Below are 47,060 nucleotides of genomic sequence, written 5' to 3' on the forward strand. Positions count from 1 at the left end.
CTCCGTGGACTGCGCGCCGAGGGACGCGTTCATCGGGCTGCTGCCCCAGGAGCACGAGCGCGTGCCCGGGGAGACCGTCGTGGCCTACCTCGCCCGGCGTACCGGCGCGACCGAGGCCACCGAGGTGATGGAAGCCGCCGCGGCGGCGCTCGGCTCGGGCGAGCCGGGAGCCGACGACGCCTACGCGGTGGCCTTCGACCGGTGGATGGCGAGCGGAGCGGCGGACCTGGAGGACCGAGTCGCCCCGGTGCTGGCCGACCTGGGACTGGAGGTGGGCCCCGACGCCGTCATGACGTCGCTGTCCGGTGGCCAGGCCGCGCGTGTGGCGCTGGCCGCGCTGCTGCTCAGCCGGTTCGACGTGGTCCTGCTCGACGAGCCGACCAACGACCTCGACCTCGACGGCCTCGCGCGGTTGGAGTCGTTCGTGCAGGGCCTGCGCGGCGGCGTTGTGCTGGTCTCCCACGACCGGGAGTTCCTGGCACGCTGCGTCACCCGGATCGTCGAGCTCGACCTGGCCCAGGGCCAGGTCACCGTCTACGACGGCGGCTACGACGCCTTCCTGGAGGAGCGCGCCATCGCCCGGCGCCATGCCCGCGAGGCCTACGAGCAGTACGCCGGCACGCGAGCCGACCTCGTGCAGCGGGCCCGCACGCAGCGCGAGTGGAGCTCCCAGGGCGTGCGCAACGCGATGAAGAAGAGCCCCGACAACGACAAGATCCGCCGCAAGGCGGCCACCGAGTCCTCGGAGAAGCAGGCCCAGAAGGTCCGCCAGATGGAGTCACGGATCGCGCGGCTCGACGAGGTGGAGGAGCCGCGCAAGGAGTGGGTCCTGCAGTTCGACATCGCCGCGGCGCCGCGGTCCAGCGGGGTGGTCGCCACCCTGAACGAGGCGACCCGCAGCCTGGGCGACTTCCGGCTCGGCCCCGTCTCCGTGCAGGTCAACGCCGGCGACCGGATCGGCATCACCGGTCCCAACGGTGCCGGCAAGACCACGCTGCTCCGGCTGCTGCTGGGCGGCACGACCCCCGACACGGGCACCGCGTCGCTGGGTGCCTCGGTGGCCGTGGGGGTGATCGACCAGGCCCGCACCAACCTGGACGACGCCCTGCCGCTCGGGGACGCCTTCGAGGTTGCCGTGCCGGAGCTGACGCAGGCCGAGGTGCGGACCCTCCTCGCCAAGTTCGGGCTCAAGGCCGACCAGGTCACCAGCGAGGTCGGTCGCCTGTCCCCGGGCGAGCGGACGCGCGCGGCCATGGCGCTGCTGCAGGCACGCGGGGTCAACCTGCTCGTCCTCGACGAGCCCACCAACCACCTCGACCTGCCGGCCATCGAGCAGCTCGAGCAGGCGTTGGCGTCGTACGACGGGGCGCTCCTGCTGGTGTCCCACGACCGGCGCCTGCTGGAGAACGTCCGGCTGGACCAGCGGTGGGAGGTCGACGGCGGTCGCGTCGTCGTACGACACACCTGACGCCCACCCCGTCACGACCGATCACGCCGTGCTGGCGGGGGACCTGACCGTCAGCAGGCTGTCGCCATGGAGCGCGTCGACCTCGACCTGGCCCGTCTCGTGGAATCCGAGCTTCTCCAGGACGCGGCGGGAGGCGACGTTCCACGCCCGGACGGTCGCCCACAGCCGCTGGTAGCCCGCCTCGTCGGCCCAGGCGACGACCGCGCCGGCCGCCTCGGCCGCGTAGCCGGACCCGTGGGCCCGACGGAGCAGCTCGTAGGCCAGCTCGGGCTCATCGGGTGCGCCGTTGCCGTGGAAGACCAGCCCGCAGTATCCGAGGACGTCCCCGTCGCTCCTGCGCTCCACCGCCAGGACGCCCGGGCGGGGCTCGTCACGCTCCCGTCGGATCAGGGCGGCGATGTCCTCCACGGACGGCCGTCCCTCGGCATCGATCTTCCGGTGTGCCGGCACCCGGGGGTCCCGCTCCAGCCACAGCCGTCGGAAGACGTCGGCCTCGTCCACGCGCCGGTGTCGCAGGAGGAGACGATCGGTCTCGAGGAACGTCAGCGCGGGCCCCGGGGGCATGTCGGCATCCTTCCACCTAGGAGGTCACGCTCAGGCGCAGGTCCCGGTCGAGAAGGTGGGCGAGGCGGCCGCGTTCCCGGTCGATCTCCGCGTCGGGCCGCCGCCGTCCCTCCAGCCAGGTCACGGCGAGGTCGTCACCCGTGTGCACCCACGTCCCGCACACGACTCCGCCGAAGATCACCGGGTTGGCCTTGCGTGTCATCAGCTCTCGCCGGGACGGGGGAGTGACGGCCTCGTCCTTGGTGCCGGGACCGATCACCCACTGGTCGTGACCGGGGAGGAACCGCACGGCCTCCGACGGGGCCGACGCCTCGAGGGCGTCCACGTCCTCGTCCACGACGTACGCCGCCGTCCCCTCGACGTCGACTGCGACGAGCCGGTCGCCGAGCGCGGCGAACCAGGCGTCGATCCGTCTACGACCCGCGCTCAGGCCGTTGCCGAGCCAGTAGTGGAGGTGCTCGGGCGTGGCCGGCCCGTAGGTGCGGAGGTACGCCGTGATCGCCCGCGGGCCCGCGTCGTCGAGTTCGGGGATGCCCCGCCACCGCGGGTTGTCCTCGACGGTCCGGAAGGTGGGCACGCCGTGGCGCGGCGGACCGATCGTCATGTCCCCCTGCCAGGTCAGCGGCTTGAGCAGGGTCCCCGCGCCCTCGTCGAAGACCGGCTTCAGGTGTCGGTAGGCCCGGTGCCTCGTCACCTCCCGACCGAGCTCGGCCAGGGTCAACGGGCCGTCGCCGAGCGCTGCACGCACGGTGGCACGGAAGTCCGGCCAGTCCGACGGTGTGAGTCGGTAGTGCTCCACCCAGCTCGGCAGCTCCCACTGCCGGCCCGCGCAGCGGAGGGCCAGGTAGATCCCGCCCTCCTCGGGGGAGAGGTAGTGCATCGACCCGCGGAACGCGAACGCCTTGATCACGCGCCCCTCGGCCAGCGCCACCGCGAGATCGCCGGGCCCGGATGCTGCACTGCGGGTCCGCACGGCGAGCTCCGCCAGCGACTCGTCCATCGAGAGCACCGCACCCAGCCGGCGTACGACGCCGGCGACCGACCCTGACCCCACCGGGTCGAGAAGCTGCCGCTGCATGCGCCACGACAGCGCCTGCGCCCATGTGGTGGAGACCTCGGTGGACCTGGTCATCCCCGCAGCCTCCCACCCGTTCCGGACGGACGGCGTCCTGCCCGGTGACCTTCCTCCTGTCGCCGAACGACTACTGGAGGTATCCCTCGACCTGCGACGACGGCTGCTCGGAGACCGCGGAGGCGTCCTGGCCGAACTCGCGGGCGGCATCTCGTCGGCGCAGCAGGTCCCACAGCTGGTCGAGCTGACGCTCGAGGTCGGCGAGCCGCTCCCGACGCTCCGGGGAGGCGCCCGCCTCGCGGAGCTGGTGCTCCTCCGCCACGAGCTCGGAGATGTGCTGGTGGACGTCGGCGTCTGGGGTCATGACTCATCATGACCTGTCGGCCCGAAACGTTCCACACGGATCGACCGGGTCTCGACGCCGCACTCGACGAGGAGGGACTCGGCGTACGCCGCGAACCGTGCGGACCCGCAGACGTACGCGAGGTCGGCGCCCTCGACCAGTGGCAGCAGCTCGTCGGGGGTCAACGGTCCGGGTGGTCGGACACCCGCGCTGTCGCGGGTGAAGGCGAGCGTGGCCCCGAACCTCTCGAGCTCATCGGCATACGGGAGCGCTGCGGCGCTGCGACCCACGGCCGCCACCCGCAGCAGCTCGGCCCGGCCGAGTCGACGCGCGGTGCGCGTCATCGCCACCGCCGGCACCACGCCGGTCCCCCCGACCAGGCACACCGCCGGCGTCCGCGCGTCCCAGACGAACCATCCCCCGATGGGCCCGCGCATCTCGAGCACGTCGCCCACCTCGGCCACGTCGGCCAGGAACTCCGACACCTCACCCTCGGGCTGCCGCTCGACGAGGAACTCCAGCAGGGGGTCGTCGGAGTCGGAGGCCACCGAGTAGGACCGCTGGGCCGTGTAGTCGTCCGGGGCCCGCAGCCGGATCAGGTAGTGCTGACCGGGTCGGTGCGGCGGCCTGCCCTCCACGTGCATCCGCAGTCGCACGGTCCTGGGGGTCGGAAGGTCCTTCTCGATGATCCGGCCGTCGGTCCACGCCGTCGCCAGGGTGATCAGGGCCGGCTCGCCCATGTCGCTCATGTCAGTCCCCCTGGTAGCGCTGCTCGAGCCACGGGTCGCCGCGGTCGTGGTAGCCGTTCTGCTCCCAGAAGCCGGGGCGGTCCTCGGCGAGGAGCTCGAGCCGGTTGACCCACTTGGCCGACTTCCAGAAGTAGAGGTGCGGCACGAGCAGTCGCACCGGGCCACCGTGCTGGCGCGGAAGCGGCCGGCCGTCGTACGTCCAGACCACCCAAGCGCGCCCGCCGGTGAGGTCGGCGAGCGGCACGTTGGTCGTGTAGCCGGTCACCGAGTGGGCCAGCACGTAGCGGGCGTCCGCCGTCGGTCCGGCCGCGGCCAGGAACTCGTCGACGCTGACGCCGGCGAAGGTCACGTCGAGCTTCGACCAGGTCGTGACGCAGTGGATGTCGCCGGCGTACGTCGACCCGGGGAGGTCGTTCATCTCCTCCCAGGTCCACGTCTGCGGCGACTCGACGAGCCCGTCCACGGTGAAGGTCCACGCAGTGGCCGGGGTCTGGGGTGTCGCCTCCGCGCTCAGCACGGGCCACGAGGCGCCGGTGTCGTACTGGCCCGGGGGCAGCCGGTCGGCCTGTGTCGGGGGACGTCGGCGGTGGAAGCCTCGGGTCACTGGCATCGAGTTGCTCCTGGCTCGGGGGGCAGGTCAGCGGGCTGGTCGAGCTCAGGCCCCCGGGTACGTCGTGGTCCGGGTCGGGGTGAGGCTCTCCTCGTCCGGCATCAGGATCCACAGGAGCGGGTAGACCAGCAGCTGGCTGCCCGGCACGAGCATGAGCAGCAGCACGAACAGCAGCCGCGAGATCCACGGGGTGAGGCCGAACCTGCGCCCGATCCCGGCGCACACCCCGCCGAGGACCCGGCTGTCCCGGGGGCGGATGAGGCCTTGGTTGGCGAAGCTGGTGCGGATGCTGTCCATGGTGTTCCTCCGGTCGTCGAGCTGGTGGGTCAAGCCTCCCTCTCCGGGGCGCCCCACGCCATCGGGATCCGCCCTGGTGCGTCCCCGACCCGTCACCCGGAGGTCAGGGTCGCGCCGCGAGCTGGTCGATCTCCGTCACGGTCAGCGCCCGGTCGTAGATGCGGACCTCGTCCAGGCGTCCGTCCCAGAAGGCCTCCAGCAGTCCCTTCGACGGGTTGTTCTTCGCGCCCACCGCGAGCGGCTCGGTGCTCGCGCACGTGCGCCCCGTGATCTGCCTGGCTCCCGCGGCGCGGCCGTCGATGTAGATCCGCAGCCACGTGCCGTCGTACGTCGTCGCGATGTGCTTCCAGCGGTTGACGGGGACTGCGCGTGTGCTGTCGAAGAACTGCCAGTTGGCGTTCACGCAGCCGCCGTAGAAGCCGCCGACGCGCACGAGGCCGTTGGTCCGGACGTTCATCCAGTACGCGCCTGCCTTCTCCAGGACCTCCCACCGGCCGAGGGTCTGGTCGTTCTGGATGCCGGTGTAGCGCACCCACGCGGAGAGCGTGTAGGTGTTGACGTCGAGCAGCGGCGACCGGGGGACGTCGACGTACTGGTGCTGGGTGCCGGTGAGCTGGAGCGCCCTGCCGTAGCCGGCGAGGCCGGTGACGAGCCGCACGGTGCCCGAGCCCGCGACGACGTGCCCGTCGAGGGCGTGGGGGGACGAGTCGGTGATCGTGCCCTGCGACAGCGTGTCCATCGAGTAGCCGAGGACGAGGCCGTTCTCCGGGACGGCGCTCTGCGCGCCGACTCCGCGGCTCGCGGCGACAGGGAGGAGTGCCAGCGGCGCGGTGGCGGCAAGCAGTGCAGTGGCTGCGAGGAACGAGCTGAGGCGTCGCATGCGAGGCCCCTCCCAACGCCCGACGGGCGGGTCTGCCGAGCACTTCACCGTAGCTCCGCGGTGCCTCCAGAGGCATCACCAAATGTGGTCCGGGACGTCCGTCGGGCCCTTCCCGGGGCATGCGTGGACGTTTCGTGGCTCGGGTGTGGATCGCCCGTGACCGCGCTGAGGAGAACCGGGACGTAGATTCATCGTCAGAACCGCCCACGGACCCGAGACCGTGGGCGGTTCTACTTTTCCCTGGCATGAATCTTCGTGGCGCCGCGTCCCGGGAAGTCGGGCGTACCCCAGATGGGGCTTGTGCCTCCCGACCGACGGTGCCACGGTCCGAAGATGACCATCTCTGCCGGACGCAAGCCCGCCCGCCGTCGCGCCCTCGTCCTCGGCCTGTGTGCCTCGGTGCTGGCTGCGACCGCCACGCTGGCACCCGGCGGGGGGGCCGTGGCGGGTCCGCCGGCGCCACCCACGGCGGCGGCCTCTGCGCACGGGCACGGGCACGGGCACGGACACGCGGACGCGCATGCCCGGACGGCAACGGTGATGACCCGCAACCTCTACCTCGGCGCGGACCTCACCCCGGTCCTCACGGCACTGGCCAGTGGCGACAACAACGCCATCGTCGGTGCGGCCACCCAGACGTGGGCCGCGGTGCAGGCCACCAGGCCTCCCGAGCGGATGGCGGCGATCGCCGACGAGATCGCGGCGGCCGGCCCCGACATGGTGGGGTTGCAGGAGGTCACCCGCTGGACGACGTACACCTTCAACCCGCAGACGGGAGCCACCACCGACCCCGTCGTCGCCTACGACTTCCTCGCCCTGCTGCTCGACGCGCTGGCCGCACGGGGGGTTCACTACTCCGCGGTCGAGGGGGCCATCGCGAACAACTTCGCGTCGCCCCCGATCCCGATCCTGGCCGATGCCGCCGTACCGACCGCCGCCGTCCAGCTCGCCGACCGGGACGTGATCCTGGCCCGGGACGGCGTGGGCGTCACGAACGCACGGACCGGCACCTACGAGACGATCGTCAGCTTCCCCTTCAACGGCACGGTGCTCCCGGTGGCCCGCGGCTGGGGCTCCGTCGACGTGACCACGCGGCGCGCGCACTTCCGGTTCGTCAACTCCCACCTCGAGGCGTTCGGCATCCCGGGCGTCGACGCGGAGGCGGTGCGGGTCGCCCAGGTCGACGAGCTGCTCGCGGCGCAGGCCGCCGTCGCCGCCCAGTCGGGTGCGCTGCCGATGGTGTATGTCGGGGACTACAACTCCGACGCGCCCGACGGTGCGGCGTACACGCGGCTGCTGGCCGGGGTCGGGCAGGACGCGTGGACGCGCAGCCACCCCCGCGACGCGGGGGAGACGTGCTGCTTCGACCCGACGCTGACCGACCCGACCGAGCCGCTGACCACGCGGATCGACCTCGTGCTGGCCAGCCCCGGCGTGAAGGCGCCGCGGGCGACCGTGGTGGGCGACGAGCCCGGCGACAGGACCGCGTCGGGGTTGTGGCCCTCCGACCACGCCGGAGTCGTGGCACGTCTGGTGCTCCCGGCCGCCCGGCACGGGGCCTGTCGGGCTCCGGTCAGTCCGTGACCGTGCTGCCCGGACTGCGGTAGTCGAGGTCGGCGTAGGCGGGGTGCCGCGACATCCAGGCCTGGACGAAGGGGCAGATCGGCAGCACGGTCAGGCCACGGCTGCGTACGTCGTCGAGGGCGGCACGCACGAGCAGCCCGCCGATGCCCTGGCCCTCCAGCGACGGGTCCACCTCGGTGTGGGTGAAGACCACCAGCCGATCGGCCTCCTGGTAGGCGGCGTGGCCCAGGGTGACGCCGTCGCGCACGATCTCGTAGCGCTGCCGGTCCTCGACGTTGACCACGTCCGTCGTCATCACGCCACCTCGCGGGTGCTGTCGTGCTCGCCGAGCAGCAGCGCGCCCAGCGGCTCGCGGGTGCGCGGGGCCTGCTCCCGGGTGGCCAGCGGCTCGGGGAGCTGTGCGTGCGGGTCGTGCCGACCGACCGCGACGACGACCACCGGGGTCAGCGTGTCGTCGAGGTCGAACCGGTGGCGCGCCGCGTCGGCGTCGAAGCCGCCGAGCTGGTGCACCGAGAGGCCCTCGGCCTCGGCCTGCACGCTGAGCGCCGAGACCGCCTGGCCGGTGTCGTAGAGCGCCCAGGGACGGGGGCGGTCGGTCTCGTCGGTGGTCTGGGCGGCAACGAGGAGCAGGGCGCTGGCGGCCGGCGCCCAGGTGCGGTTGCCGGGGGCGAGGACGTCGGCGATCTCGTCGAACGCCTGCTCGCCGCGAYGGGTGACCAGGAAGCGCCAGGGCTGGCTGTTGTTGGCCGACGGGGCCCAGCGGGCGGCCTCCAGGAGCGCGGTGAGCGTCCGCTCGTCGAGGGTGTGGGTCCGGTCGAAGCCGCGAGGGCTCCAGCGGGTGGTGAGGAGCGGGTGCACCTCGGCCGTGGTCGTCGCGGTCTTGTGCGAGACGTCGTGGTGGGTCATGGGGTCTTCCTGAGAGCGGGGGGTGTGGACGGGGGTGGGGGGGGTCAGGCGGCGACGGTGGCGTGCATCTCCCACACGAGGATCTCGGCCGCCTCGGTGGCGGTGACCCTCTGGCCGCCCGTCGCGGTGAACCGGACCGCGTCGCCCGTGACGAGCGGACCGGCGCCCTCGAGGGTGACGGCCCCGCGGGGGACGAACAGGTGCAGGAACGGCGCCTCGGGGAGCTGCACGGACTGGCCGGGTTGCAGGCGCGCGGCGTACAGCGCGGCGAACTTGTTCTTGATCCGGATCGCGGACTCGCCGTCGTGCTTGTCCATCCCGGAGGCGACCGGGACGAGGCCGCCGGACAGCAGCTCGTGGTCGATCTCGAGCTGCTCGTAGCCGGGGGTGATGCCGTCCTCGTCGGGCACGACCCACATCTGGACGAAGTGGACCGGGTCGCGGTGGGTGTCCCCGGACAGGCGCCAGGAGTCGTTCTTCTCCGAGTGCATGATCCCGCGACCGGCGCTCATCCGCTGGGCCAGGCCCGGGTAGATGATCCCGTTGTGGCCGGTGGAGTCCTGGTGGACCAGGGAACCGTCGAGCACCCAGGTGACGATCTCCATGTCGCGGTGCGGGTGCGTGTCGAAGCCGGTGCCGGCGTCGACGACGTCGTCGTTGTTGACCAGCAGCAGCCCGTGGTGGGTGTTGGCCTGGTCGAAGTGGTGGCCGAAGGAGAAGGAGTGCTTGGAGTCCAGCCAACCGAACTGGCTGGAGAAGCGGTCCTCGGCGCGACGGACGTCCACGGTGGGGGTCAGGTCGACGGTGCTCATGGCGGGTCCTCACGTGCGGGGGACGGATGGACGAACTGCTGTGTCGTTGACTGGTCAACTACATGCGTCACAACCGAAGCAGTACGTCGATCATTCCCGACGACGGCGGGGTTCAGCTCCCGGGCCGTGCCAGGCTCCGGTGGGCGTCGACCAGGGACGGGCCGTACCAGGTGAGGAGGCGCCCGCTGACGAGCTCGGTCGGGGTGGTCGCGAAGTCACCGGGACCGTCGTCGGCGGTGAAGCAGTAGGGCTCGTCCGGGAGCAGGACGACGTCGGCGCCCGCGGCGTCGAGGGCCGCCAGGTCGACGTGGGGATAGCGCTCCGGGTGGTCGGCGTACACGTTGGCCAGCCCGAGACGGCGGGCCAGGTCGCCGGTGAAGGTGCTGCTGCCCACCGCCATCCACGGATCCCGCCAGACGGGGATGACCACGCGGCGGGTCACGGGGGGAAGTGGACCGGACCACAACGCGGCCGCCTCCTCCAGCCACGGCGGGCGCGGCCACCCCAGCGCCTCGTCGAGGAGCCGGCCGAGGGAGTGGAGCGCCTGGGGCACGGTCTCGATGTCCGTCACCCAGACGCGGACGCCTCGATCACGCAGCCGCCGGACGTCGAGCTCGCGGTTCTCCTCCTTGTTGGCGACCACGAGGTCGGGGGAGAGGGCGGCGATCGCGGCCAGGTCCGGGTTCTTGGTGCCCCGCACCCGCGGCACGTCTAGGTCCGCGGGGTGGGTGCACCACTCCGTGGCCCCCACCACCGCCTCGGGTCGCACGCTCGCGAGTGCCTCGGTGATCGAGGGGACCAGGGAGACCACCCGGCGTACGGGTCCGGCACGGTCGAGGGGCGCGAGGGGATGCCCGAGGTCGTCGGCGCTCACACGTTGCGGCGGTACTGCCCGCCGACCTCGAAGAAGGCCTCGGTGACCTGCTGCAGGGAGCAGACCCTCGCTGCGTCCATCAGCACGGCGAAGACGTTGTCGCCCGACACCGCCGCGTCCTTGAGCCGCGCGATCGCCTCGGCGGCCTCCGAGCCGTGGGCGGCCTGGAACTCCCGTACGCGACGCAGCTGCGACTCCTTCTCGGCCTCGGTCGCCCGGGCCAGCTGGACCTCCGGGGGCGAGACGTCGGAGTCGGGCTTGACGAAGGTGTTGACGCCGACGATCGGCAGGCTGCCGTCGTGCTTGCGGTGCTCGTAGAGCATCGACTCGTCCTGGATCCTGCCGCGCTGGTAGCCGGTCTCCATGGCGCCGAGCACGCCGCCGCGCTCGTTGATGCTGTCGAACTCCTCCAGCACCGCGCGCTCCACCAGGTCGGTGAGTTCGTCGATGATGAACGAGCCCTGGAGGGGGTTCTCGTTCATCGCCATGCCCCACTCGCGGTTGATGATCAGCTGGATCGCCAGCGCCCGGCGCACGGACTCCTCGGTCGGGGTGGTGACCGCCTCGTCGTAGGCGTTGGTGTGCAGGCTGTTGGCGTTGTCGTAGATGGCGATGAGCGCCTGCAGGGTGGTCCGGATGTCGTTGAAGTCCATCTCCTGCGCGTGCAGGGACCGACCGCTCGTCTGGACGTGGTACTTGAGCTTCTGCGAGCGCTCCGCCGCGCCGTACTTCTCCTTCATGGTCACCGCCCAGATGCGACGGGCCACGCGTCCGAGCACGCTGTACTCGGGGTCCATGCCGTTGGAGAAGAAGAAGGACAGGTTGGGCGCGAAGTCGTCGATGTCCATGCCGCGCGCGAGGTAGGCCTCGACGTAGGTAAACCCGTTGGCGAGGGTGAACGCGAGCTGGCTGATGGGGTTCGCCCCGGCCTCGGCGATGTGGTAGCCGGAGATGGACACCGAGTAGAAGTTGCGCACCTTCTGGGCGATGAACCACTCCTGGATGTCGGCCATCATCCGCAGCGAGAACTCGGTGGAGAACAGGCAGGTGTTCTGGCCCTGGTCCTCCTTGAGGATGTCGGCCTGCACGGTGCCACGCACGTTGGCCAGGGCGTACGCCGCCAGCTCGGCGTGCTCGGCCTCGTCCGGCTCCCGGTCGTGCTCGGCGCGGAACTTCTCCACCTGCTGGTCGATGACCGTGTTGAGGAAGAACGCCAGCACGGTGGGGGCGGGGCCGTTGATCGTCATGGAGACGCTCGTCGACGGGGAGACCAGGTCGAAGCCGTCGTACAGCGCCCTCATGTCGTCCAGGGTGGCCACCGAGACGCCGGAGGTGCCGACCTTGCCGTAGACGTCGGGGCGGGGGTCGGGGTCGCGGCCGTAGAGGGTGACGGAGTCGAAGGCGGTCGAGAGGCGGGTCGCGTCGCCGTCCTGGCTCAGGATCTTGAAGCGGCGGTTGGTGCGGGCCGGGTCCCCCTCACCGGCGAACATCCGGGCCGGGTCCTCGCCGTCGCGCTTGAACGGGAAGACGCCGGCGGTGAAGGGGAAGAAGCCCGGCAGGTTCTCGTTGCGCCAGAAGCGGACGAGCTCGCCGTGGTCGGTGAAGCGGGGGAGCGCGACGCGGGGGATCCTGTTGCCCGACAGCGACTCGCGGGTGAGCCTGGTGTGCAGCTCCTTGTCGCGGACCTTCACCACCTGCTCGTCACCGGAGTAGGACTCCACGACCGCGGGCCACGCCTGGATCTGGTCGCTGACCTCGTGGGGGAGCGCCTTGCGCGCCGACTCGAGCAGCCCGCCCACGCCATCCGTGGCCTCGCCCGCCTCGACGAGCTCCCCCTGGACGATGTCGAGGCGCTGCACGCGGCTGGCCGCGGCGGCGTACTCCTCGGTCCGTGCGTGGTAGCCGCGCACGGTCTCGGTGATCTCGGCGAGGTAGCGCACCCGCTCCGTGGGGACGACCTGCCGGATGCCGGAGGAGTGTCGTACGTCGACGTGGCGCAGGGTGCCCTCGGTGACGGGCAGGCCCTGGCCGGCGAGCTGGTCGCGGAGGTGCTGGTAGAGCGCGGTGACACCGTCGTCGTTGAACGTGGCGGCGCTGGTGCCGAAGACCGGCATGTCGGACGGCTGCTTGCCGAACGCCTCCCGGTTGCGGACCATCTGGCGACCCACGTCGCGCAGCGCGTCCTTGGCGCCGCGACGCTCGAACTTGTTGATGGCCACCGTGTCGGCGAAGTCGAGCATGTCGATCTTCTCCAGCTGCGAGGCCGCGCCGAACTCGGGCGTCATCACGTAGAGGGAGGAGTCGACGAAGGGCACGATCGCGGCGTCGCCCTGGCCGATGCCGGGGGTCTCGACGACCACCAGGTCGAAGCCGGCGGCCTTCATCACGGTGATGACGTCGGCGAGGTGGTCAGGCACCTCGTGGGCGCCGCGGGTGGCCAGGCTGCGGAAGAAGACGCGGTCACCGTCGAGGGAGTTGGCGCGGATCCGGTCGCCGAGCAGGGCGCCGCCCCCCTTGCGCCGGGTCGGGTCGACGGCGATGACCCCGATGCGCAGCTTGTCCTGCTGGTCGACGCGGAAGCGGCGGACGAGCTCGTCGGTGAGGCTGGACTTGCCGGACCCACCGGTGCCGGTGATGCCGAGCACGGGTGTCGTGCGCGCGGACGCGGCTTGGCGGATCCGGGCGAGTGCCTCATCGGCCAGCTGTCCGGTCTCGGCACCGGTGATCGCCCGGGCGACGGCGAGYCGGTCGCCGGCCAGCACCGCGTCGACGTCGGCTTGGCGCTTCTCCCAGGGGTCGAAGTCGCAGTCGGCGACCACGGAGTTGATCATCCCCACGAGCCCCATCTTCTGGCCGTCCTCGGGGGAGAAGATCGTGACGCCGGACTCGCGCAGGCGCTTGATCTCGGCCGGCACGATCACGCCGCCGCCGCCGCCGACCACCTTGACATGGTCGGCCCCGGCCGCACGCAGCGACTCCACGAGGTACTCGAAGTACTCCACGTGGCCGCCCTGGTAGGACGAGACGGCGACGCCCTGAACGTCCTCCTCGAGCGCCGCGTCGACGACCTCCTGCACGGAACGGTTGTGTCCGAGGTGGATGACCTCGCAGCCCTGGCTCATGAGGATGCGCCGCATGATGTTGATCGACGCGTCGTGACCGTCGAAGAGGCTCGAGGCGGTCACGAGGCGAACGGGGTGCTGCGGCTGGTGGAGCTCGGGCATGAGAATCCCTCAGGGAAGATGGTTGGACGTCCTAGCAATCCGATGGTAGGACATCCAACTAACTACTGGGAAGTAGCCGGGGCGGCCACGTGGTCGCCCGCCGCCGCACGGAGCTCGGCCAGCAGCTCGGTGAGGCGCAGCACGTCGTCCACGGGGATGCCGGGGGACTCGAAGACGCGCGCGTTGAGCCCGGTCGTGGCCTCCTCGACGACGGCCCGACCCGCGTCGGTGAGGGCAGCGAGGACCACGCGCCGGTCGTCCTCGCGGCGCAGTCGCTCGACGTACCCCTGACGGACCAGGCGCTCGACCGCGCTCGTCACACTGGTCGGGTGGACCTGCAGCAGCGATCCGAGCCGGGTCATCGCCATCGAGCCGGACTGCGCGAAGGACAGCAGCCGCAGGACCTCGTAACGGGCGAAGGTCAGGTCCAGCGGTCGCAGGACCGCGTCGATCTGCTCCATGAGCAGCTGTTGCACCCGGACGATCGACGTCACCATGGCCATGCCGTCGGCCGCGCCGTCCCACCCGTGGCGGACCCACTGGCTGCGAGCCTCGTGGATGGGGTCCCGGTCCGATGTCATGGGAGCAGGCTACGGGAGATTGCTAGGACGTCCTAGGACTGTCCGTCCGTGGTCGAACGGTCAGCCCCGGGCCGGGCTCTCGGAGGACCGAGCGGCCGCAGCGGCCGGTGTCCGACCGTCGTGGTGCTCGGCCACCACACCGTGCGCCACCGCCCACAACACTGCCTGGGATCGGCTCTCGGCATCGATCTTGCGGTAGCACGACCGGATGTAGGACTTCACCGAGTTGATGGAGAGGCAGGAGCGTTCGGCCACGTCGGCGTTCGACATGCCCGCGGCGATCAGCGAGAGGATCTGCGCCTCGCGTCGGGTGAGGCCCTGTTCCTGCCCGGCCCAGTCGGACGCCGCGACCGTGCCACGGTGACCCGGCGCGACGATGGTTCGCCCGGACTGGATGGCGTGCATCGCCTCCACGAGAGTGGCTGAGGACAGGGTCTTCGACAGGTAGCCCGCTGCACCCTGCCCGATCCACTCGCCAGCGGTCCACGGCTGGAAGTTCCATGTGTAGATGACGACCTTGGCGACCCGTGGGTCCGCGACCAGACGCTCCAGGGTGCGGTCGTGGCCGCCCGTGGTGAACGGGTCGAACAGGACGATGTCGGTCGTGGCAGCAGCAGCGAGGTCGGTGACGCACTCGACCTCGCTGCGGTGCTGGAGCATGGAGGCGAGGCCGCGCACGACGAGCTCGTCGTCGTTCACGATGGCGACGCGGAGGGCCATGAGGACACTTCCCCTCGGAGCGCAACGCAGGCGATCACGGATGCCTTGTGACTAAAGCGGGGAAAGGGTACAGCCTCTGCGGGTGGTGGGGACCCCGGGGATTCGCGGATGCGCCGCGCCGCCGGGCCCTCGTGGGGTGAATCCCGGCGACGCGGCCCAGTGCCCACGTCGGCTGGCCGGGGTGTGGATCGGGCCGAAGTCACCCACACTCGCTAGCTGTGATCGCCCCGCCCTGCGGCAGACGGCGAACTCCCTCCCAGGGAAGGCAGTCGAAGTCTAGGCACGCGACGGCTCGATGCGGACGCAAATGATCGAACGCACTCGTCACCATCCGCCGGGAAAGCGTGCCGAACCGGCGACGGTCGCGAGCAGGACCACCGTGGCGATGGCCGCCGCGAGCAGCAGCTCCCGGCCGCGGTGCCGCCAGGGCTCGACGAGCAGAAGGGAGATCCCGACCAGCGCCGCCGCGCCAGGCAGCACGAGCACCCCCACCCGTGGCTCGGCCAGGCCCGCCAGGAGAGCCAGCCCGAGCCCGAGGACGACCGCACGCCGGAGGGACGCCGGGCGGTCCCCGCGGGGAAGGCCCACCGCTGTCACGGCACCGCCCGCGGGCAGCTGGTCGGGGGCGAGGACCCGCATCAGGAGCGTCGACGTGGCCGCGTCCGTGACCACCACGACGTCTCGGAACCGGTCCCGCAGGGCGTAGCGCCTCACCAAGTCGTCCAACCGGTGCCCGCGGTCGGCGGGGGGAGAGAGCACCGGCGCCAGCAGCAGCTCCACCTGTGGCTCGACGGCAAGGACGCCCACCGCTCGCTTGGCCTCCGCCGTCGGGGCGGTGATGACCACGGGGTCACGGCCCAGGTCGTCGCGGACGCGCAGCAGCTCGGCCTCGTCCGCCGGGGTGCTGACCACGAGGATGCGCTGGTGACCGGGCACGCTGGCGACGATAGCCGGGCGCGTGCGCGAGGACGGCTGCACCTCACATCGCCATCAGGCCCCGGTGCAGTCGGCCAGGACGCGCGCGAGCTCGACCGGCCTGGTGAACATCGGCCAGTGGCCGGTGTCGATGTCGACGTAGTCGACGCGCCCCGCCTTCGCCAGCTCGGGGATCTCGCCGGCCTCGACCCACTCCCTGGCCTGCTCGGGCGTGAACTCCGGGCAGACCATGGTCACGGGCACGTCGTAGCGACGGGTGTCGCCGAGGTGCACGACGCCGTGGGTGATCGTGGCCGGCACCGGGATCGCACCCTGTGCCACAGCCGCCTTCAGCGCGGTCGACATGTCGTCGGAGTCGGGACCCTCGAAGGGCTCCCAGCCCGGGAACGGCACCAGGCCGTCGACGGGTTCGAAGGCGCCGAAGTAGGTCTCGCCGTCGGCGCTCGGCATGCCGCCGACCAGCGCGACGCGCGCCACCTTCTCGGGCCGCGCGTCGGCGGCGACCCAGGCGAGGGCGCACGCGGCCGAGTGGCCGACCACCAGGACCGGGCCGTCGGCGGCGTCCACGGCCGCCGACACGGCGGCGACCTGATCGCCGTACGTCGCGGTGGTGTCTCCGTCTCCCTGGCCGGGCAGGGTCAGGGCCACGGGGCGGTGGCCGAGCCTCTCCAGCTCCGGTACGACGTCCGCCCACGCGGTCGCGTCGAGCCACATGCCGGCGATGAGCACGATGTCCATGTCAGTCCTCCTCCTTGGTCGAATCCGTGAGCGCGTCCAGGTCCCGCTCGGCGTAGAGCCGGTGGTGCCACTCCTCGTTGACCACGATGAACAGGCACTGGGACAGCGGGAAGTCCTCGAGCTGCGGCCACCCGGGCTCGGCCCGGGTGACGGTCTCGTCGAGCTGCTCGGGGGTCAGGGCGGTGATCACGTCGCGGACCATGGCCTGGCGCTTGCGGCGCACGGCGAGGACCTCGTCCAGCGACGGACGTGCCTCGCGGTCCCAGGGGATGCCCTCCCACCCGGGAGCCTCGTCCCACGGAAGATCGAGCGGGTGCCACGGCACCGGATCGCCGAGCACCATCCGGCCCACCCACGCGGCGCTCGCGAAGCCCAGGTGACGCAGCGTCTCGATGAACGACCACTCGTCGCGGACCCGCTCGTGGAGCAGACCGGGCGGGAGTGCTCGGGCACGTTCCTCGGTCTCGGCCCAGAGTCGCTCGAGGATCGCCCAAGCCTCCTGGAAGCCCTCGACCGTGGTCGGGTGCATCTTCGTGCGGTCGGGCATGCGTCGGTCGAGCTCGGCCTCGACCAGGGGGCCGATGTCGACCCCGTTGATCGTCACGCCGTCGATCTCGCCGGTGATCTCGACGTCGACCAGCTCGAGCCCGACGAACCGGACGTGGTGGAAGGAGATGGCCCGCAGGTCCGCATGCTCGACGTGCGCGCCCCTGGGCAGGGAGGCGGTGGAGGCGTTCATGGTCCCAACCTAGGCCCGGTTGCGGACGTTCCCCGTCCGGATCGAGGCGTTGGCAGCGGATCGTCAATGCCCCAGCGGAGCTCGGTCCGACGGTGCATGGTGCACGCGTTCCACCGAAGCGGGGTTAGCATTCCGGGCGGGTCACGATGCGCCGGCGCGCCGGTTCGCTCGGCCCGTGGCAGCACACTCACGGCACGGCGCGTCCCCAGGAGCAACGATGACAGACAATTCGACGCACCGTTACGACCGGACCGTGATCCTGGGCGTCGAGCGGGTCGAGGCGCCCGTCGTCGTCACCTCCGCGGAGCTGGACGAACGCCTCACTGAGGTCTACCGGCGTACACGCATGCGTGCTGGCCTGCTCGAGGGGCTGGTCGGCATTCGTGAACGGCGCCGCTGGGCGGACGACGAGGCCTTCACCGACGGTGCCGTCGCCGCCGGCCAGGCCGCCCTGGCCGCCAGCGGCGTGGCGCCTGAGCAGGTCGACCTGCTCATCAACACGTCGTTGAGTCGTCACTGGCTGGAGCCCTCCACCGCGGTCGTCATCCACGATGCCCTGGGTCTGTCACCTGCCTGCCGGAACTTCGACGTCACCAACGCATGCCTCGGCTTCATGAACGGCATGGAGATCGCCGCCGCGATGATCGAGGCCGGCCTGATCGATGTCGCGCTGGTGGTCGACAGCGAGGACTCGCAACCGGTCCAGGAGGCCACGATCAGGCGGTTGTCCGCTGAGGGCGTCACGTCGCGCGACCTGATGTCGGAGTTCGCCGCCCTGACCCTCGGCTCGGGTGCGGTGGCGATGGTCCTCGGGCGAGCCGACCAGCACCCCGCCGGCCATGCCCTGATCGCTGGCGTGAGCCGTTCCGCCACCCAGCACCACGAGCTCTGCGTGGGCGACAACGACACCATGAAGACCGATCTGAAGGGGCTGCTCACTGCGGGCCTCGAGCTGTCCTCCGGGCTCTGGGACGAGGCCGCCAGCGAGTTCGGCTGGGACGACGGCATCAGCCGGTACTTCCTGCACCAGATCTCCCAGGTCCACACCGACGCCATCTGCGAGCGGCTCAAGATCGACCCCGACCGCGTCCCCCGCAGCTTCCCCGAGTTCGGGAACATCGGCCCCGCGTCCGTGGCGTTCACGCTGGCCGGCGACACGGACTCCTTGGACCCCGGCGACCGCGTCCTCCTGATGGGGATCGGCTCCGGCCTCAACGCCAGCTGCCTCGAGATCCGCTGGTGAGCGCGGAGTCGACGCCCTCAGCCGGACCCACCGCGTCCGACAGGTGGCCCACACCGGGTGACCTCCCCGGGCTGGATCCCGCCTGGTCGCGGATGGTCGTCGCCCCCGACGCCGAGGGTCGCGAGCGGCGGTGGCACGTCCTGGACAACGGGGTCGAGCCCACGCACGGCACCCTGCTGTGCGTGCACGGCAACCCCACGTGGTCCTACCTGTGGCGTGGCTTGTTCGCGACCGCGCCGGAGGGCTGGCGCGTCGTCGCGCCCGACCACCTCGGAATGGGGTTCTCGGAGCGACCGGACACCCCGCGCACGGTCGCGCAGCGGGTTGCCGACCTCGGTCACCTCACCGTCGCCCTGGGCATCAGCGGTCCCGTGGTCACCGTGGGGCACGACTGGGGCGGGATCCTCTCGCTGGGCTGGGCGCTGGACCACCGCGACCAGCTGCGCGGCGTCGTCCTCGGCAACACGGCGGTGGCCCAACCGCCCGGGGACCACGGCCCGCCGCTGATCCGCCTCGCCCACCTGCCGGGAGTGCGCTCGGTCGGCTGCGTGGCCACACCCGTCTTCGTGCGCGCCACCTCGGCGCTGTCGAGGCCCGCCCTGGCCCGGGAGGTCCGCGACGCGCTTGCCCTGCCCTACCGCGGCGCCGACCGACGGAGCGCCGTGGGCGCCTTCGTGGCCGACATCCCCTTCTCCGCCGGCCACCCGTCGTACGACGTCGTGGCGGAGCTGGCCGAGGGGGTGCGCAGCCTGGACGTGCCGGCCCTGATGTTCTGGGGGCCGCGCGACCCCGTCTTCGGCGAGCGCTACCTGGCGGACCTGCGTGACCGGCTGCCCCAGGCCCAGGTCCACCGTTTCGAGGGGGCCTCCCACCTCGTGACCGAGGACGCACCGGAGTACGCCGACCTCGTCGCCACCTGGGTGCGGGGGCTCGACGAGCCGTCGACCGCCGATGTCGCCCCGGTTGCAGACGACCGCGCGACCCCGGACCACGAACCGCTGTGGGCCGCGCTGGACCGTCGGGCGGACGACACGAGTCCGGTCATGTCCGTGCGGGGAACCACCGTCAGCTGGGCGGCGCTCGCCCGGCGCGTGACCGAGCTGGCCGCGGGTCTCGCTGAGGCTGGCGTACGTCCCGGCGACCGGGTCGGTCTGCTGGTCGAGCCGTCCGCCGACCTGACCTCGGTGGTCTACGCGGTGTGGCGTGCAGGAGCCGTCGTGGTCGTGGCCGACAAGGGCCTCGGCTTCGCCGGGATGCGCCGCGCGTTGCGAGGAGCCTCCATCGACCACCTCGTCGCCGGACGGGCCGGCCTGGTCGCCGCCCGGGCCATGGGTCTGCCCGGTTCGCGGATCGCCGTGCGACCACTGCCCGCCTCCACCCGCCGGTTGCTCGGGGTCGACCACGACCTGGACGAGCTCGCGCGCCGCGGTCGCACCGCCCCGTCACCGAGCGTGCCCGGACCCGATGCTGACTGCGCGGTCGTCTTCACCTCCGGAGCCACGGGGCCGGCCAAGGGTGTCGTCTACCGACACGGGCAGGTCCGGGCCCAGGTCGACCTCGTCCGGGCGACCTACGACCTGCGGGCCGACGACACCTTCGTCGCTGCCTTCGCGCCCTTCTCCATCCTCGGCCCCGCGCTGGGGCTCGGCTCGGTGGTTCCCGACATCGACGTCACCGCTCCGGACACCCTGACCGCGCCACTGCTGGCTGACGCGGCGAGCGCCGTCGATGCGCGCGTGGTCTTCGCCTCCCCGGCGGCCCTGCGCCGGGTGGTCGCGACGAGCGCCGACCTGACCACCCGTCAGCGTGCGGCCCTCTCCCGGGTCCGGTTGCTGATGTCGGCCGGGGCCCCGGTGCCGGCCGCCCTGCTCGCCGACGTGGGGAAGGTGCTCCCGAACGCGAGCCTCCACACGCCCTACGGCATGACCGAGGTGCTGCCGGTCACCGACATCTCCTACGACGAGATCCGACGGGCCGGTGTGGGCGAGGGCGTCTGCGTCGGGCGGCCGCTGCCCGGGGTCGAGATCGCGGTCGAACCGCTTGCGCCCGGGGGTCACGACGCCACGCTGGTCGACGTCCCCGGGGTGACGGGCGAGATCTGCGTCAGGGCCGGACACGTCAAGGACCGCTACGACTCCCTGTGGGCGACCGAGCACGTGACGCGCCGTCACCCCGGTTGGCACGCCACCGGAGACGTCGGGCACCTGGACGTCGAAGGCCGGTTGTGGGTCGAGGGACGCGCGGTGCACGTCGTCAGCACGGCCGACGCCCTCGTGACGCCGGTCGCGATCGAGCAGCGCGTCGAGTCCCTCGATGCCGTGAGCGCCGCGGCCGTCGTGGGCGTCGGCCCCCCGGGTGCGCAGGTGCTGGTCGCCGTGGTCGTGCCGGACGCCCCCTCGACCCGCTGGCGCCTCCGCCGGCGGGGCGCGATGGACCTCCGCGTCGCCGAGCACGACCTGGCCGAGGACGTGCGCCGAGCCGCCGGCACCGCCGTGGCGGCCGTGCTGTGCAGCGACCGCCTGCCCCTCGACATCCGTCACGCCTCGAAGGTCGACCGGCTCGAGGTCGCGCGGCAGGCGGCCCGCTCGCTGGCAGGCCGCGACCACTCGTGACGGCATGAAGGTCCTGGTCACCGGCGCGTCCGGACTGCTGGGTCGCACCACCGCCGAGCTCCTCCTCACCCGCGGGGACGAGGTCACGGTGATGCAGCGCCACAGCGCCGGACTGGCCTGTCGCGAGGTGCTGGGCGACGTCGCCGACCCCGACGCGGTCAGGCGCGCCGTCCGGGGCCAGGACGCGGTCGTGCACCTCGCCGCCAAGGTGGACGTGGTCGGGCCCCGAGAGGCGTTCGAGCGCGCGAACGTGCGCGGCACCGCCACCCTCGTCTCGGCCGCCCGCGCCGGCGCAGTCGGCCGGTTCGTGCAGGTGTCGTCACCATCGGTGGCCCACGCCGGTCGACCCCTGAGCGGGGCCGGTGCGGAGCCGGCGGACCCGGTGCGTGCGCGGGGCCACTACGCCCGCACCAAGGCCGCGGCCGAGGTTCTGGCCCTGGCCGCCGACTCGCCCGATCTCGCGGTGCTGGCAGTGCGGCCCCACCTCGTGTGGGGCCCCGGCGACACCCAGCTCGTCGCACGCCTCGTGTCCCGCGCGCGCACCGGGCGGTTGCCGCTGCTCGATGGCGGGACCGCGTTGATCGACACGACGTACGTCGATGACGCAGCCGCTTCCCTGGTCGCCGCCGTCGACGTGTGCGGACCCGACGCCCACGGTGAGGCTTTGGTGGTCAGTGGGGGAGACCCGCGTCCCGTGGCCGAGATCCTCGACCGGGTGTGCCGGGCCGCCAGGGTGCCTCCGCCGCAGCGGCACGTGCCTGCGGGCCTGGCCGTTGCGGCCGGCGCCGTCATCGACCTGGTGTGGGTGGCCACGCGACGTACCGACACTCCGCCGGTGACCCGTTTCCTCGCCGAGCAGCTGTCGACCTCGCACTGGTTCGACCAGCGGCACACCCGGAGGGTGCTGAGGTGGGCCCCGACGGTCGGGCTCGAGGCAGGATTCGAGGCCCTCGCCGAGTGGTACGACCGTCACCCCGCCGGCCGAGGCGAGCTCCCCGCATGATCAGCGAGTCCCTATGGTTGCTTCCATGACCCCAGGAAGGGTTGCCGATCAAGACCGCGCAGGGTCCCACCTGCAGCGCATCGTCTGTGTCGCTGCGGAGCTGACGACCAGCTCCGGGTGGTCCTCGGTGACGATGGCGCGACTGGCGGACGAGGTGGGCGTCAGCCGTCAGACCGTCTACAACGAGGTGGGCTCCAAGCAGGCGCTCGCCGAGGCGATGATCCACGACGAGTTCACCCGCTTCCTCGCCGTCGTCGACCGAGCCTTCGACGCACACCCCGACGACCTGGTGCAGTCGATCCACGTCGCCGCCCGGGACGTGCTCGAGATGGCGCAGGGCAATGCGCTGCTGCGGGCTGTGGTCTCTGCCACCCACGGCGCCGACACCGAGCTGCTGCCGCTGCTGACCACGCACGCCCAGCCGCTGCTGAGCACCGCCAAGACCGTGACCGCCGATCGGCTCGCTCGCTTCGCCCTGCCGTTCGACGAGCGCCATCTCGCGGCGGCGGTCGACGTGTTCGTCCGGGCTGTGCTCAGTCACGTCATGCAGCCCAGTGGTACCGCGCAACACACGGCGGAGGACATTGCCTGGATCGTCTCGCGGGTGCTGCAACGCGAGACGTAGCCCCGATCACTCGGTCGCTGTGGCGGATGGGCCGGCCTAGAGGCCGGGATGGGACCCCGTCTGAACTGGTGATGTCGGGTGGTGACGGCAAATGACCTCTGACCTGCGGAAGCGTGATTCTGGGGGCTGGGTGTGAACGACACTTCGTGAGAATTCTGCGGACTGTGTGCGGACTGTTTCGGCCTCACATGCGTCGTCCCGCAATGGCCCAGACGATCGCCCGGGGGAGTGGCGAGCGGGTCTGGCCTCACCACGGTCCTCACCACGATGCTCATCACTTCATCGGTAATGCACATTCCCTCGCCCGGCTGTTCGAAGGCAAGCCTCTCGGGGGGCTTCTGCCGGCGATCGCCAACCAGGGCCGTCGCTGACGAGGAGGGACCGACATGGAGGAGCTGCTGCGTCTGCCGGAGGATGCCGAGCTGACCGGACTGCCCGTGAACACCCTTCCGTTCTGGCGCCACCAGGGCACCGGACCCCGCTCGATCAGGCTCGGCCGACGGGTCGTCTACCGCGAGTGCGACGTGGTGGCCTGGATCGAGGACCAGCTCGACGCCGGGTGAGCAAGACGGCCCGGTTGCTCGTCATGGTGCCGACCACGTGCCCCACCTCGCCCAGCTAGACGCATCCTCCGGTTTCGCTGCCTGAGCGACGCAGGTGTCGGCGGCCGCGGCTAGCGTCGAACCCATGGCAACCCTGCTGCCCGAGCTGCTAGTGACCGACCCGGCCGCGCTGCGGGCGTGGCTCGAAGAGCACCACGCGACTTCGCTCGGCGTGCGGCTGGTACTGACCAAGAAGGGCGGCTCGGTCACCACGATCACGTGGGCGAGCGCGGTCGAGGAGTTGCTCTGCTTCGGCTGGATCGACGGCCAGGCCGGCAAGCGCGACGAGGACAGCTACACCGTGCGCATCACCCCGCGCCGGCCCAAGGGCAGCTGGTCCCAGCGAAACGTCGCGCTCGTGGCGACGCTGGAGGAGCAGGGCCGGATGACCGACGCCGGGCGCGCTGCGGTCGAGGCCGCGCGCGCCGACGGGCGGTGGGACGCGGCGTACGCCGGTCCGGCGACGCGCCAGGCGCCCGACGACCTGGCCGCGGCGATCGCGGCGGAGCCGGACGCGAAGGCGATGTTCGACGTGCTCACGAGCGCCAACCGGTTCGCGCTGATCCATCGCGTCGAGAGCATGAAGCGTGTTGAGAGCCGGGCCCGCAAGATCACCGAGATGGTGGAGATGCTGGCGCGCGGCGAGACGCTCTACCCGCAGAAGGCGGGTCACCCCGGACGGGCGGGGCAAGGCGCTAACGCCCGGCAGCAGGGTCGCCCGTGACCAAGCCGGAGTACCTGACGGCGTCGCTGCTGACGCACGCCGCGAAGCAACTCCTCGACACGTCGGCTCCGAGGGCTGGGAGCTTGTCCTAGTCGCGCCAGATATGGACCCAAGCTGGGCGAGCTGCCGCAATCCGCGCGGTCGGCACCCGCGTCTTTCCGCCGCGACGGGACTAAGTCATACGTCGGGGCGCATCAAACCCTCGTTGGGGGGACTAGGACCACCTCGGCTTCTCATTTGTCGTTCGAGGGTGCGCCCGTTCAGTACGGTCCAACCATGAAGGCGATCGTGCAAGACCGCTACGGATCCGTCGACGACCTCCATCTCGGCGAGGTGCCTCGTCCGGAGCCAGCCGCGGACGAGGTGTTGGTCCGGGTCCGGGCAGCGTCAGTGCATCCGGATGTGTGGCACGTCGTGGCCGGCCGGCCCGTGGTCCTCCGCCTCATGGGCTCCGGGGTCACTCGCCCCCGCGAGCGAGTGCCCGGGACTGACGTCGCCGGGGTGGTGGAGTCCGTCGGCAGCGCGGTGACCCGGTTCGCGCCTGGTGACGAGGTCTTCGGTGAGACCGTTCGCGGTGTCCAGTGGCGCAACGGCGGTGCGTTCGCGGAGTACGCCATCGCACCCGAGGAGGGAGTGGCGCTGAAGCCTTCCGGTGTCAGTTTCGAGGAGGCGGCCGCGGTGCCGACCGCCGGGCTCATCGCCTTGAACAATCTGCCACAACGACGGGTGCCTTCCGGATCGCGGGTCTTGGTCAACGGCGCTGCGGGGGGCGTCGGCGCGATCGCCGTGCAGCTCGCCAAGGCCTACGGTGCAGAGGTCACCGGTGTCGACAACGCGAGCAAGCTCCCACTCGTGCGATCCCTCGGCGCGGACCGAGTCATCGACTACACGTCCGAGGACTTCACGCGCAACGGTGAGCAGTGGGACCTCATCTTCGACGTGCCGGGCAACCACTCCTTCAAGGCGATCCGACGTGCACTGAACCCGAGCGGCAGCTACGTCCTGATCGGGCATGACGCATTCGGGGCAACCGGACACCGCTGGCTCGGCAGCATTCCGCGCCTCCTCGGACTCGTGGCACGCTCGGCGGTGTCTCCGCAACTGCGCGGCGGGTCCTTCGCGTCACCAGACAAGCAGCAGTTGATGGGCACGCTCGTGGGTCTTTTGGAGACGGGCCAACTGCGCGTGGTAGTCGACCGGATCTTCCCCTTGAGCCAGGCGCCACAGGCGATGCGCCACCTCATGTCCGGCCAGTCGCTAGGACGGGTCGTCGTCCGCATCGACGACTGAGAGACCGCGCTAACCGCCGCGAAGAACCTGCGCTCGCCGACCGCGATTGGGCTCAGCCCTTGGTGAACAGCATCTCCCAGTTCATGGCCCAGGTCCGGCCGTCGTCGTACGAGAACGACTGCTGCCAGACTGGCTCGTCTGGTTCATCGGCCATCCATTCGAAGCGGACCAACACGTGCCGACCGCCGATGGTGTCCGACGCGTCGAAGACGCCATGATTGCCAGCGAAGCGGCCCACTACAGGCGTGTCCAGAACGCCGGGAGCCCGCGTCGAGCTCCACCAGATCCGCCAGGTCTGATCGCTGGGGTCGAACAGTCGTAGCGTGAATCCCTCGAAGGGTGCGCCACCGTCCGCCTGAGCGGCTACCGTCATTTGGTCGATGTGRCCGATCCCGAGGAGGATCGGCGAGACGACGCTGAACGCGTCGAACTCGACCCAGTCCTCGCAGGCGGGGTCGGTGACGTCGATGAGTTTGCGGTTACGGACGCGCCAATCGCCGAAGATGAAGTCGAAGTCATGCTGTGACGAGGTCATGTCGGGGACCGTATCGGCGACGACCGACAACCACCGCTCGAACCGCAGCAGCAGATCTGTTGCGTCGCTCCGCCGCGTGTCAGCCAGGGTGGCGTCTCCGCTGCGAGGAGCTATAGCGCACCAGACATGCTTGTTAACCGATAGCGAATGCCGTCGAACCACCGATAGGCCCAGTAGACGATCCCGGCCAGAAGCGGCAAGGCCCACAGCGACGCCGCCGCAAGCCCACTGCATGCGCGATGCGGCCAAGGGCCATGCCGAGGCCCATCAGTGTCGTCTGCGCGGACGGAATCGAGACGCTCCACTCCCACGACGTGTGGGGATGACGCGGGGCCATCGACAGCATCTGCAGGGCGACGCCGACTACGACGAGCGCGATCGCAGCCGGCCACAACCAATTTGTCAGCGGGCTTCCGTAAGTTGCCACGCCGCTCAGCACGCGATCTACAGAGTGATTCCGGCATTTGACGCGCTTCTCCAGCGCTAGACCTGAGGCGGCCCGAGATCTTCAGACTGGGGGCTTAGCGATTCGAGCGTCAGCTTGGTAGGTCTCGTGCGCCAGGACCTTGGACGCGCGGTCAGCCGCGGCGCTTCACCCAGGGGCATACCGGCCGTGGAGCCTGTGCAGTTGCCAGGGGTGCGGCTCGACCAGGGACGACCCGGTGCGCTGCTGGACGAGCTGGAAGACCTCAGCCAGGGCCGGGTCTCGCCACCGCTCGTCCTCGCTCAGATCGAGCACCTCGGGCATCGGTCCGCCGCGTCGTTGTCGTCGCACCGCTGGCCGTGCGCGACCTTCGAAGTGCTGGATGATGCCCAAGACCAGATGCGCGTCGGCGAGGGGCGCTCCCGGCCACAACAGTTCCACCATCTCGGGCGCCGCGCGGAGCTTGGCGAACTCCGGGGCGAGGTCGGCGACCACGGACGGTGCCAGCTCGAGCGCCGCGGTCCACTGTTCGTCTTCGCCGTACCACCACAGCACCCGTGCCAAAGAGAGCGGGGATGTGATCAAGTACTTGACCGCGGGCGGGTACACCCGGCCATCCTTTCAGGCCCAATGGTCCCGTGAGCTCACAGCGGCGAAGCTCTGAGAATGCCCGCGAGGCCAGGGCTCATGACCTGGCCGTGCGATCTCGACTAGTGGCGCGATTGACACCAGTCGACGCATACTCCGATCGGGTCACCGGATTGTTAGAAGGACAGTTCATGGTGCAATGCAAGCGCGTCTAACCGCCGCCTGCCGGACATCCCGATATGCCGGGGACGAGGCGGGCTTGGAGTCGATGCGCGACAGTCGCGGGGAGTGAACCTCAACGAAGTGGCGTCGACCGAAGTCCTCGTGAATCTACGACTTGGTGGTGAACTTGGTGATCCAAGCGTCGTCCAGTGTCACTGTCCCGCTTCCGACAGCGTGTCGGGAAGAGGAGGCATATTTGAACCTGGATGACTGCTGTTCAGCCTGGTCTGGAAGGCGTTCGCGGTCCTTAACCACAGAGCCGTATCCGGTGAAAGTCTCGTCGATCTCCATGGTCTCCCACGTGTCGGTGAGCCAGTCGTGGACGTCGATGGTGGCGGTGAGCCTTGCTGTCGAGAGGGATCCGCTGACGTCGAGGGTCGGGACGCTGTGGGCGTCCTGCCAGCTGCCTGACTTGTCTGTCTCGTAGGTGCCCGTGCAGGAGTTGTGTACGAGTTCGAGGTAGTTGACCGAGAAGGCGTCGGGTCCGGTCTCGTGCGAAGCGTAAATCCCGACGTAGCTGTGGCGGCACCCATCTTGGCTGTCCTCGAGATGCTCGCCGAACACTGTGTACGTCTTGACCTTCTGAACGTCAGCCGCTCGTGCGGGACTCATGGGCGCCGCGCAAAGCAACGACAGCATCAAGAATGTAATCATCGCTGCAGTCGGACGTGCAGGTATCTGAAAGCTTGCGAAACCCATAGAGAACTCCCTGTGAGTGACTGGCCCCGCCAGCCACCGTAGGGGAGTCCGAGGCTGAGAGCATCACTTGGACTTGGTAAGAACCGTCGCGAGCCCGCCTGCGTCTATCCGCCGCCATAGCGCCGGCTTCCGACAATTCGGGCCGGCGACCGGAATGGCTCCCATGACACCGACCACGGGGGCCGACGCCCCGGTCAGCGGTCATCGCGGCCCGCGACGTGGGCGTAGCCCCCGGCAGCCGCGACCAGGACGCCCGCGAACAGCCCGAGGAACCATGCAGGACCGGTCTCGCCGACCTCCCCGACGGCGAAGTGCGCGGCCACCAGCACACCTAGGTAGTGCACGGCGATCTGCGAACCGACGGTGATGAGTGCACCCACCCCGAACCGCGGCCACGAGCTTAACGCGGACAGTCCGACCAGCACGAGGACGACCGCGAGAGCCGGCTCGAAGAAGAACTCCGCGCTGTACCCGCCTTCGCCGAGCTCACTGACCAGTGAGCTGAACCCGTCGTAGGGCTGGAGCAGGGCCGCGACGGCAAGCCCGGCACCCGCGAGCCCAAGCATCAGCGCGGCCGGATCGATCCGCGCCGGCCTGGCAGTACTGATCGAGGCGCGGACGCAGGACATCCCGACGGCCAACGTCCCCGTTGCGCCGAACAGCGCCAGGACGCTCAGGGCGACGGCGCCCGCGTCGATCCGCTGCGCCGAGAACTTCACCAGGCCTACGGCCCCGACGCAGCACAGTGCGCCGATTGCGGTGAGGGCGCCGGCGCCGGCGGCGGTCGAGAGCCGACGATGACCCATCGCACCCACCAGCCGCCAGACGGCGACCGCGGCAAGAACTGCCTCGAACGGCGAGAGGACTGCGAATAGGTTCCACCCGTCGACGGAGGCCTCCGCGCGGAAGGCCAACATCATGATTGGAAGCACCGCCAGCAACGAGGCCGCGGCCAGGCGGCCCACCACGGTCAGCCACCTGGCCGTGGGCGGCTCGACGAGAACGGGTGCGGGTTCCGGCTGCATGGCGGGCGCGGGTAGGACGGCGTGGCCGTCGGTCTCGACGGTCTCCACGGTGTCGAGGGTTGCCCTCGGGCCGCGCGGGACATCGACCGATGTCGGCGGGTCTACGGTCTCGTCCCGGCCGAGGGCGCGCGCGGCGGTACGGGCGACCAGTTGGCTGTCGTCGTCGGTGAGCAGGGCCAGTTGCTCGCGGGCTTGGGTCGACACCAGCTCGTCGACCCCCCGGGCCAGGCCGGCGAGCTCCTCGACGGCGCCGACCCGGACATGCGCGAACGGGCTCTTCGTCGCGGCGACCAGCTCAACGGGCAGCCCAACCTCGGCCGGGACCGGCTCCATCCGGCTGCGGGCGACGTAAAAGTCGCCCTGCACGTCGAACACCCACTTGCCTGGAGTCTGCGACGGGGTGGCTGCCCGCACCTGGTCGTAGGCGAAGTCATAGAGCTCGTCCACGGAGATGTACCCATCGCGGTTGCGATCCGCCTCCCCGGTCGCGAGGCCCTGTACGAGCGCGGACGTGAACACCGAGGGGCTCCCCTGTCCGGTCAGCTCGTCGCCCTCGAACGAGTACTCCATTGCGCTGGACGCCGTGAGTACGATCCGGCCGCGCCCGTCGAAGCGCTCCTGGAGGTCCACCCGGTCGCCGGCCCGGCTCATCCAGCCGCGGGCGAACGCGCCGCTGTAGCAGCAGTCGAGCAGCAGCACGATCCTGCGGGACCGGCTACGGGTCATCAGCCGGTTCACGAACTCCGACGGCAGCGACGTCGCCTCAAGGTGGTCCAGCTCGGTGTCAGGCATGGCGAAGTACAGTCGGCCGTCCTCGTCCTTCACGCCGTGGCAGGACAGGTGCAGGAGCAGGAAGTCGTCGACCCCGCGGTTGTCGAAGAACTCCGAGAGACGGCGCCGGACGATGTGCTCGGGCTCGTTGATCGACAGGTCGACGTCGAAGCCGCCGATGTCGGGGTCCCCGAGGACCCCCGCGAGCTCACGCGCGTCGGCGGCCGGTGATCGCAGCTGGCCCAGCCGTGGGTCGGTGTACTCGTCGTTCGCGACGATGAAGGTGCTCCGGCTCGCTTCACCCATGACCGACCACACCCGGCACAGCGCTCATCCTCCACGCCTGCTCGGCCGTTGCCCACTTCGGGAAGGACTGACCGTCCGCCGTGAGGACCCGGAACCTCCGTCGATTCGTCCTCTGGTTCGAAATCATGAGACACCTCCTGCCCGCCGACCCCAGTGCCCTGCCACCCGCAGGTGGCGTGAGTCCCACCGTGACACACGGATGCGTCCACCTGATAGGAGCACCTCGCGTCCGCAGTGATACGCGACGAGCTGGGGTCGGTCGCGGCAGTCGGCCACCCCACCGCGGACTGGTCGCTCGGTCCTAGGGTCCGGTATCCACACCTCGGCGACTCTCTAATCGCTGTCGGCCCCCGAGTGGCCCCACGCCCAACCAGGCTGTTGACGGACCCGCACCCATGTGCTCAAGTCTGAGGACAACTCGGGCGGCGGGCGAGGTGAATGGTGTGGCCACGGAACTCAGGATCGAGCTCTTCGAGCCCGATGCAGACCGCGAGACCGTCGACGAGCTCACACGCAACCTGCGCAACGAGCTGCTCGATCTCGACGTCGACTCGATTACCCAGCCGGGAGCCGGCCCCGCCCCCGAGGGCAGCAAGGGTCTTGAGCTCATGGCCATCGGGGCCCTGCTGGTCCAGGTCAAGAACTCGATCCCCGTGATCACAGCGGTGGTGTCGGCGGTGCGGTCCTGGCTGCAACGCGGGACTTCGCCGGGACGGTCGCTCAAAATCACCGTCGACGGGCGCACCCTGGAGCTGTCTGCGGCGACTGGCGAGCAGCAGCAACGGATCGTCGAGGAGTTCGTCCGGTCCTTCGGCCCAGGCGCGGCGGGCTCCGAGTAGACGCGGAACGCTGACACGTGGCTCGCTCGGCGTCAAGCTGAACGGCGGCTCAGCTCTCGGAGAGTTGCATCTAGCAGCCGCGGATGACCAAGATCCTCAGCTCGCGTGTTGCTGAACGAGGTTGAGCACGTTTCCGTCGGGAGCGCGGACGAAGAAGCGAGTCACGCCCCATGCCTCGGTCGTCAGGGGATGCACGATCTCGTACCCACGGTCCTGTGCTTGGCGGTAGGCGGCTTCGACGTCGTCGACCATGACGGTGACCACGGGGTCTACGGGCGCGGTGGCATCGCTGGTCATCACCTGGAGCGTCGCCTTGGATACTGGCGACGTGTGGCGGGCCACCCAGCCCAGGTTGAACTCCTCTTCGGTTAACCCGAGGTAGTCGCTGTAGAAGCTCCTGGAGGCGGGGAGGTCGGGTACGTGGAGGTCGGCGATGATGTGCGTGACGCGGATGGCGGACGTGTCGGCGCTCCCAGCTGGGGCGGTTTCATCTGGGGTCTGCTCCGGCACGCCCCCCAGGAGGTGGATCCAGCGCGGATCCTGCTGGCCCGAGCGGCGCTCGAGTTCGCACACCAGCGGTTGCGGGCGGCTCGCCATCCGGCGTAGGCACTCCTCGACCTGGCCCCGGTCGGCGAACCTGTACAACCGCTCGGTGCGGGTGCGCAGCTCACCCGGCGCCTGCGCGCCGCGGAGCAGCAGCACCGTGAGCAGCGCCCGCTCGTCGGGCTCGAGGGCGAGGTGCTCGTCGAGGATCTGGTGGTACTTCAGTGTCCGGCGCCCGGTGTCGGACCACACGATCCGCAATAGCCCGCGCTCCTTGAGCGACTTCGCGGTCCGCTCGACGATCTGCTGGTCGAGGTCGGTGACGGGGTCGCGGCTGCTCGTCTGGTTGCACGCCGACACCAGTGCGTTCGCGGAGAGGGGATAGGTGGCGGGCACGGTCGTCTGCTTCTCCAGCAGGCTGCCGAGGATGCGCTGGTCAGTCGCATCGAGGACGGGGAGTTCTCTCACGTCACGACCCTAGGCTGCCTTGGCACGATTGCGGCTCGAACAGCGTCTGTTTTCGCCGCCTGTCGGCGCGCGTCGGCGCCCACGTCGGCGCGTGTCGTTCCCGATTGGAGTGGTCGACGGCAACTCCGCTCCAAAACCGGCACCCGGCAGGTCTTCCGCCGCGTCTGTGCCAGTCTCACACTGGGAGCCGAACAGAGCGGGAAGGACGATGGTGCTGCGGTTTCTGCAAACCGGGGTGGGGTTGCTGCTGGGGGTCTCCGGGGCGCTGATGTGCACCGCCTCAGCATCCTGTTCGCAATCGTGGGCGACGGCATCGGCGTGGTCGCGATGGACGCGCGTTCACCACCTGCTTCCTCGTCGCAGTGGCAGTCCTGGTAGCTGCATCCCTGACCGCCTTCGGCATGACCGCTCGGGTGCGTCCTACGGAGGCAGCGACTGCTCCCGGTCCGATCTCAGGGAGCCTCCGTTGAGCATCCACACCAAGGTCCGCCATCAGGAGCAGCTGTGTTCGAAATGGCGGCAGGAGTCAGGTCGCCGGGGATCGCGGTCGCCCAGCAGTCGCCGCGCCTTGCCCAGTGCGCTTGAAGGAACGGGTCGCTCTGGACACTGGTTCTGAGACCGCCCCAGGTCAGTGCCAGACGCGGAGTCTGGTCGCCCAGGACGCTGCGTCTGGGTTGTCGACGTCGGTCACGGCGAGGAGGGTCGTCTTCCTCTCGTCGGAGTCCAGCATCATCAGTCCTTCGACCTTGACCACGCTGCCGTCGAGTCTGGGCAGGGGAACGACTTCTTGGACGTAGTCACCCCGGATACGGGCCAGGGCTGATGCCACCACCGGCCCGTCGTCGCGCGGGTCGGGGCTGTCCTCGGCTGCGGCACTGGCGATCAGGTCGCCCCCGGGCAGCGCGACGACGTCGGTGATGGCCAGGCCGACGCCGTCCACGGCGCCGAGGTCGTAGTGCACGGGACCGGTGGCCCTCACCTCTGCCGCGTCGAGCGTGCCCAGGGTGGCAGCCACGGCGGCGGATACGTCGATGTGCACGCTTCCCGAGGGCAGCCCGGCTGAGGGGAGCCCGCGGTGGAACCACTGCATCGTATTTCCGACGATGGAGGCGCCCTCGAGGTTGAGCAGCTCGAGGTCGACGGCCAGGGCAGCCGCAGCGGCGGCGTACACCTGCGCCATGTCGGCGACGACGACCCTCGGCCGACCGTCCTCGAGCCGAAGCAGGCACCACTGCATCCGGGCCGGCGAGGAACCGGAGCCCATCACCAGCACCGCTGGCGCGCCACCGACCTCGACCTGACAGGCGGCCTCGAGGTCCGGTTTGAGGTGCTTGGTCCCGGACGCCTCGTCGAACACGTCATACCCGCCGACAGGCGGAAGGAGTCGTACGCGAGTCACCGTCCCCCCACGGAACCAGGCCGCTCGGGTGGCGTCGTCGGACACCACCAGATGGCCGCCGCCGAAGGGAACGACTGCGGAGGCCGCTCGCACGGGGGCGCCGTCGCGGAATCGGAGCCGTTCAGCATCCAGCATCTCGACGTCCATGACGAGATGCTCGCAGACGCGTCACATCCAGTCGCCAACTCGCAGTCGGCGGGGGCACCGGCGGGGGGTCACATCGCCGCCTTACGGCGTGCACTCCAGCCGTCGGTCCGGCCGGGTCCGGTGGCAGAGAGCTCCGCTTCTCAGGGACCCGCGACCTCACTCATCGGGGGCACGCGATGGTCGATCCGCTGCGGCACTCGGAACTCATCGAATCCCGCCCGCTGACGGAGCGGTGTAGCGGCCGTGGACAATCTCCGTCGTCTGGTCGGTGCCTGACGTCGTCGACGATCGTGCGAACGACGATGCCTGACGCTCGCACCCAGCGGCCGTCAAGGGTCAGTGCATGACGGCGGGTGGGGCGCCCTGGTGGTCGGAAAGGTGGGTCTCCTCGCGCTTTCGAGGCAGGAACATGGCCGGGATGATGGTCAGCAGGACCAGCGACCAGGCCACCCAGTAAGTGTCGGCGAACGCGTTCGCGGCGTCCTCCAGTCCCTGGGCGATCGCTGTGGCGGGGATCTTGTCGGCGAGGGACGGGATATGAAGGGTGGCCATCGCTGGCCCGGCGAGCTTGGAGGCTTGCAGGTGGTTGGTGAGGATCACCGACATGACCGCGACGCCGCACGAGCTGGCGATCTGCTGGTTGATGTTCAGCAGCGTCGAGCCGCGGGCCACTTCGTGGGCCTTCAGCGTCTTCAGCGCAGAGGTGAACAGCGGCATCATTGTCGCGCCCATCCCGAGACCCATCACGAACAGCTCGGCGATGATGACCGGATACGGCGTGGTGGCGGTGAGCTGGGTCAGCCCGAACATCCCGATCAGGATGCCGACCAGGCCGAAGGGCACGATCTGGCCGATCGGACGCTTGTCCACCTGGGACCCCGCGATCGGCATGGTGATCATCGCGCCGATGCCTTGGGGGGCGACGAGCAGGCCGGCATGCAGCGTCGACTCTCCGCGGACCTCCTGGAAGTACGTCGGCACCAGGAGCAGCCCGCCGAAGAAGGCCGCTACGAACAAGAACATGGTGATGATCGAGATCGTGAGGTTGCGGTTCTTGAACAGCCGCAGGTCGAGTAGCGGATGTTCCGGGCGGAAGGAGTGGACGACGAAGGCCACCATCAGGACGACGCCGAGGAGCATTGAGACCCAGACGCGCGGGGCGGTCGCCGTACCTTCGGATGGGATCGACGAGACACCGAAGAGGAACAGCGCCAGACCCGGAGACATCAGCGCCATCCCGAGGAAGTCGAAGGACTCCGACGGCTCCGGGGTGTCCTTGGGCAGCACGATCCAGGCGTAGATGATCGCTACCACGCCGATCGGTGCGTTGATCAGGAAGATCCAGTGCCAGCTCGCGACCTGGATCAGATACCCACCGATGATCGGCCCGAGGATCGGACCCAGAAGCATGGGCACACCCAGGATGGCCATCAGCCGCCCGATCCGGTGTGGTCCCGCTGCCCGCGTCATGATCGTCATGCCGAGCGGCATCAGCATGCCGCCGCCGAGGCCCTGCAGCACGCGGAAGCCGATCAGGGCGCCGATGCTCCACGCGGTGGCGCACAGCACCGAGCCCATGACGAACAACGCGATCGCGGTCATGTAGAGCCGCTTGGTGCCGAACCTGTCAGCGGCCCAACCAGTCATCGGGATCACCGTGGCCAGCGCGAGCGTATAGGCGGTGACCGACCAGGCCACCGTGGAATAGGCGATCGGGTCGCCTGGACTTCCGAAGACCGTCTGGAACGTCGGGAGTGCGACGTTGACGACCGTGATGTCGAGGATCGACATGATCGCGCCGAGCACCACCACGCCGGCGATCTTCAGCACAGCGGCATCGATGCTTTCCGGCAGGTCGGGCAGATCGACTTTGCTCTCGGACGACACGGCGCCTCCTCAGGCCACAACTCCCACCGAGTCTAGGCACCACCCGGACCAGCGGTCGATGTCCGATCCGGCCGTTCCGCCGGTCCGGCTCAACGCCCTCAACACCTGGGACTGCGGCTGGTGGGAGAAGGCGACGGCAATCGACCGCGCTTCCTCCAGATGGAGTCGAGTGGGTCCGAGCCACTTCCGGAGTTTGGGTTGATCAACCCTTTGGTGCCGCCTGCTCGATGAGCTTCACGAACCGGGTGGCGTAGTGGGTGAACCCGCCCGCGTGGCTGGCGTCGTCGAACGTCACGACGGTGGAGTGGGCGCGCGCTGCCATGGCCCGTTGCGAGGCTGGGTCGATGATGCGGTCGGCGGCGGACACGGCGTACCAGCTGGGGATCGTGTGCCAGCCGGTCGGCCCCGAGGGTGTGAAGAGGATGCCGAGGTTGGTCGGTATCTGGGTCGCGGCGAGCGCCCCGGCCAGCTTCGGGTTCAGGTCCTGCGCGAAGTCGGCACGGAAGTGTGCGGGATCGATCACGGCGAGACCGTTCTGGTCGAACAGGAAGTGTCCAGGCGGGAAGGGCGGCTCGAGGAATGCGGGGGGTGCGTAACCGGCGCCGAGGTCGGTGATGGTGTCACCCTGGTCGGGGACGAAGGCGGCGGTGTACACGATGCCGAGTACGTCGGACCGGCCCGCCGAGGCATTCGACACCACGAAGCCGCCGTAGGAGTGACCGACGAGGATCTTGGGGCCAGCGACCGCGTCGAGCGCCGAGCGGACGATGGCGACGTCGCTGGTCACGTCGTGCAGGCCGAGGGTGGGTGTGACGGTGTCGTAGCCGTCCTTCTGCAGGCCGGCGACCACCCGGTCCCATGCGGAGGGCGCCGAGAACGCCCCGTGGACGAGCACGACCGTGGGTCGGGCGTCGGGGCCGGCCGAGGAGGCTGGTGCTGTGGCGGATGTGGCGGATGTGGCGGATGTGGCGAGAAGGCCGACGAACAGTGCGGCGAGGGCCAGCGCGAGCGTCCAGCTGCGCGAACGGCGCCGCGGTGGCCTGGTCGTGGATGCGTGGGACATGGTCTGCACTCCTAGGCGTGTCGGTCTCAGAGGGTGGTGATGAGTCCGCCGTCGATGGTGAAGTCGGCGCCGGTGATGTTGGCGGCGGCGTCGCTGGCCAGGAACGCCACCAGGTGGCCCACTTCTGCGGGCTGGGTGAACCTGCCGGTGACGCTTGCCGCCGCGGCGCCGGCCGCGACCGCGGCGGCATCCGTCCCGGTGGCCCGCGCGACGGTCGCGGCGACGCCGTCGGCGCCGAGCCACAGATCCGTTGCGACCGGTCCGGGGCTGATCGTGTTGACGCGGATGCCGCGTGGGCCGAACTCCTTGGAGAGGGCTTTGCAGAAGTTGGACAGAGCCGCCTTGGCCGCGCCGTAGTCGATCACGGCCGGGTCGGGAAGGAAGGCGTTGACCGAGCTGGTGGTGACTATCGAGCCCTTGCCCGTGTCGATCATCGGGACCAGCGCCGCTCGGGTGGTGCGTACGGCGGCCATCAGGTTCATCGTGAGCGAGAACAGCCACTGGTCGTCGGTGACAGAGAGGAACCCGCCGGTCCTGGTGGTCGCGGCGCCCACGTTGTTGACGAGGACGTCGATCCGGCCGTGCGCCGACAGCGCGGCCGAGACCAGGCCTGACGGACCGTCGGGGAGGGCGAGGTCGACGTACACGAAGTCTGCGTGGCCGCTGTCCACGAGCGCGTCCAGCTCGGCGGAACGCTGGCGGGCCCCGGCCACGACGTGCCCGCCCTCAGCCACCAGTGTCTGGGCGATCGCGAGCCCGATGCCCTTGCTCGCTCCCGTGACGACTGCCACGGACCCGTTGAGCCCGAGGTCCATGACCTCAGAGCCCCTGTTCCTTCAGCCACCCGAGGACGGCGTCGGCCACCTCGCGCCAGCCATGGTCGACGGTGAGTGAGTGGCCGCGACCTTCGAACTGCTTCAGCTCGGTCACCGCGGCGGACTTGCGGTACTGCTTGAGAGTCGACCGGGTGACGACGTCCGGGACGGTGTGGTCCTCGAGTCCCGAGATCAGGAGCAGGGGACCTCGGTCCTGGTTGCCCGTCTTTACCGCAGCCGGTGAGTGCAGGGTGAAGTTGGCCGCCGCGGCCTGGAACAGCGGCTTGGCCGGTGACGGGATCGTCCAGGACTCGTAGAGCTCGTCGGACTCCTCTTCGCTCACGGCGTTGCCGAAGCCGAACCGGAACTCCTTCTTCGTCAGCGAGACTGCACGGTGACGATTGGCGGGGTTGCCCAGGGCGGGCAGGCCGGCCCTGAGCTGGGCAAGCGGCAGCGGCAGGACCCCCTTGATCTGAGCTGGATCGATGGCGACCGCGGCGGCCCCCACCCCCTCGCCGAGCAGCTTCTCGGCGAGGAGGCCGCCGAAGGAGTGCCCGACGAGCACCGGAGGGGCATTCAGCTGCTCGATGATCGAGGTGAAGTGCTCGGCGGCCTCGTCGATGCCGATGTCTGCCACCAGGTCCGGCTGCGCTCGCGCTGCCGCGACGGTGCGTGGCTCGTTCGGCCAGCCGGGAGCCATCGGCTCGTAGCCGGCCTCCCGGAACAGGTCCATCCAGGGACCCCAGCTCGTGGCGTGCAGCCACAGACCGTGGATGAACACGACGGGTGTCGACGTCGATGGCATGGCGCGGGCCTCTTTCCATGGGTGCTGCGCTCGGTTTCCGCGTGCACCTCGAGACAACACCTGCGTCGTGCCGGCGGTCCAATACCTGGTGTGGCCGGATCGATAACCAGGACGTCCTCGGGCGCGCTCTTCCGCTACCGTGGGACGGCGGGCTGGGGCACCACAGTGCTCGGGGACGAGCAGGAGTGGTGGCATGGATCTCGACTYGCGTCTGGTGCGCTACTTCGTCGCGGTCGCCGAGGAGCTGCACTTCGGCCGCGCAGCCGCCCGGCTGTACCTCAGCCAGCCTGCGCTGTCCAAGCAGATCCGGAAGCTAGAAGACCAGGTCGGGGAGCCATTGCTGGTGCGCGACAGCCGACACGTCGCCATCACGGCCCGGGGAGAGCGGTTCTACGAGGACGCGAGAGAGCTGCTGGCGATCGCGGATCGGCTCCAGAGGCCGGTGCGGTCCGACAGCATCCGCGTGGCCCACATCCATGAGCTCGCGACCAGCCGTGACGTGTGCGACGCCTTCGCCCGCGCGTTCCCGGGAGTGCCGCTGCTGGAACACGCCATGGACAGCAACGCTCAACTGAGCGCACTCCTGGAGAACCGGCTCGACGTCGCCATCCTCAGGGTCACCCCGCGGATGGTCGCCGTTCAACCGCGGGGTTGGGATCACCGCCTGCTGCGCATGGAGCCCATGGTCATCGTCGGGGGCCTCGATGACGGAGACGCGAGCACTTCGTCCCTGGTCGACCAACCGCTCGTGGTGTTCGGCGACCCGGTCGAGTCCGGAAGCTACAACGCCTATGGCGCGTACCTCACTGCGCTCGAGCACGACCTCGGCATGACCATGACGTGGCTCGGCACCCCCGGGGCGTTCAGCCATTGTCTGGCCCATGTCAGACGAGCAGACCCGCAGGTCGGCCACCTCGAGTTCCTCAGCTACGGGGAACGCTACGCAGAAGCAGGACTTCCGTTTCGCCGGCCTCGAGAATGCCAGCCGTACTACCCGTGGTCGCTCGCGTGGCGAGACGACGACACGACGGACGCGACCCTCGACTTCCTCCGCGTCGCGCTGCGGGTCTCGGGCGACCGCGGTTGGCTCGAGCTCTCCGACCATGCTCCTGCTTGGCTACCCCCGGACGAGCCCGTCCGCGACGAGGCACTCGGCTAGGCCGTCATCTCCGATGCACGGAGCGTGCAGCGGAGACCGCGGCCGCAACAGTCGTGCCATTCTGGAATCATGTCGGGTTTGGCTGCGGCCCTGGACGAGTTGCCCAAGGTGGAGCTGCACTGCCACATCGAGGGCGCCATGCGGCCCTCCACGGTGGTGGAGCTCGCGCGGGTCAACGGGATCCCGCTGCCCACCGAGGACCCGACCGAGCTGTACCGGTTCGACTCGCTCGATGGGTTTCTGGACGTGTTCTGGCTGGTGCAGTCCACGCTTTGCACGCGTGCGGACTGGACACGTCTGGCCTACGAAGCCGTTCTCGACAGCGCTGCTCACGGAGTGGTTCACCAGGAGTGCTTCTTCACGCCCACTCGCCACCTCGTGGCGGGGCAAGAGCTCGGCGACATCGTGGCCGGACTCGACGAAGGTATCGCGGCCGCCGAGGAGGAGACCGGAAGTACCTGCCTGCTCATTGGTGACATGGACCGGGCCTTCGGGCCCGCGGCCGGCCGCGACCTCGTCAAGGAACTCGCCGGGCTCCGGAAATCCGGTACCCCGGCGGCCGAGCGGGTCATCGGGGTCGGAATGGACTCCACCGAGCTCGGCATCGACTCCACCACGTTCCTTCCTGGCTATGATCTCGCCCGGTCCGCCGGCTTCCGTCTCACCGGGCACCAGGGTGAGAACTCCGCGGCCTCCGACATCGCCGCGTGTCTAGATGTCCTGGGCCTGCAGCGCATCGACCACGGCGTCCCCGTCCTCGATGATGTGGACCTCACCGCCCGTATGGCCGACAAGCAGATCCCGATCACCGTCTGTCCAACATCCAACGTCGTCATCGCGCGCTGCTTCGACCGCCTGGAAGACCATGTCTACCCCCGCATGCGCGACGCCGGCCTGCTCGCGACGGTCAACACCGACGACCCCGCCCTCAGTGATCTGAACCTCGGCCAAGAGTACGCAGCCGTAGCGCGCGCGTTTGAGTTCACCTGGGGCGACATGGTGCAGATCGCTCTCGATGGCGTTGAGGCCTGTTGGCTCCCAGAGAGGGACAAGGCCGCGCTGCGGCTGCGAATAGTCGAGGCAGGGACGACTCTGCGACCCGACGACGACTCAAACGCATAGCAGGCAGACCAGACAGGTATCCCGCACGAGCGATGAGGGCAACGCGCCCTCGTCACGCCCCAGACGGCGTGCGCTCACGCGCGTCATACCGCCGCCTGTCGGCGTCGACGAGTCCCCGAGCCGCCTTGTGCGAGGGACTCTCGATTCGCGTACGCGCAGCGCTATGGCTTCCTTCGACCGAACATGCGGCCCAACCGGGCGGCCATCGACCTTGGCGGCTTGACGTCGATCAGAGTCGATGCCTCGGGCAGCGCAAGGTTCGTCGCCTGTTCCCTGGACAGGGTCGTGCGGACATGGGTGGTGTAGATCGAGGCGACCTGATCCGCGTCCACGAACCGTGCACCTTCCTCTGTCTGGACGACGATGCCGTCGAACACCGAGACCTTCTCATCGACCAGAACGGCTTGGACGGTGGCGAAGTGGTGCCCGTCGCTCGTCTGCACGGACGTACCCGGCTGAAGTGCGGTGTAGGCGATGGGGTGGTCCGGCGCTTCAGGCATGCAGAGACCTTAAGGCCGTGCCGGGATGAGCGCGACGACAAGCTCACGCGGAGATCGCGTGCGAAGTGAGGAATCCCTTGACCTCGACAYGCGCCCAACCTGCCTGGCAAGCGTGCCAGCCAGGTGTTCCGGTCCGGCGTCTATCCGCCGCGTTCCGTCCTCTCCGATTCATTCCTCGTCTGAAGCGGCGAGCGGATCAGGCGGCGGGCTTGCGTGCGATCCGGTAGTGCAGGGTCAGGAACGGGAAGCCAAAGATCCAGAACGCGTGTTCGGCGCGGAGCGCACCGTTGTCGACGTGGACGTCGAGCTGCTCCTCGAAGCCGTGCATGGCGAGCGCGGTCAGCTCATCTGCCGCCGTGTCGATGTAGGTCAGGTAGTGCCCGGCCTGGCCGTCGTGCGCCCGGCTGGTCAGCGACAGGCCACGGTCGGGTCGTGCCCGCGGAAGCAGAGTGGCGGTGAAGCTGCCCTCGGGGACGGGGAAGCCGACGCTGACGTAGCCGGTGTCGCCGTGGGTGTAGGTGGTGTAGATCCCGAGCATGATCGGCTCGTCGTCATCGGCGAACGACCGCACCCAGCCGCGCACGGACACCACGCCATCGACGCCGGTGACGGTGTCGATCCGACTGTGGATCCCGCGTTGGGCCTCTCGTTGGTTCATCGGGATGCTGGCCTGTCCGAGCGGGCGTGCCACGAGGGTGCGGTAGAGCAGGTATCCGGGCCGGACCCACAGCCGCCACTGCGGCACGATGTCGAGGGCGAACCGGGTGGTGTGCTCGTAGAACTCCCGCACCAGTGGGTCGACCTGACCGGGGTCGAGCTCCGGCCCGGCCAAGGCATCGAGGGACGCGACGATCCCGGCATCCGGGGCGTCGGCGACGTAGTCCCCGCCCAGCTCCTTGGCGAGGTCCCGGACGTAGGTGGTGCCCACGTATCTCGTCCGCGCGGGTCGAGGCACCACGAACGGTAGGTCGGCGGCGCGGACGCGTTCGGCGAGCAGGCTGACCTGGGCGTCGCGGAAGACCAGTGCGGACAGGCTGCGGTAGACGAGCACCGAGCTGCTGGCGACCACCGCAGCCGACGCGTGCCGGCGCGCGAGCACCTCCCCGACACCGAAGCCGACGACCGGGCCCATCGCGACCTTCTGCGGTCGCAGCCCCATCACCCCGACCGCGGCGCCCGTCGCCGCGCCGACCATTCGGGGACTTGCGCCAGTCACCTTCTCCGAGATCCAGCCCAGCGGTGCGGCGAGTGCCGCACTCACCGCGATGCGCTGCCACAGCGGCGGGATCTCGCCCTCCTGCTGTCGGGCACGGGCCACCGCCTCCGATGCGCCCAGCCCGGTGGCCCCGACCAACGCGGCGCCCGCGGCGGTCCTGACACCGCGGTGCGCCGCCAGCGACGCTCCCGCGATCCCTCCGATCGAGGCTGCGAAAGCGGCCGACGACGTGGTGGACACCCTCGCGACCCTAGTCCGATCCTGACGGGCACTGGCACAGGTGCGGCACAAGATCCCAAGATCAAGGGTCGCGGTCTACCGAGACTCAGCATCGAGGATCGACGGCCGGGTGTGCCTCATACCGCCGCCTGACGGCTCTCTCCGGTTGTGTTGCGAGGAGGCCCCGATTGCCGGGGCGGTGGGTTCGCAGCCGCCCCGGCGCTAGTCGCGGGTGGCGCCACCGTCGCGGTGGGTCGGGCGGTCTGGTGAGGGTTCGCTGCCGGTTGCGGCCCAGCTGGCGAGCAGCGCGAGTGCGTCGTGGGACGGGGTGCCCGGATCGGCGAGATAGGTGACCAGGCTGGTGGTGGAACCGACCTCAATGGGCAGGGACTCGAAGGGCAGGTCGAGGTCACCGACGACTGGGTGATGCAGCCTCTTCGCGCCGGTGCTGTGGATGCGGACGTCGTGGGCGGCCCAGCGGACCCGGAAGTCGTCGCTGCGGGTGGACAGCTCGCCGACCAGGGCAGACAGCTGGTGGTCGTAGGGGTTGCGGCCGGCTTCGGCACGCAGCAGCGCGACGGTGTCGTTGGCCACGACGTCCCATTCCCGGAACAGTGTCGTGGCGCGCGGATCGAGGAACACGAGGCGGGCGTTGTTCACCGGTTCGTCGGTGTCGTAGAAGGGGTAGAACAACGCCCGGCCGAGCTGGTTGGTGGCGAGCACGTCGAGTCGGCCGCTGAGCACGACGGCGGGCACGGTCGGCATCCCGTCGAGCAGGCGCTGGATCGTCGGCCGGATCCGGTGGGCTTTCGGCCGGGGCCGTCTCGCGGCACGGGTCGGCGCGCCTGCGGTGCGGAACAGGTCGAGCAGGTGTGCGCGCTCGGCGTCGTCGAGGCGCAGTGCATGTGCGATGCCGTCGATCACGCCTTCCGACACGCCCGTTGCGTCGCCTCGCTCCAGGCGGACGTAGTACTGCGGGGACACCCCGATCAGGAGCGCGGTCTCCTCCCGGCGGAGCCCCGGGACCTGGCGGCGGTCGCCTCCGAATGACGGGAGGCCCGCCTGTTCCGGGGTGATCCGGGCCCGGCGGGTGCTGAGGAACTCCCGGATCTCGGCGCGCGCGGCGTCGCGGGGGCTCGGTCCGGGTGCGGTCATGTGGCCACTGTACGAAGGCGATGACCGATGTGGGGGTCACTGCTGGTGACCCTCATGGCAGGGACTCCCGGCCGCGGTCAGGCGCTGGTTGTGTGGTTGATGGCGGCCCATCACGACCGCTGCCCACCGCCTGATCCACGAAGGAAGTCTGATGAAGAACGCGCATCTCGGTGACCTCACGGTCTCCCGCATCGGCCTCGGCGCCATGACCATGGCCGGGACGTACACGACCGGCGGACCGCTCGACGACTCCGAGTCCGTCCGCGCCATCCACCGAGCCCTCGAGCTCGGCATCACCCACATCGACACCGCCGAGGTCTACGGGCCGTTCCACAGCGAAGAGGTCGTCGGGCGTGCGGTCAAGGGCCGACGGGACGAGGTGAGGATCGCGACCAAGTTCGGTCTCGTGCGCCACCACGGTGACACCCACGAGCTCGGCACCGACAGCAGGCCCGCCAGCGTCCGGGCAGCCGTCGAGGGCTCCCTTCGACGCCTCGGCACCGACTACATCGACCTGTACTACCAGCACCGTGTCGACCCCGGCACGCCGATCGAGGAGACGGCCRGAGCCGTCGCCGACCTCATCGCCGAGGGCAAGGTCCGGCACTTCGGACTCTCCGAGGCTGCGCCGGACACGATCCGCCGCGCCCACGCCGTTCAACCGGTCGCCGCGCTCCAGACCGAGTACTCCCTGTGGACCCGTGACGTGGAGGACAAGATCCTGCCCCTCCTGCGTGAGCTCGGCATCGGCTTCGTGCCCTACTCGCCTCTCGGGCACGGCCTGCTCACCGGACAGATCCGCACCGTCGACGACTTCAGTGATGACGACTGGCGCAAGACCAACCCCCGCTTCACCGGCGACAACTTCCAGCGCAACCTCGCCCTCGTCGACGAGGTCACCGCGATCGGCGCCGAGATCGGTGCCACCCCGGCGCAGACGGCGCTGGCCTGGCTCCTCACGCGTGGTGACGACATCGCTCCCATCCCGGGCACGCGCCGCATCGCACGCGTCGAGGAGAACACTGCGGCTGCGGACATCGAGCTGACCGCCGACCAGCTGCAGCGGCTCGACTCCCTCGAACCCGCGGCGGGCGAACGACACGACGAGACCAACATGGCCACGATCGACCGCTGACGCCACAGCCCAAACGTCCAGGTCGGCCGCGACGGAGGCGCGGCTATCTGCGTCTTTCCGCCGCGAACCGGACGCGCGGATCCTGTGCCCAACGCCGCCGGTAGGCGCAGGCTGCTGGCACATGAAGAACCTCAGTGCCTGTACTCGGCTTGCCCTAGCTTGGATGGTGGGCTCACGACGACGAGTGACCAAGGTTCAAGGGGCATCGGGCTCCTTCGAGGCTGGTGCGTCCAGGTTCCCGGACGCAATCATCTGCTCGAATGCCCCGTAGCGCTCGCGCTCAAGGCGACTCTGCTCGGCATCCATGTGGCCATGCCGGGCGGCCAAGCGCACAACGAGGTACAGCAATAGAAACGCGACGACAAGTGCCAGCATGGTCGCAGGCTAGATGCTCTTGACCGGTGGTGAACTGCTCTTTGTATTCAGCAGGGGTCCGCGTCACGCCGCCGCCTGTCGACGCGTATTCGAGCTACCGGATCTACCGATTTGAGGACGTTGCAGTTGCCCAAGCCCGTTGTTGACGTGCACCGAGCCATGACGGCAGGCCGTCACTGGGATCCGGTTGTCCCGATTGAACGGGTTCTGACAACGAGGCGCCACTCGCGGTTGCTGGAGGACCTTCGCCTCTGGATGTGACGCCGCACGCAGACAAGGATGCTCCGTGTTGGCGCACTGAAGGACGGTGTTGTCTCTCGTCAGCAGCAGCGGACAGGAGAAGCCATGCGAACACACCGGATGGCGCGGGTCGGCCTCGCCGTCGTGGCGCTACTGACCGCCGCCGCGCTGAGCCCCGTGGGGGCGCAGGCCCCAACGAGTCAGCAAATGCCGATCGGAAGCAGACTCACGACGCGGGTCCTCACCACCGACGGGTCCGACCGCTTCAAGGTCGCGATCTCTAACGGCGTGATCAACATGTCGGCGCCCGCGACCAACACCGGGGCCAACCTGCGCGAGGTGTTCTGGCCGACCGGCCAGCCGTCGTTTCGCGACGGCCAGGTCTGCGCCAGCTGGCAGTACGAGTCCACCCAGTCCATCCAGGAGGGCCTTGCACTTCGTTTCGTTACAGGGCTTGGGAGCCGGGTGTTGGCGCTGACTGTCGACAAGAACGTGTGGGCCCAGGCGTACTGGACGTTGTGGGTCGTCGGTTGGGACACTGCCTCGCCCGAGGTGTTCACCGGTATCGCGAACAAGGACGTGGGTGCCGTCGTCTCGCCGTACGGCGAGTACCTGCCATTGCCGTGGCGGGTCTGCGCCCGAGTTGTCGGATCGGCCCTGACGTTCAAGATCTGGGTGCCGGCTCGGGAACCGGAGCCGAGCTGGACGGATCCGACGCACGCTGGCACGGCGACCATCCCAGCCAAGTACAACGTCCCGGGGAAGTTCGGTTGGTACGTCGGGCACATCCCACCGGGTGGCAGTGCCCTGTACGGCGACCTGCAACTGTGGCGGTTCGGCGGCTGAGTCACCCGGAACCCGGCAGGGTTTGACCATCCAGGCGTGCATCCGGCGTTTCGCGCCGCCGAGAACAGATGCGCGGATCTGCCGATGTGTGGTCCTCGCGGACATCGCGCTAGTCCCAAGCGCACGGCTCCGGGGGACGCCGCGCGAGAGGCCGCCCATAGGAATTGCCACCGCTGCCCCGAAGTACCCCGCGACTCTGAAGAAGTACGTGACAACACACAGGGCGCTCAAGACAGCGACAGCGCGTGCAATGGCACCGAGAGCGGGACAGTCGAGTGCGGGATCCTCGCTCCGATCCCAGCCCGTCGGCGTCGTGGTGTCGTCCTCCACGAATGAGACCGGTAAACGGCGTCACCAATGGGCACACACCAGACAAGACTTTCTAGGATCATTGCCACCCGTCGCGGCGAGGGCCTGCGTCATACGTCGTGAGAGGGGGTCGGAGTGGTCACTGACGACGAAGTGGGGTTCGCGGAGTTCGTGGCTGCGCGCAGCGGCGCGCTGTCACGCACGGCCTGCCTGCTGACCGGCGACCACCACCTCGCTCAGGACCTCCTGCAGGCGGCGCTGCTGCAGGCGGCGCGGCACTGGCGTCGCATCCACACCTCGCCGGAGGCGTACGTCCGCCGAGTGATGTACCACCAGAACATTTCGTGGTGGCGGCGGCGCCGGATCGCCGAGACCTCGCTGGAGTCCTACGACAACGCGACGATCACCGCCGACACCGACCTGCGGCTCAGCCTCGACCAAGCACTCGCCCGGCTTACGCCCAAGCAGCGCACCGTCCTGGTGCTGCGCTTCTACGAGGACCTCACCGAAGTTGAGACTGCACGTGCGCTCCAGCTCTCGACCAGCACCGTGAAGTCCACGACTCGCCAGGCTCTGGCCCGCTTGCGCGCACTCGCGCCTGAGCTCGCCGAGCTGATCGGAGCAGACGCATGACCGACGAGCTTCGCACGACGCTGCAGCGCCTCGCCGACTCAGCCGAGGCGCTGCCGGTGCCCGACGACCTCTGGCAGCGCGCGCAGTCGGCACGACGCGTCCGGGTGCTGGCCGCCGCCGCGCTCGCTGTCCTGGTCTCGCTCGGCGGCGTGGCAACGCTGTGGTCGCTACCGGCGCACTACACGCGTATGCCGTCCTCGGGGGTCGGCGAGGGGGCGATCCCAAGCCGGATCGAGGACCCGGGCGATCTGAGCACGACCGACGACCTCGCCGTTGGGAGGGCTTCGGTGGCCTTCGTCGCAAGGAGCTCCGACGTGGTCGTGGTGACTGCGGTGGACGGCCACTACCACGCCCTCGCGCTTCCCGAGGCCCCGCTGACCGGACCGGTCCGACTCAGCCCGGACGGCACCATGCTGGCC

47 protein-coding genes are annotated in these 47,060 nt (G+C 69.8%); 16 read left to right on the top strand and 31 right to left on the bottom strand.

From position 1 onward, the window contains the following. The coding region (locus tag AC1DQF_RS07560; protein ID WP_477524599.1) for an ABC-F family ATP-binding cassette domain-containing protein at nt 1-1,468 on the top strand (1,468 nt) is incomplete at its 5' end. A gap of 21 nt (nt 1,469-1,489) precedes the next feature. Here the strand turns inward: AC1DQF_RS07560 and AC1DQF_RS07565 are convergent. The 7 genes from AC1DQF_RS07565 to AC1DQF_RS07595 all read right to left on the bottom strand — a co-directional run bounded on the left by AC1DQF_RS07565 (nt 1,490) and on the right by AC1DQF_RS07595 (nt 5,983). Continuing rightward, nucleotides 1,490-2,032, bottom strand: coding sequence for a GNAT family N-acetyltransferase (locus AC1DQF_RS07565; RefSeq protein WP_477524600.1), 543 nt, complete (start codon nt 2,030-2,032; stop codon nt 1,490-1,492). Between the two features lie 16 nt (nt 2,033-2,048). Further along, nucleotides 2,049-3,164: a DNA glycosylase AlkZ-like family protein gene (locus tag AC1DQF_RS07570; protein WP_477524601.1), complete on the bottom strand. Its 1,116-nt coding sequence runs from the start codon at nt 3,162-3,164 to the stop codon at nt 2,049-2,051. Between the two features lie 70 nt (nt 3,165-3,234). After that, the gene (locus AC1DQF_RS07575) at nt 3,235-3,468 is read right to left on the bottom strand and encodes a DUF2630 family protein (RefSeq protein ID WP_477524602.1); all 234 of its coding nucleotides are present in this window, start codon (nt 3,466-3,468) and stop codon (nt 3,235-3,237) included. Then, on the bottom strand, nt 3,465-4,196 hold the full coding sequence (locus AC1DQF_RS07580) for an FAD-binding oxidoreductase (protein WP_477524603.1): 732 nt from the start codon (nt 4,194-4,196) through the stop codon (nt 3,465-3,467). Before AC1DQF_RS07580 ends, AC1DQF_RS07575 begins: the two co-directional genes overlap by 4 nt. Before the next feature lies 1 nt (nt 4,197). Next, on the bottom strand, nt 4,198-4,806 hold the full coding sequence (locus tag AC1DQF_RS07585) for a sulfite oxidase-like oxidoreductase (protein WP_477524604.1): 609 nt from the start codon (nt 4,804-4,806) through the stop codon (nt 4,198-4,200). Nucleotides 4,807-4,851: 45 nt separating this feature from the next. Continuing rightward, a complete protein-coding gene (locus AC1DQF_RS07590; protein WP_477524605.1) occupies nt 4,852-5,103 on the bottom strand; it encodes a PspC domain-containing protein in 252 nt (83 codons plus the stop codon). A gap of 103 nt (nt 5,104-5,206) precedes the next feature. Next, the gene (locus AC1DQF_RS07595; RefSeq protein WP_477524606.1) at nt 5,207-5,983 is read right to left on the bottom strand and encodes a LamG domain-containing protein; all 777 of its coding nucleotides are present in this window, start codon (nt 5,981-5,983) and stop codon (nt 5,207-5,209) included. A 333-nt stretch (nt 5,984-6,316) separates the two neighbouring features. Here AC1DQF_RS07595 and AC1DQF_RS07600 point away from each other — a divergent pair, with 333 nt between their 5' ends. Then, the gene (locus AC1DQF_RS07600) at nt 6,317-7,567 is read left to right on the top strand and encodes an endonuclease/exonuclease/phosphatase family protein (protein ID WP_477524607.1); all 1,251 of its coding nucleotides are present in this window, start codon (nt 6,317-6,319) and stop codon (nt 7,565-7,567) included. On the opposite strand, the gene AC1DQF_RS07605 is transcribed toward AC1DQF_RS07600, so the two are convergent. From AC1DQF_RS07605 to AC1DQF_RS07650, 10 genes are all read right to left on the bottom strand, one after another. Continuing rightward, a complete protein-coding gene (locus tag AC1DQF_RS07605) occupies nt 7,557-7,862 on the bottom strand; it encodes a GNAT family N-acetyltransferase (RefSeq protein ID WP_477524608.1) in 306 nt (101 codons plus the stop codon). The genes AC1DQF_RS07600 and AC1DQF_RS07605 overlap by 11 nt on opposite strands. Next, nucleotides 7,862-8,473 (bottom strand): nitroreductase family protein, encoded by a 612-nt coding sequence (locus AC1DQF_RS07610; protein ID WP_477524609.1) that lies wholly within the window; start codon nt 8,471-8,473, stop codon nt 7,862-7,864. The genes AC1DQF_RS07605 and AC1DQF_RS07610 overlap by 1 nt, the downstream gene beginning before the upstream one ends. 44 nt (nt 8,474-8,517) lie before the next feature. Further along, on the bottom strand, nt 8,518-9,285 hold the full coding sequence (locus AC1DQF_RS07615; protein ID WP_477524610.1) for a pirin family protein: 768 nt from the start codon (nt 9,283-9,285) through the stop codon (nt 8,518-8,520). A 112-nt stretch (nt 9,286-9,397) separates the two neighbouring features. Beyond that, nucleotides 9,398-10,159, bottom strand: coding sequence for a helical backbone metal receptor (locus AC1DQF_RS07620; protein ID WP_477524611.1), 762 nt, complete (start codon nt 10,157-10,159; stop codon nt 9,398-9,400). Then, nucleotides 10,156-13,383 carry a fused isobutyryl-CoA mutase/GTPase IcmF gene (gene icmF / locus AC1DQF_RS07625; protein ID WP_477524612.1) on the bottom strand — a complete coding sequence of 1,076 codons (3,228 nt, stop codon included), beginning with the start codon at nt 13,381-13,383 and terminating at the stop codon, nt 10,156-10,158. Before icmF ends, AC1DQF_RS07620 begins: the two co-directional genes overlap by 4 nt. Nucleotides 13,384-13,445: 62 nt before the next feature. Further along, a complete protein-coding gene (locus AC1DQF_RS07630) occupies nt 13,446-13,964 on the bottom strand; it encodes a MarR family winged helix-turn-helix transcriptional regulator (RefSeq protein WP_477524613.1) in 519 nt (172 codons plus the stop codon). A gap of 60 nt (nt 13,965-14,024) precedes the next feature. Next, nucleotides 14,025-14,684 carry a response regulator transcription factor gene (locus AC1DQF_RS07635; protein ID WP_477524614.1) on the bottom strand — a complete coding sequence of 220 codons (660 nt, stop codon included), beginning with the start codon at nt 14,682-14,684 and terminating at the stop codon, nt 14,025-14,027. A gap of 324 nt (nt 14,685-15,008) precedes the next feature. Continuing rightward, nucleotides 15,009-15,620, bottom strand: a complete 612-nt coding sequence (locus AC1DQF_RS07640) for a hypothetical protein (protein ID WP_477524615.1) — start codon at nt 15,618-15,620, stop codon at nt 15,009-15,011. Between the two features lie 54 nt (nt 15,621-15,674). After that, nucleotides 15,675-16,358, bottom strand: a complete 684-nt coding sequence (locus AC1DQF_RS07645; RefSeq protein ID WP_477524616.1) for an alpha/beta fold hydrolase — start codon at nt 16,356-16,358, stop codon at nt 15,675-15,677. A gap of 1 nt (nt 16,359) precedes the next feature. Beyond that, entirely contained in the window at nt 16,360-17,097 is a 738-nt protein-coding gene (locus AC1DQF_RS07650) for a DinB family protein (RefSeq protein WP_477524617.1), read from the bottom strand. Between the two features lie 217 nt (nt 17,098-17,314). Between AC1DQF_RS07650 and AC1DQF_RS07655 the strand changes: the two genes are divergently transcribed. The 7 genes from AC1DQF_RS07655 (at nt 17,315) to AC1DQF_RS07685 (ending at nt 25,196) form a co-directional block, all read left to right on the top strand. Continuing rightward, nucleotides 17,315-18,340 (top strand): 3-oxoacyl-ACP synthase III, encoded by a 1,026-nt coding sequence (locus AC1DQF_RS07655; RefSeq protein ID WP_477524618.1) that lies wholly within the window; start codon nt 17,315-17,317, stop codon nt 18,338-18,340. 92 nt (nt 18,341-18,432) lie between these two features. Then, nucleotides 18,433-20,952 carry an alpha/beta fold hydrolase gene (locus AC1DQF_RS07660; RefSeq protein ID WP_477524619.1) on the top strand — a complete coding sequence of 840 codons (2,520 nt, stop codon included), beginning with the start codon at nt 18,433-18,435 and terminating at the stop codon, nt 20,950-20,952. Nucleotides 20,953-20,956: 4 nt separating this feature from the next. Further along, nucleotides 20,957-21,955, top strand: a complete 999-nt coding sequence (locus tag AC1DQF_RS07665) for an NAD-dependent epimerase/dehydratase family protein (protein WP_477524620.1) — start codon at nt 20,957-20,959, stop codon at nt 21,953-21,955. A 25-nt stretch (nt 21,956-21,980) separates the two neighbouring features. Next, a complete protein-coding gene (locus AC1DQF_RS07670; protein WP_477524621.1) occupies nt 21,981-22,580 on the top strand; it encodes a TetR/AcrR family transcriptional regulator in 600 nt (199 codons plus the stop codon). 386 nt (nt 22,581-22,966) lie between these two features. Next, the gene (locus AC1DQF_RS07675; protein ID WP_477524622.1) at nt 22,967-23,143 is read left to right on the top strand and encodes a helix-turn-helix transcriptional regulator; all 177 of its coding nucleotides are present in this window, start codon (nt 22,967-22,969) and stop codon (nt 23,141-23,143) included. Between the two features lie 124 nt (nt 23,144-23,267). Beyond that, the gene (locus AC1DQF_RS07680; RefSeq protein WP_477524623.1) at nt 23,268-23,906 is read left to right on the top strand and encodes a YdeI/OmpD-associated family protein; all 639 of its coding nucleotides are present in this window, start codon (nt 23,268-23,270) and stop codon (nt 23,904-23,906) included. 276 nt (nt 23,907-24,182) lie between these two features. Beyond that, entirely contained in the window at nt 24,183-25,196 is a 1,014-nt protein-coding gene (locus AC1DQF_RS07685; protein ID WP_477524624.1) for an NAD(P)-dependent alcohol dehydrogenase, read from the top strand. Between the two features lie 52 nt (nt 25,197-25,248). Here the strand turns inward: AC1DQF_RS07685 and AC1DQF_RS07690 are convergent, their stop codons facing one another. The 4 genes from AC1DQF_RS07690 to AC1DQF_RS07705 form a co-directional block, all read right to left on the bottom strand. Beyond that, nucleotides 25,249-25,731, bottom strand: coding sequence for a hypothetical protein (locus AC1DQF_RS07690; RefSeq protein WP_477524625.1), 483 nt, complete (start codon nt 25,729-25,731; stop codon nt 25,249-25,251). Nucleotides 25,732-26,323: 592 nt separating this feature from the next. Beyond that, on the bottom strand, nt 26,324-26,764 hold the full coding sequence (locus AC1DQF_RS07695; RefSeq protein ID WP_477524626.1) for a hypothetical protein: 441 nt from the start codon (nt 26,762-26,764) through the stop codon (nt 26,324-26,326). 309 nt (nt 26,765-27,073) lie between these two features. Further along, a complete protein-coding gene (locus tag AC1DQF_RS07700) occupies nt 27,074-27,577 on the bottom strand; it encodes a hypothetical protein (RefSeq protein ID WP_477524627.1) in 504 nt (167 codons plus the stop codon). A gap of 281 nt (nt 27,578-27,858) precedes the next feature. After that, a complete protein-coding gene (locus AC1DQF_RS07705; protein ID WP_477524628.1) occupies nt 27,859-29,766 on the bottom strand; it encodes a caspase family protein in 1,908 nt (635 codons plus the stop codon). A 443-nt stretch (nt 29,767-30,209) separates the two neighbouring features. Between AC1DQF_RS07705 and AC1DQF_RS07710 the strand changes: the two genes are divergently transcribed. Beyond that, nucleotides 30,210-30,605 carry an effector-associated constant component EACC1 gene (locus tag AC1DQF_RS07710; protein WP_477524629.1) on the top strand — a complete coding sequence of 132 codons (396 nt, stop codon included), beginning with the start codon at nt 30,210-30,212 and terminating at the stop codon, nt 30,603-30,605. Nucleotides 30,606-30,701: 96 nt separating this feature from the next. Here AC1DQF_RS07710 and AC1DQF_RS07715 read toward each other — a convergent pair whose 3' ends face one another. The 6 genes from AC1DQF_RS07715 to AC1DQF_RS07740 form a co-directional block, all read right to left on the bottom strand. Beyond that, nucleotides 30,702-31,616: a DUF480 domain-containing protein gene (locus AC1DQF_RS07715; protein WP_477524630.1), complete on the bottom strand. Its 915-nt coding sequence runs from the start codon at nt 31,614-31,616 to the stop codon at nt 30,702-30,704. Nucleotides 31,617-32,244: 628 nt separating this feature from the next. Continuing rightward, a complete protein-coding gene (locus AC1DQF_RS07720) occupies nt 32,245-33,162 on the bottom strand; it encodes a DUF6910 family protein (protein WP_477524631.1) in 918 nt (305 codons plus the stop codon). A 336-nt stretch (nt 33,163-33,498) separates the two neighbouring features. Further along, on the bottom strand, nt 33,499-35,049 hold the full coding sequence (locus AC1DQF_RS07725; RefSeq protein ID WP_477524632.1) for a DHA2 family efflux MFS transporter permease subunit: 1,551 nt from the start codon (nt 35,047-35,049) through the stop codon (nt 33,499-33,501). A 202-nt stretch (nt 35,050-35,251) separates the two neighbouring features. Beyond that, complete coding sequence (locus AC1DQF_RS07730; RefSeq protein WP_477524633.1) at nt 35,252-36,112, bottom strand: alpha/beta fold hydrolase; 861 nt, start codon at nt 36,110-36,112, stop codon at nt 35,252-35,254. 26 nt (nt 36,113-36,138) lie between these two features. Next, nucleotides 36,139-36,927 carry an SDR family oxidoreductase gene (locus AC1DQF_RS07735; protein ID WP_477524634.1) on the bottom strand — a complete coding sequence of 263 codons (789 nt, stop codon included), beginning with the start codon at nt 36,925-36,927 and terminating at the stop codon, nt 36,139-36,141. Nucleotides 36,928-36,931: 4 nt separating this feature from the next. Then, a complete protein-coding gene (locus tag AC1DQF_RS07740; protein WP_477524635.1) occupies nt 36,932-37,732 on the bottom strand; it encodes an alpha/beta hydrolase in 801 nt (266 codons plus the stop codon). 193 nt (nt 37,733-37,925) lie between these two features. Here AC1DQF_RS07740 and AC1DQF_RS07745 point away from each other — a divergent pair, with 193 nt between their 5' ends. Both AC1DQF_RS07745 and add read left to right on the top strand, forming a co-directional pair. Then, on the top strand, nt 37,926-38,891 hold the full coding sequence (locus tag AC1DQF_RS07745; protein WP_477524636.1) for a LysR family transcriptional regulator: 966 nt from the start codon (nt 37,926-37,928) through the stop codon (nt 38,889-38,891). 69 nt (nt 38,892-38,960) lie between these two features. Continuing rightward, nucleotides 38,961-40,013 carry an adenosine deaminase gene (gene add, locus AC1DQF_RS07750; RefSeq protein WP_477524637.1) on the top strand — a complete coding sequence of 351 codons (1,053 nt, stop codon included), beginning with the start codon at nt 38,961-38,963 and terminating at the stop codon, nt 40,011-40,013. 161 nt (nt 40,014-40,174) lie between these two features. Here the strand turns inward: add and AC1DQF_RS07755 are convergent, their stop codons facing one another. From AC1DQF_RS07755 to AC1DQF_RS07765, 3 genes are all read right to left on the bottom strand, one after another. Beyond that, entirely contained in the window at nt 40,175-40,513 is a 339-nt protein-coding gene (locus AC1DQF_RS07755; RefSeq protein ID WP_477524638.1) for a hypothetical protein, read from the bottom strand. Nucleotides 40,514-40,709: 196 nt separating this feature from the next. Continuing rightward, nucleotides 40,710-41,969, bottom strand: coding sequence for a hypothetical protein (locus AC1DQF_RS07760; protein WP_477524639.1), 1,260 nt, complete (start codon nt 41,967-41,969; stop codon nt 40,710-40,712). Between the two features lie 201 nt (nt 41,970-42,170). Next, complete coding sequence (locus AC1DQF_RS07765; RefSeq protein ID WP_477524640.1) at nt 42,171-43,103, bottom strand: helix-turn-helix transcriptional regulator; 933 nt, start codon at nt 43,101-43,103, stop codon at nt 42,171-42,173. 151 nt (nt 43,104-43,254) lie between these two features. Here AC1DQF_RS07765 and AC1DQF_RS07770 point away from each other — a divergent pair, with 151 nt between their 5' ends. Next, nucleotides 43,255-44,238, top strand: a complete 984-nt coding sequence (locus AC1DQF_RS07770) for an aldo/keto reductase (protein ID WP_477524641.1) — start codon at nt 43,255-43,257, stop codon at nt 44,236-44,238. A 195-nt stretch (nt 44,239-44,433) separates the two neighbouring features. Here the strand turns inward: AC1DQF_RS07770 and AC1DQF_RS07775 are convergent, their stop codons facing one another. After that, nucleotides 44,434-44,613 carry a hypothetical protein gene (locus AC1DQF_RS07775; protein ID WP_477524642.1) on the bottom strand — a complete coding sequence of 60 codons (180 nt, stop codon included), beginning with the start codon at nt 44,611-44,613 and terminating at the stop codon, nt 44,434-44,436. A gap of 345 nt (nt 44,614-44,958) precedes the next feature. Between AC1DQF_RS07775 and AC1DQF_RS07780 the strand changes: the two genes are divergently transcribed. The 3 genes from AC1DQF_RS07780 to AC1DQF_RS07790 form a co-directional block, all read left to right on the top strand. After that, entirely contained in the window at nt 44,959-45,699 is a 741-nt protein-coding gene (locus tag AC1DQF_RS07780) for a hypothetical protein (RefSeq protein ID WP_477524643.1), read from the top strand. Between the two features lie 444 nt (nt 45,700-46,143). Continuing rightward, entirely contained in the window at nt 46,144-46,641 is a 498-nt protein-coding gene (locus tag AC1DQF_RS07785) for a SigE family RNA polymerase sigma factor (protein WP_477524644.1), read from the top strand. Further along, nucleotides 46,638-47,060 (top strand): hypothetical protein (locus tag AC1DQF_RS07790; RefSeq protein ID WP_477524645.1); only part of this gene is annotated, 423 nt, incomplete at its 3' end. The genes AC1DQF_RS07785 and AC1DQF_RS07790, both read left to right, overlap by 4 nt.

The sequence above is a fragment of the Nocardioides sp. P4_G4 genome (assembly GCF_056401085.1).

Bases quoted from the DNA above. Each gene is read 5' to 3' on its own strand.
- AC1DQF_RS07565 (WP_477524600.1), bottom strand. From the start codon at position 2,032: ATGCCCCCGGGGCCCGCGCTGACGTTCCTCGAGACCGATCGTCTCCTC.
- AC1DQF_RS07570 (WP_477524601.1), bottom strand. From the start codon at position 3,164: ATGACCAGGTCCACCGAGGTCTCCACCACATGGGCGCAGGCGCTGTCG.
- AC1DQF_RS07575 (WP_477524602.1), bottom strand. From the start codon at position 3,468: ATGACCCCAGACGCCGACGTCCACCAGCACATCTCCGAGCTCGTGGCG.
- AC1DQF_RS07580 (WP_477524603.1), bottom strand. From the start codon at position 4,196: ATGAGCGACATGGGCGAGCCGGCCCTGATCACCCTGGCGACGGCGTGG.
- AC1DQF_RS07585 (WP_477524604.1), bottom strand. From the start codon at position 4,806: ATGCCAGTGACCCGAGGCTTCCACCGCCGACGTCCCCCGACACAGGCC.
- AC1DQF_RS07590 (WP_477524605.1), bottom strand. From the start codon at position 5,103: ATGGACAGCATCCGCACCAGCTTCGCCAACCAAGGCCTCATCCGCCCC.
- AC1DQF_RS07595 (WP_477524606.1), bottom strand. From the start codon at position 5,983: ATGCGACGCCTCAGCTCGTTCCTCGCAGCCACTGCACTGCTTGCCGCC.
- AC1DQF_RS07600 (WP_477524607.1), top strand. From the start codon at position 6,317: ATGACCATCTCTGCCGGACGCAAGCCCGCCCGCCGTCGCGCCCTCGTC.
- AC1DQF_RS07605 (WP_477524608.1), bottom strand. From the start codon at position 7,862: ATGACGACGGACGTGGTCAACGTCGAGGACCGGCAGCGCTACGAGATC.
- AC1DQF_RS07615 (WP_477524610.1), bottom strand. From the start codon at position 9,285: ATGAGCACCGTCGACCTGACCCCCACCGTGGACGTCCGTCGCGCCGAG.
- AC1DQF_RS07630 (WP_477524613.1), bottom strand. From the start codon at position 13,964: ATGACATCGGACCGGGACCCCATCCACGAGGCTCGCAGCCAGTGGGTC.
- AC1DQF_RS07635 (WP_477524614.1), bottom strand. From the start codon at position 14,684: ATGGCCCTCCGCGTCGCCATCGTGAACGACGACGAGCTCGTCGTGCGC.
- AC1DQF_RS07645 (WP_477524616.1), bottom strand. From the start codon at position 16,358: ATGGACATCGTGCTCATCGCCGGCATGTGGCTCGACGCGACCGCGTGG.
- AC1DQF_RS07650 (WP_477524617.1), bottom strand. From the start codon at position 17,097: ATGAACGCCTCCACCGCCTCCCTGCCCAGGGGCGCGCACGTCGAGCAT.
- AC1DQF_RS07655 (WP_477524618.1), top strand. From the start codon at position 17,315: ATGACAGACAATTCGACGCACCGTTACGACCGGACCGTGATCCTGGGC.
- AC1DQF_RS07660 (WP_477524619.1), top strand. From the start codon at position 18,433: ATGGTCGTCGCCCCCGACGCCGAGGGTCGCGAGCGGCGGTGGCACGTC.
- AC1DQF_RS07665 (WP_477524620.1), top strand. From the start codon at position 20,957: ATGAAGGTCCTGGTCACCGGCGCGTCCGGACTGCTGGGTCGCACCACC.
- AC1DQF_RS07670 (WP_477524621.1), top strand. From the start codon at position 21,981: ATGACCCCAGGAAGGGTTGCCGATCAAGACCGCGCAGGGTCCCACCTG.
- AC1DQF_RS07675 (WP_477524622.1), top strand. From the start codon at position 22,967: ATGGAGGAGCTGCTGCGTCTGCCGGAGGATGCCGAGCTGACCGGACTG.
- AC1DQF_RS07680 (WP_477524623.1), top strand. From the start codon at position 23,268: ATGGCAACCCTGCTGCCCGAGCTGCTAGTGACCGACCCGGCCGCGCTG.
- AC1DQF_RS07685 (WP_477524624.1), top strand. From the start codon at position 24,183: ATGAAGGCGATCGTGCAAGACCGCTACGGATCCGTCGACGACCTCCAT.
- AC1DQF_RS07700 (WP_477524627.1), bottom strand. From the start codon at position 27,577: ATGAGTCCCGCACGAGCGGCTGACGTTCAGAAGGTCAAGACGTACACA.
- AC1DQF_RS07705 (WP_477524628.1), bottom strand. From the start codon at position 29,766: ATGGGTGAAGCGAGCCGGAGCACCTTCATCGTCGCGAACGACGAGTAC.
- AC1DQF_RS07720 (WP_477524631.1), bottom strand. From the start codon at position 33,162: ATGGACGTCGAGATGCTGGATGCTGAACGGCTCCGATTCCGCGACGGC.
- AC1DQF_RS07730 (WP_477524633.1), bottom strand. From the start codon at position 36,112: ATGTCCCACGCATCCACGACCAGGCCACCGCGGCGCCGTTCGCGCAGC.
- AC1DQF_RS07735 (WP_477524634.1), bottom strand. From the start codon at position 36,927: ATGGACCTCGGGCTCAACGGGTCCGTGGCAGTCGTCACGGGAGCGAGC.
- AC1DQF_RS07740 (WP_477524635.1), bottom strand. From the start codon at position 37,732: ATGCCATCGACGTCGACACCCGTCGTGTTCATCCACGGTCTGTGGCTG.
- add (WP_477524637.1), top strand. From the start codon at position 38,961: ATGTCGGGTTTGGCTGCGGCCCTGGACGAGTTGCCCAAGGTGGAGCTG.
- AC1DQF_RS07755 (WP_477524638.1), bottom strand. From the start codon at position 40,513: ATGCCTGAAGCGCCGGACCACCCCATCGCCTACACCGCACTTCAGCCG.
- AC1DQF_RS07765 (WP_477524640.1), bottom strand. From the start codon at position 43,103: ATGACCGCACCCGGACCGAGCCCCCGCGACGCCGCGCGCGCCGAGATC.
- AC1DQF_RS07775 (WP_477524642.1), bottom strand. From the start codon at position 44,613: ATGCTGGCACTTGTCGTCGCGTTTCTATTGCTGTACCTCGTTGTGCGC.
- AC1DQF_RS07780 (WP_477524643.1), top strand. From the start codon at position 44,959: ATGCGAACACACCGGATGGCGCGGGTCGGCCTCGCCGTCGTGGCGCTA.